Origin of the sequence: Hymenobacter rubripertinctus (assembly GCF_003583925.1) — a bacterium.
Lineage (GTDB): Bacteria > Bacteroidota > Bacteroidia > Cytophagales > Hymenobacteraceae > Hymenobacter > Hymenobacter rubripertinctus.
This window is the reverse complement of the sequence record NZ_QYCN01000018.1, coordinates 1-57255: the sequence shown is the minus strand read 5'-3', so window position 1 is coordinate 57255 and position 57255 is coordinate 1. Positions and strand designations below refer to the sequence as shown.

At 61.3% G+C, this 57255-nt stretch carries 51 protein-coding genes (1 of these 51 only partly in view); 15 read left to right on the top strand and 36 right to left on the bottom strand.

Annotation, left to right across the window (positions count from 1 at the left end; translation table 11 throughout):
* The 5 genes from D0T11_RS22560 to D0T11_RS13055 all read left to right on the top strand — a co-directional run.
* Positions 1–310, top strand: the 3' portion of a protein-coding gene (locus tag D0T11_RS22560; protein ID WP_182888393.1) for an alpha/beta hydrolase family protein. It extends 101 nt beyond the left edge of the window; the window shows 310 of its 411 coding nt (coding positions 102–411); its start codon lies beyond the left edge, outside the window; its stop codon occupies positions 308–310.
* 35 nt (positions 311–345) lie between these two features.
* Complete coding sequence (locus D0T11_RS13070) at positions 346–555, top strand: hypothetical protein (protein ID WP_119656244.1); 210 nt, start codon at positions 346–348, stop codon at positions 553–555.
* Complete coding sequence (locus D0T11_RS13065) at positions 552–1067, top strand: hypothetical protein (protein WP_119656243.1); 516 nt, start codon at positions 552–554, stop codon at positions 1065–1067. The genes D0T11_RS13070 and D0T11_RS13065 overlap by 4 nt, the downstream gene beginning before the upstream one ends.
* A 187-nt stretch (positions 1068–1254) precedes the next feature.
* Positions 1255–1956: a hypothetical protein gene (locus tag D0T11_RS13060; RefSeq protein ID WP_119656242.1), complete on the top strand. Its 702-nt coding sequence runs from the start codon at positions 1255–1257 to the stop codon at positions 1954–1956.
* A 192-nt stretch (positions 1957–2148) separates the two neighbouring features.
* Positions 2149–2781, top strand: coding sequence for a DUF3885 domain-containing protein (locus D0T11_RS13055; RefSeq protein WP_119656241.1), 633 nt, complete (start codon positions 2149–2151; stop codon positions 2779–2781).
* A 70-nt stretch (positions 2782–2851) separates the two neighbouring features.
* Here the strand turns inward: D0T11_RS13055 and D0T11_RS13050 are convergent, their stop codons facing one another.
* From D0T11_RS13050 to D0T11_RS13005, 10 genes are all read right to left on the bottom strand, one after another.
* Positions 2852–3670, bottom strand: a complete 819-nt coding sequence (locus D0T11_RS13050; RefSeq protein ID WP_119656240.1) for an enoyl-ACP reductase FabI — start codon at positions 3668–3670, stop codon at positions 2852–2854.
* Between the two features lie 145 nt (positions 3671–3815).
* On the bottom strand, positions 3816–5489 hold the full coding sequence (recN, locus tag D0T11_RS13045) for a DNA repair protein RecN (RefSeq protein ID WP_119656239.1): 1674 nt from the start codon (positions 5487–5489) through the stop codon (positions 3816–3818).
* Positions 5490–5784: 295 nt separating this feature from the next.
* Positions 5785–5985 (bottom strand): PID-CTERM protein-sorting domain-containing protein, encoded by a 201-nt coding sequence (locus tag D0T11_RS13040; RefSeq protein ID WP_119656238.1) that lies wholly within the window; start codon positions 5983–5985, stop codon positions 5785–5787.
* Positions 5986–6068: 83 nt separating this feature from the next.
* Complete coding sequence (locus tag D0T11_RS13035; protein WP_182888392.1) at positions 6069–8828, bottom strand: T9SS C-terminal target domain-containing protein; 2760 nt, start codon at positions 8826–8828, stop codon at positions 6069–6071.
* 915 nt (positions 8829–9743) lie between these two features.
* On the bottom strand, positions 9744–10667 hold the full coding sequence (porD, locus tag D0T11_RS13030) for a type IX secretion system protein PorD (RefSeq protein ID WP_119656236.1): 924 nt from the start codon (positions 10665–10667) through the stop codon (positions 9744–9746).
* Positions 10660–11313, bottom strand: coding sequence for a phosphopantothenoylcysteine decarboxylase domain-containing protein (locus D0T11_RS23480; protein ID WP_119656235.1), 654 nt, complete (start codon positions 11311–11313; stop codon positions 10660–10662). The genes porD and D0T11_RS23480 overlap by 8 nt, the downstream gene beginning before the upstream one ends.
* 153 nt (positions 11314–11466) lie before the next feature.
* Positions 11467–12018, bottom strand: a complete 552-nt coding sequence (locus D0T11_RS23475) for a flavoprotein (protein ID WP_119656234.1) — start codon at positions 12016–12018, stop codon at positions 11467–11469.
* Positions 12019–12162: 144 nt separating this feature from the next.
* Entirely contained in the window at positions 12163–12495 is a 333-nt protein-coding gene (locus D0T11_RS13015; RefSeq protein WP_119656233.1) for a DNA-directed RNA polymerase subunit omega, read from the bottom strand.
* A 100-nt stretch (positions 12496–12595) separates the two neighbouring features.
* Positions 12596–13420, bottom strand: coding sequence for an outer membrane protein assembly factor BamD (locus D0T11_RS13010; RefSeq protein ID WP_119656232.1), 825 nt, complete (start codon positions 13418–13420; stop codon positions 12596–12598).
* Between the two features lie 117 nt (positions 13421–13537).
* On the bottom strand, positions 13538–15184 hold the full coding sequence (locus D0T11_RS13005; protein ID WP_119656231.1) for an OstA-like protein: 1647 nt from the start codon (positions 15182–15184) through the stop codon (positions 13538–13540).
* Between the two features lie 251 nt (positions 15185–15435).
* Between D0T11_RS13005 and tilS the strand changes: the two genes are divergently transcribed.
* The 5 genes from tilS (at position 15436) to D0T11_RS23355 (ending at position 22033) form a co-directional block, all read left to right on the top strand.
* A complete protein-coding gene (tilS, locus tag D0T11_RS13000) occupies positions 15436–16764 on the top strand; it encodes a tRNA lysidine(34) synthetase TilS (protein ID WP_119656230.1) in 1329 nt (442 codons plus the stop codon).
* A 342-nt stretch (positions 16765–17106) separates the two neighbouring features.
* Positions 17107–17970 (top strand): GLPGLI family protein, encoded by an 864-nt coding sequence (locus tag D0T11_RS12995; protein ID WP_119656229.1) that lies wholly within the window; start codon positions 17107–17109, stop codon positions 17968–17970.
* Positions 17971–18001: 31 nt separating this feature from the next.
* The gene (locus tag D0T11_RS12990; protein ID WP_147374644.1) at positions 18002–20644 is read left to right on the top strand and encodes a TonB-dependent receptor; all 2643 of its coding nucleotides are present in this window, start codon (positions 18002–18004) and stop codon (positions 20642–20644) included.
* 191 nt (positions 20645–20835) lie between these two features.
* Positions 20836–21777 carry a malate dehydrogenase gene (gene mdh / locus D0T11_RS12985; RefSeq protein WP_119656227.1) on the top strand — a complete coding sequence of 314 codons (942 nt, stop codon included), beginning with the start codon at positions 20836–20838 and terminating at the stop codon, positions 21775–21777.
* Between the two features lie 133 nt (positions 21778–21910).
* On the top strand, positions 21911–22033 hold the full coding sequence (locus tag D0T11_RS23355) for a hypothetical protein (RefSeq protein WP_262681977.1): 123 nt from the start codon (positions 21911–21913) through the stop codon (positions 22031–22033).
* A gap of 292 nt (positions 22034–22325) precedes the next feature.
* Here D0T11_RS23355 and D0T11_RS12980 read toward each other — a convergent pair whose 3' ends face one another.
* The 4 genes from D0T11_RS12980 to mutL form a co-directional block, all read right to left on the bottom strand.
* On the bottom strand, positions 22326–22898 hold the full coding sequence (locus D0T11_RS12980; protein WP_147374643.1) for a hypothetical protein: 573 nt from the start codon (positions 22896–22898) through the stop codon (positions 22326–22328).
* Between the two features lie 125 nt (positions 22899–23023).
* Positions 23024–23920 (bottom strand): rhomboid family protein, encoded by an 897-nt coding sequence (locus D0T11_RS12975; RefSeq protein WP_119656225.1) that lies wholly within the window; start codon positions 23918–23920, stop codon positions 23024–23026.
* A 109-nt stretch (positions 23921–24029) separates the two neighbouring features.
* On the bottom strand, positions 24030–24815 hold the full coding sequence (locus tag D0T11_RS12970) for a rhomboid family intramembrane serine protease (RefSeq protein ID WP_119656224.1): 786 nt from the start codon (positions 24813–24815) through the stop codon (positions 24030–24032).
* A 181-nt stretch (positions 24816–24996) separates the two neighbouring features.
* Positions 24997–27060: a DNA mismatch repair endonuclease MutL gene (gene mutL, locus D0T11_RS12965; RefSeq protein ID WP_119656223.1), complete on the bottom strand. Its 2064-nt coding sequence runs from the start codon at positions 27058–27060 to the stop codon at positions 24997–24999.
* A gap of 302 nt (positions 27061–27362) precedes the next feature.
* Between mutL and D0T11_RS12960 the strand changes: the two genes are divergently transcribed.
* The 3 genes from D0T11_RS12960 to D0T11_RS12950 all read left to right on the top strand — a co-directional run bounded on the left by D0T11_RS12960 (position 27363) and on the right by D0T11_RS12950 (position 32422).
* Positions 27363–30314, top strand: coding sequence for a glycoside hydrolase family 3 N-terminal domain-containing protein (locus D0T11_RS12960; RefSeq protein ID WP_119656222.1), 2952 nt, complete (start codon positions 27363–27365; stop codon positions 30312–30314).
* Between the two features lie 186 nt (positions 30315–30500).
* Entirely contained in the window at positions 30501–31637 is a 1137-nt protein-coding gene (bshA, locus tag D0T11_RS12955) for an N-acetyl-alpha-D-glucosaminyl L-malate synthase BshA (RefSeq protein WP_119656221.1), read from the top strand.
* 380 nt (positions 31638–32017) lie between these two features.
* On the top strand, positions 32018–32422 hold the full coding sequence (locus tag D0T11_RS12950; protein ID WP_147374642.1) for a hypothetical protein: 405 nt from the start codon (positions 32018–32020) through the stop codon (positions 32420–32422).
* A gap of 168 nt (positions 32423–32590) precedes the next feature.
* On the opposite strand, the gene D0T11_RS12945 is transcribed toward D0T11_RS12950, so the two are convergent.
* A complete protein-coding gene (locus tag D0T11_RS12945) occupies positions 32591–33130 on the bottom strand; it encodes a DUF7935 family protein (protein ID WP_119656219.1) in 540 nt (179 codons plus the stop codon).
* 253 nt (positions 33131–33383) lie between these two features.
* On the opposite strand from D0T11_RS12945, the gene D0T11_RS12940 reads away from it, so the two are divergent.
* On the top strand, positions 33384–33737 hold the full coding sequence (locus D0T11_RS12940; protein ID WP_119656218.1) for a HesB/IscA family protein: 354 nt from the start codon (positions 33384–33386) through the stop codon (positions 33735–33737).
* A 90-nt stretch (positions 33738–33827) separates the two neighbouring features.
* Here the strand turns inward: D0T11_RS12940 and D0T11_RS12935 are convergent, their stop codons facing one another.
* The 3 genes from D0T11_RS12935 to D0T11_RS12925 are packed head-to-tail and all read right to left on the bottom strand — an operon-like array spanning position 33828 to position 36686.
* The gene (locus D0T11_RS12935; protein ID WP_119656217.1) at positions 33828–35150 is read right to left on the bottom strand and encodes a DUF2254 domain-containing protein; all 1323 of its coding nucleotides are present in this window, start codon (positions 35148–35150) and stop codon (positions 33828–33830) included.
* Between the two features lie 33 nt (positions 35151–35183).
* The gene (locus tag D0T11_RS12930; protein WP_119656216.1) at positions 35184–35702 is read right to left on the bottom strand and encodes a DUF421 domain-containing protein; all 519 of its coding nucleotides are present in this window, start codon (positions 35700–35702) and stop codon (positions 35184–35186) included.
* Between the two features lie 24 nt (positions 35703–35726).
* On the bottom strand, positions 35727–36686 hold the full coding sequence (locus tag D0T11_RS12925; RefSeq protein WP_119656215.1) for a mechanosensitive ion channel family protein: 960 nt from the start codon (positions 36684–36686) through the stop codon (positions 35727–35729).
* A 142-nt stretch (positions 36687–36828) separates the two neighbouring features.
* Here D0T11_RS12925 and D0T11_RS12920 point away from each other — a divergent pair, with 142 nt between their 5' ends.
* A complete protein-coding gene (locus tag D0T11_RS12920; RefSeq protein WP_119656214.1) occupies positions 36829–38445 on the top strand; it encodes a glycerol-3-phosphate dehydrogenase/oxidase in 1617 nt (538 codons plus the stop codon).
* Positions 38446–38650: 205 nt separating this feature from the next.
* Here the strand turns inward: D0T11_RS12920 and D0T11_RS12915 are convergent, their stop codons facing one another.
* The 18 genes from D0T11_RS12915 to D0T11_RS12835 all read right to left on the bottom strand — a co-directional run bounded on the left by D0T11_RS12915 (position 38651) and on the right by D0T11_RS12835 (position 56795).
* Positions 38651–41164, bottom strand: a complete 2514-nt coding sequence (locus D0T11_RS12915) for a TonB-dependent receptor (protein WP_119656213.1) — start codon at positions 41162–41164, stop codon at positions 38651–38653.
* A gap of 166 nt (positions 41165–41330) precedes the next feature.
* Positions 41331–42758: a hypothetical protein gene (locus D0T11_RS12910; protein ID WP_119656212.1), complete on the bottom strand. Its 1428-nt coding sequence runs from the start codon at positions 42756–42758 to the stop codon at positions 41331–41333.
* A 198-nt stretch (positions 42759–42956) separates the two neighbouring features.
* A complete protein-coding gene (locus D0T11_RS12905; protein ID WP_119656211.1) occupies positions 42957–43469 on the bottom strand; it encodes a DUF4304 domain-containing protein in 513 nt (170 codons plus the stop codon).
* A gap of 110 nt (positions 43470–43579) precedes the next feature.
* Complete coding sequence (locus D0T11_RS12900) at positions 43580–44473, bottom strand: alpha/beta fold hydrolase (RefSeq protein ID WP_182888391.1); 894 nt, start codon at positions 44471–44473, stop codon at positions 43580–43582.
* Between the two features lie 363 nt (positions 44474–44836).
* A complete protein-coding gene (locus D0T11_RS12895) occupies positions 44837–46336 on the bottom strand; it encodes an acyl-CoA synthetase (RefSeq protein WP_119656209.1) in 1500 nt (499 codons plus the stop codon).
* Positions 46337–46520: 184 nt separating this feature from the next.
* Positions 46521–48137 carry a sodium:solute symporter family transporter gene (locus D0T11_RS12890; RefSeq protein WP_119656208.1) on the bottom strand — a complete coding sequence of 539 codons (1617 nt, stop codon included), beginning with the start codon at positions 48135–48137 and terminating at the stop codon, positions 46521–46523.
* Between the two features lie 302 nt (positions 48138–48439).
* Complete coding sequence (locus D0T11_RS12885) at positions 48440–49444, bottom strand: 3-oxoacyl-ACP synthase III family protein (protein ID WP_119656207.1); 1005 nt, start codon at positions 49442–49444, stop codon at positions 48440–48442.
* Between the two features lie 4 nt (positions 49445–49448).
* Positions 49449–50192 (bottom strand): 3-oxoacyl-ACP reductase FabG, encoded by a 744-nt coding sequence (gene fabG / locus D0T11_RS12880; RefSeq protein WP_119656206.1) that lies wholly within the window; start codon positions 50190–50192, stop codon positions 49449–49451.
* Between the two features lie 748 nt (positions 50193–50940).
* On the bottom strand, positions 50941–51408 hold the full coding sequence (locus tag D0T11_RS12875; RefSeq protein WP_119656205.1) for an META domain-containing protein: 468 nt from the start codon (positions 51406–51408) through the stop codon (positions 50941–50943).
* A 38-nt stretch (positions 51409–51446) separates the two neighbouring features.
* Positions 51447–51866 (bottom strand): hydroxyisourate hydrolase, encoded by a 420-nt coding sequence (gene uraH / locus D0T11_RS12870; RefSeq protein ID WP_119656204.1) that lies wholly within the window; start codon positions 51864–51866, stop codon positions 51447–51449.
* A 70-nt stretch (positions 51867–51936) separates the two neighbouring features.
* Positions 51937–52137 (bottom strand): heme-binding protein, encoded by a 201-nt coding sequence (locus D0T11_RS12865; protein ID WP_262681978.1) that lies wholly within the window; start codon positions 52135–52137, stop codon positions 51937–51939.
* Between the two features lie 153 nt (positions 52138–52290).
* Entirely contained in the window at positions 52291–52758 is a 468-nt protein-coding gene (locus tag D0T11_RS12860; protein WP_119656202.1) for an META domain-containing protein, read from the bottom strand.
* Positions 52759–52817: 59 nt separating this feature from the next.
* Positions 52818–53246, bottom strand: a complete 429-nt coding sequence (rnk, locus tag D0T11_RS12855; protein WP_119656201.1) for a nucleoside diphosphate kinase regulator — start codon at positions 53244–53246, stop codon at positions 52818–52820.
* Between the two features lie 58 nt (positions 53247–53304).
* On the bottom strand, positions 53305–53604 hold the full coding sequence (locus tag D0T11_RS23470; RefSeq protein WP_317127270.1) for a TerC family protein: 300 nt from the start codon (positions 53602–53604) through the stop codon (positions 53305–53307).
* Positions 53577–54035, bottom strand: coding sequence for a TerC family protein (locus D0T11_RS23465; protein WP_317127269.1), 459 nt, complete (start codon positions 54033–54035; stop codon positions 53577–53579). Before D0T11_RS23465 ends, D0T11_RS23470 begins: the two co-directional genes overlap by 28 nt.
* Positions 54036–54081: 46 nt before the next feature.
* Complete coding sequence (locus tag D0T11_RS12845) at positions 54082–54507, bottom strand: GreA/GreB family elongation factor (protein ID WP_119656263.1); 426 nt, start codon at positions 54505–54507, stop codon at positions 54082–54084.
* A 190-nt stretch (positions 54508–54697) separates the two neighbouring features.
* Positions 54698–56086 carry a HAMP domain-containing sensor histidine kinase gene (locus D0T11_RS12840; protein ID WP_119656200.1) on the bottom strand — a complete coding sequence of 463 codons (1389 nt, stop codon included), beginning with the start codon at positions 56084–56086 and terminating at the stop codon, positions 54698–54700.
* 34 nt (positions 56087–56120) lie between these two features.
* Positions 56121–56795, bottom strand: a complete 675-nt coding sequence (locus D0T11_RS12835) for a response regulator transcription factor (RefSeq protein ID WP_119656199.1) — start codon at positions 56793–56795, stop codon at positions 56121–56123.
* Positions 56796–57255 lie beyond the last annotated feature (460 nt).

The window sequence follows — 57255 nt, the reverse complement described above, 5'->3', positions numbered from 1 at the left end:
CTGCGCCCACATCAACTGCGCCGACTGCACCCCGCTGTTCCGGTACCTGACCAGTTGGGATTTCACTGCCCGGTTGTCGGGCATCCGCACGCCCACGCTGCTGCTCGGCGCCCGGTACGACTTTATTCCAGCCTTCACCTACGACACCATGCACCAGCAGCTGCCCAACAGCCGGGTTTACATCTGCCCCGCAGGTTCCCACTTTGCCATGTGGGACGACCCGCAGCATTATTTCCCCGCCCTTATTTCGTTTCTAAAGAAACCGGCGCGGCGCGGCCAGCTTCCCACTCCTGAGCACCTGCCGCTATAACTGCCGAATACATCCGCTCCCATCTTGCCGTCCGGATGATGCTCACCGTCCATTCTTGGCTGGAAGCGGTGGGGTTGACGGCCGGTTTTGCCCGGGCACTGGCTCAGGGCGGCATTAGCTACAACGTGGTAGCGGCCTGTTATCACGACCCTATCTTTGTGGCGGCTACCGGTGCGGATGAGTTCCTGCGCCTGCTTCGGGAACTGGCCGCCGCGCAGCAGGGCCGTTTTTTCTTTCGCTCATGACGTTATCTGCTACTTCCAAACCACTCCCTCCTCCCCCCAAGGATACCCCGGCCCTGATTGATTACCTGCTGGACTTTGTGCGGGTCACCGGACTGGTCGTCGTCGAGGCAGCGCTGCCGACCAATACGTTTCTGCCCGGGTTGCTGCTGCGGGCGGGCCAGCTGGTAGTGGACCGCCAACAACTGCTTTATCCCGGCGACATTCTGCACGAAGCCGGCCACCTGGCCGTGAGCACTGCCGCCGAGCGGCCCGCCGTGGGCGGCAACATAACGGAGCACGACCCCGGCAAGGAAGGCGAGGAAATGGCCGTGCATTGCTGGTGCTACGCGGCTTGCGTGGCCCTGAACCTGCCGGCCGAAGTAGTATTTCACCCGGCGGGCTACCGGGGCGCTTCTGCCTGGTTCATCGAGAACTTCCAGCAGGGCCGCTACATCGGGCTGCCCTTGCTGGTCTGGATGGAGCTGACGACCACCCAGGAGTACCCGCGCATGACGCGGTGGCTGCGGCCCTGATACACGCGGAGCCTACTAATCCCGGCACCCGGTAGAGCCGCACGATGATTCTCCGTTCCCATGTTGCCCAAAAGACGACGGCAGGAGCCAGGAACTGTTTTGGGTTTTTCGTGCGCGTTTGGCGGCCGGGGCCGTACACGGAACCGGCCCCGCACTCGGCGGCAGCCCCACTCCCTAGCCTTTGCTCATGCTGAAGTTCACCGTAGAACGCCTCACCTTTGATTCCCTTTCCGAGCTGCCCAACTCCTGGCAGCCGGCCGACTATAAAGCCCTGCTGGCTAAAACCGGTTACGATAATCCCGACGAAATAGCCCCCGACGAGCTCAAAACCATGGCCCACATGGGCCTCACCGACCTGGAGCCCACTGAGGCCGCCCAATTGGTGCTGGAGTATCTGTTTGGGGAGGAGCTGACCGAAGGCCAGATCGAAAACCTGGCCCACCAGATGCTCACCGAAAAGCTGTGGGAAGAAAACCCCGAGCTAAGCCAGCACGAAGGCTTTTTCAAAGCTACTCAACTACTCTACACCGCCTACAACGGCAAATTCCCCCGCGCCGAAGCCGTGCAGTTTCAGGTGAAGCTGACGGCCGCCGACCCCGCCTCGCTGGCCGTCTTCGATACCCAGCCCGAAGCTCCGCTGCTGCGCCTGCTGGCCCAGGGCATGCCCGAAAACACCTTGCTCAAGCGCCTTTTCTCCGAGCAGCTCGACGGGGCCAGCTTCCCTTCCGCCCCCCACATCATCTGGCAGCTCACGCCTTCCCAGCGCACGGCTGATTCCCTGGTTTTCGACGTGGTCAGTTCCGCTTACTGGCTCGACGATTTCAAGTACGCCGACACCTACGAAGCCACCACCCAGGCCGAGGAAGTAGCTGAAGAAACGGCAGATTAGGACCACTCGCCAAAAACTCCCCCATCCCCGCTGTCAGATTACGCGTATTTCCCGCGACTCCGGTGCGCCCGTTCTGCCCCATCGGGGGCGGGGTGGGCGCACTGCTTAGTAGCGCGGCAGCCAGCGCGGCGGGTGGCAGGTAGTACGCTGCGGGGTGTTTTGGCAGACTGTGTTTTGCGTTTCCACCTGCTCATGCCTTCCTCCCTCACCCATTTTTTTCAGCAGCACGCCACCAGCCCGCCCAGCTCGTACCTGTTGTCCTACCACCTCCCGGTTTGGATTCGCTTCGATTTGCAGGGCGCGCTTTCGCCCGATGATGCGGGCTACTTCCTCCAGGTTGAGCATCGGGCCATTGCCCTGTTCGAGGCAGCCTTCGCGCCTACCGATGAGGTGCTGCTGGTGTACCAGGAGCCCCGTTACAAACGAAGCCGCATCCGCACCCGCAACTACCTGTTCCGGCAGCTGGGCATTGGCAAGTCCGACCTTACGTTCCGGAAAAGCTGGGTTCCCAACAACGCTGCCACCTACCACGAGGGACATTGGATACAAGCCTTCTTCTCCACAACTGCGGCCCGCATACCGCACCGGGCGTTACTGGCCGCCATCAGCCGCCTTGACTTCCCGGCCCCGGGCAGGCCCACCATCCGCGGCCCGCTCTACTTCTTCAACCAAACCCGGGGGCTGATTTTCTACATGTACGACGACCGGGGCCTCGTCATCAGCAGCACCTCGCCCGAAACGGTTTGGCCTTTCTACCAGAACTATAACGACTGGATTCTCGACTACGACCGGAGGAAGATAGATGAGCTTTTTATTAATTCATAGCTACCCAAAAACGCTACAACGCCCAGCCAAACCGGCCGGGCGTTGTGGTTTACCTGAAAAGCAGAATGGGTTACTGATTGGCTTTCGACATCAGTTCCACGATTTCCTCCGAGATGCCGGTGGTGCTGAAGCCACCGTCGTGCATCAGGTTCTGCATGGTTACGTAGCGGGTCAGGTCCGAGAACAGGCTCACCACGTAATCGGCGCAGGCTTCGGCCGGGGCGTTGCCCAGGGGCGAGAGGCGGTTAGCGTACTCGAAAAACGCATCGAAGCCGCTGATGCCGGTGCCGGCCGTGGTTTTGGTGGGCGACTGCGAGATGGTGTTCACGCGCACTTTTTTGAGCTTGCCCAGGCGCTGGCCGTAGCTGCGGGCAATGCTTTCGAGCATGGCCTTGGCCTGCGACATGTCGGTGTAGTCGAGGAAGGCACGCTGGGCGGCAATGTAGCTCAGGGCCACGGCCGAACCCCACTCGTTGAAAGCGTCCTGCTTCTCGGCCACGGCCAGCATCCGGTGGAACGAGAGGGCCGACACGTCGAGCGTCTTCTGGTACCACTCGTAGTTCAGTTCGCCGTAGTGCTTGCCCTTACGGATGTTGGCGCTCATGCCAATGCTGTGCAGCACGAAGTCGAGCTTGCCACCGAGGTGCTCCTGAGCGCCGCTGAACAGCTTCTCCAGGTCCTCCATCGAGGTAGCGTCGGCCGGGATAATCAGGGCGTCGCACTGCTCAGCGAGCTTGTTGATTTCGCCCATCCGCATGGCCAGCGGGGCGTTGGTGAGCACGAAGCGCGCGCCTTCGGCGTGGGCTTTGAGGGCCACTTTCCAGGCAATGGATTCTTCATTGAGCGCACCGGAAATGATACCGACTTTGCCCGCGAGTAGGTTAGGCATTGGTTTTTGGTTTATCGTTGTTGGTTGTTGGTTCGTTCTGGCATCTTATAGAACAAGCTGCCGGAGGGCGTCTGAGCCGCCTTTGAGAACTCAAGTTTACAATATTACCATCAACCAAAAACGAAAAACGAAAAACCATCCTCTCCTACCCCGCCATTTCCACCCCGCGCAACGCCAGCAGCTCGCGGGCACTCTGGGTGGCGTGCAGGGTGGGGTTGGCCCCGGAAATCATCTGGGCAATTTCGTGGATGCGCTCCTCCTGGCTCAGCAACCGGATGCGGCTCACGGTGCGGTCGGCGCGGTCTTCCTTGTACACGAAGTAGTGGGCGTCGCCGGCGGCGGCCATCTGGGGCAGGTGACTGATGGCAATGAGCTGGTGCTTTTGGGCCATCTGCTGCATCATACGGCCCACTTTCAGAGCAATTTCCCCGCTGATACCGGTGTCAATTTCATCGAACACGATGGTCGGCAGGGCTGTTTTGTCGGCTAGCATGTACTTGATGCAGAGCATGAGGCGGGAGAATTCCCCGCCCGAGGCGGCCTTGCTCAGCGTCTGGGGCTGGGCACCCTTGTTGGCCGTGAACAGGATGCTGACTTCATCGATACCACTGACGGCGGGGGCGCTTTCCTGGTGCTGCACTACGATGCGGGCATGCGGCATGCCCAGGTCCATGAGCAGGGCAGCCAGTTCCTTCTCGAACTTGGGAAACACCTTGCGGCGGGCTTCGGAGAGGCGCAACGCCTGCTTCTGCACCGTGGCGAGGGTGGCGTCGGCGTCGCGGCGCAGGCGGCTGATCTGCTTGTCAAGGTTGAACACGGAGCCCACTTTGTCGCGCAGGTCGGCGCGCACGGCCAGCAGGTCCACCACGTCGCGCACGTGGTGCTTGCGCTGGAGGCTGTAGAGCACGTTGAGGCGGCTTTGCAACTCGTCGATGCGGGCCGGGTCCCCCTCGGTGCGGCGTTCCACCTGCTCAATTTCGTCGGTGATGTCGCGCAGCTCAATCAGGCAGCTGTCGAGGCGGTGGCGCAGGTCCTTCACGGGCTCGGAGTAGGGCGCAATCTGGCCCAGCAGCACGGCCGCGTCCTTGAGAGCTCCGGTGGCGCAGTATTCGCCCTCGCTCAGGCTTTGCAGGGCGTGGGTGAGCTTGTACTTGATTTCCTCGGCGTGCTCCAGCTCCTTCACCTCCTGCTCCAGCTCGTCCTGGCGCTCATTGTCGAGGCTGGCTTCTTCCAGCTCGCTGAGCAGAAAGCTGTGGTAATCGAGTTCCTTGTTGGCCTGGGCTACCTGGCTTTCCAGGGTTTTGAGGTCGGTTTCGAGCTTGCGGTACTGGCGGTAGGCGTTGCTGTACTGGGCGCGGGTGGGCACCAGGTTGGCGTACAAATCCAGCAGGTTGAGCTGAAACACGGCATCCCCGAGCAGCAGCGTATCGTGCTGGGAGTGAATGTCCATGAGGTTGGCCCCGATGTGGCGCAGGGTTTCCAGCGTCACGGGCGTATCGTTCACGAAAGCCCGGCTCTTGCCGGCCGGACTCAGCTCCCGGCGCAGGATGCACTGCTGGTCATAGTCCAGGTCTTCAGATTCGAAGATATCCTGGAGCTGGTAGCTGCGGATGTCGAAATGGCCCTCAATCACGCACTTTTTGGCGGTGTCGAAGAGCATGCGCGAGTCGGCGCGGTTGCCCAGCAGCAGGCCGATGGCCCCGAGCATAATGGATTTGCCGGCTCCCGTTTCACCGGTAATGATGTTGAGCAGAGCCGAAGGCTTCAGCTCCAGTTTTTCAATCAGGGCGTAATTGTGAATTCGCAGGTCAACCAGCATAGCGCATCAGGTTAGGAAGCATTAGGCCCCGAGTTGGCAGAACCGGCGCAGCCTGGAACGGCTTCCGCACTTGCCCGCGCTAACCAAAGGCGTTTCGACTAATAAAATTAGCGGTTCACAACAACAAAGCAAGCACCACCAATCATTTTAGCAAAAACAAGCGCTGGGCCAGCCCTATATAGTGGGTGGGCAGATTAAGCCCCAACTCCCCTCCTCCTCCACTAGCAAAAAAAAATCCCTCCGGCCATTCGACCAGAGGGACTCGTATTTGCGGCCACTAATGGGCCGCCCGGCTTCAGGCCCGACGGCGGGCGCGCAGTTTTTTTAGGCCGTAGGCCGCGCCGGCCGCCAGCAGCAGGGAGGCGCCGCCGTCAATCGGGACGGCCGTGGGGTCGGTAGGATCCGGAATCGGTCCGCCCGAGCCGGGGCCCTGGGCCAGGGCGACGAAAGAAACCGTGGTCAGCAGCAGTAGCAATACAAGAAAGACTTTGGTCATGGGTTGAATCACGTAAGAAGTTTAGTTGAAATCCGGTGGGCGGCGGACCCCTCCCGGTTGGAAGGCCCCCGCCGCCGGTCAGCTTATTCCACCACCAGGCGCTTGGTCACGGCTTCGCCGTTGACGACCACGCGCACCAGGTAGAGGCCCGCGGGCAAATCGGCCACGTCGAGCGTGGTCTGGGCCGTGGGCAGGGCCACGGTGCGCACCACCTGGCCCACCGCGTTGAGCAGCGTGGCCGAAGCCGTACCGCCGGCGGGACGCACGATGGTCAGCTGGCTGTGGGCCGGGTTGGGGTAGGCCTGCACCCGGGCCGCCAGCGCCCCGGCAGTAGTGGCCAGCGGCCCCAGCGGCCCGAAGCTGAGCGAGAAGCGGCCGCTGATGAGCGCCGCGTTGCTGGCCGTGAAGCTGTAGCGGGGCTGCTGGTGCAGGTTCACCCGCTGGCCCGTTTCGGCGTCGTGCAGGTACACGGCCGTGCTGGCCAGGTTGGCCAGCACGGCCGCCTCCAGCACGTAAGTGCCGGTGGTGGGCACGCCCACGGCCAGCGCCACGCTCACGGGGCCGGCCGTCAGTACGGGCAGCCCATTGACGGCCAGCTGCTGGCCGGCCGCCTCACTGCTCAGGTTCAGGCCCGTGGAGTTGGCCAGCTTGCCGGCGTCGAAGTGGCTGTCGAAGTCGGCCGTAGCCCCGGCCTCGAAGTAGACAAACGTGGGCTCGTGGGTGCCGCGCGCATCCACCAGGTCCAGCTGCACCAGCGGCCGGGCGTCGGCCGTGGCGCGGTTGAAGGTCGGGTTCTGGTAGCTGGTGGCGCGCCAGGCGTTCTGGAAGCTGAAGCTGGGCACGTTCTGGCTCACGCGCAGAAAGAAGCCCTGCATGGCCGGAATCAGCCCGCCGGGCAGCGTGCCCACGCCGTTCACGTAGGACTGGTAGGAGCCGTTGTACTGGTCGGCCGACTTGTAGACGTAGATGGCGTCCTGCACGCCGGTGGGCAGGCCCGTGCGGGCCGCGTTCCAGTCGAGCGGAGCGGGGTAGGGGTTGCCCAGCAGCTGCCAGCCGGCGTTGGCCTGGGAGCCTCGCGAGAGCGCACCCACCGGCACGGTGCCGTTGTTGAGCGTGCCCATCAGGGCGACCTTCTCGCTGGCGGCGATGTTGACGGTGTAGCCCCGGCCGGGGTTGAGGGCGTTGGAGAGGGCGGCGGGGGAGAAGTAGCCGAACTCGAAGGCCTGGGTCAGGGCGCTGGCGCTGGTCAGGCGGGCCTCATCGTAGCCGTAGACGGTGGGGAAGGGCCGGGTAGCGCCGGGGTTGGGGGCCGTGTTGTAGTCGGGGTTGACGACGGGCGTGAAGCCGCTGGTGGCCAGGTCGGCCACGGTGGTGCCCTGCACGGGGGAGCTGTAGTGGCGGTAGCCCAGGCCCGCGTTCAGGCTCGGGTCGATGTAGCGCTGCATGGCGGCCGTGCCCACTACAATGCCGCCGCTGTTGACGACCATGGCGGTGAGGGCGGGGCCGGAGAGCAGCATGAAGGGCTGGCTGCTGGTGGTCAGGTTGCCGTTGAGCGTGAGCAGGCGCTGCACGCTGGCCGGGCCGCTGAGGCTGGTGCCGCTGGCCCCCACGCTCAGGTTCCACAGGCTGGTGGTGCTGCTGCCGCCCAGCGTCTGGCTGGCACTGCCCGTGAGGGCCAGGGTGCCGCCGGTGGCCGTGAAGGTGCCGGCGTTGCTGAAGTTGCCCGTCAGCGAGAGGGTGCCGCCGCTCTGGGTGAGGGCGCCGCCGCTGGCCAGGGTGAGGGCCCCAGCCGTGTAGGTACCGGTGGTCAGCACCGGGTAGCGGGGCCGGCCGGCGGGGATGGTGACGGCCGTGGTAGTCGTGGGCACGTCGTTGCTCCAGTTGTCGGCATCACTCCAGTCCGTCGATATGGCTCCCGTCCAGGAAGTGGCGGTAACCTCAGCCGTTACGCCGGACTGATAAACGACTGACTGAGCGGAACCGTTACCAGTGCCCGCTACCACGAATAGGGCCGTCCCGCTGCTCACTGCTTTGGTTTCCCCCAGAGTCGTGGGCAGGTTGGTGTCCGTGCTCCAGGTATTGGTCGCCAGATCGTAGACATAGGTGGTGTTGAAGGAGCCCGAAAGATTGCCTCCATCACTTTTCCCGCCCATCACGTAAATCTTGTTGTTGGCACCCAGCACGCCGGCGGCCTGGGCGCGCGCGGCCGGTAAAGCCGCCGCCGTGGTCCAGGTGTTGGTCGTCGGGTTATAAACGTAGTGCGTGTTTACAGCCGAATAGTTCCTGTTAAACCCCGCTATCACGTGCAGCAGGTTATTGGCATCCCGGACGGCGACGCTGCCCAGAGCATCGCCCGGCATGGAAGCCCCGGTGGTCCAGGTGTCGGTCGTCGGGTTGTAGATCTGCGTAATCGTCGGCGAGCCTTCGCCGCCGAACACGTAGATGCGCCCATCGGTACCTGTAACCGCCCGGGACTCCCAAACCGGCGTGGGAATGGGGGCAATAGCGGTCCAGACGCTGGTGGCCGGATTGAAGCTGTAGCAGTTGTTGGGTACTACTGCCCCGTTGGAGCCGGAAAAGCTGTAAAGCAGGCCGTTGTTGCCCACGGCGTGGGCATGGCCGCGCACGGCAAAAGGATACGGCGTACCCACGCTCCAGACATTGGTGGCAATATCGTACACCTGCGAACCGCTCATCGCCACCGAGCCATCATAGCCGGCCCACAGGTAGATTTTACCGTTCAGCACCTCTACGGCGTGCTGAGCCCGGGGCGCCAGCAGGGAAGCCGCACTGGACCACGCCAGGGCACTCGTACGGGCTACGGGGCCCGCCTGCTGCGGCATGGGGCGAGCAAGCGGGGCGGTGCCGGAGATAATGCGCCCCGCCTGGACGCGCAAAGGCTGCACCTGAGCATCTGCTGACCACGAAATGGAAAGCAGAGAGGATGCTAACAGGGGGTAGAGTTTTCTCATTATGAGTTAAGATGGAGGTGAAAAAAAGAAAAAAGCCAGTACGTGATGGAAGAACTACCGCAGGATATAAAGATGGACACCTTTTATAGAGCACAGGTAACACCTTAACCTTCAAGCCGTTCCTACCTGCGCTGATATCAGGAAAGGGTTCGCCGTGGCAAGTAGCCGCCGTCGTACCGGAACTTCGCTCGGTCATTGAATTCAACAACTGAGAATAAGGGACATGATAACTGCTTGATATAGGCCAGGGTGAGCTTACTACGCTCCTTGCATTCAGCCCTTCTCACTGCTTGGCTAAAGCCTTCGGCATTCTTACTCTGTACTGGGGCGGCGCTCAGCAGGTCCAATACCAACTCAGAACAGGGGGCAAACAAAAAGCCAGGTATCAGGCTGGCCGGCAACGCAATTTTGGATTTATAGCACGTGCATGTACTCACGCGAATAAACACAAATAACGCTAAACTTTTCCGGTATTACACTACTTCGGCAGGACGATTGTAATAATCGTATGGTTGGCTCAACTGACCATCAAGCCCGGTAACGAACCTTCATGCTCAGCACCTGAGATACGTTGTCAAAGACACTTCAACCCTTTAATGGCATTTATTTCAGTCCCTGCGTAACGTTCTCCATTCGCTCCTATAAATCCGCAAAAGCTTTTCTACCAAAAATGACAATGCCCGGCAACAGAGAGCTGCGCCGGGCACGGTATAACGGGTACTTTTCCTGAAGCCGTTTTCTAATTGGTATCCGCCACGCAATTACCGTGGTTGGTACCGGGTCCATTCAGGGCTGCTTCATAATCGTCTGGTACTTGGCCGAGTTAGTGGGGTCGGCTTCGGTGAGCAGGGTCACCAGGTCGGTTTTGAGCTGCTGGTCGGTGCTGGTACGGAAGACGTTAGCAATTTCATCGGCCTTGGTGGTGAAGAAGGCCCGGGCCAGCAAGGTGCCGGGGCGGCGCTGCACGGCCTTTTGCACGCCCTGCAACGCGGTGTACATATTGGTGCGGGCCTCGTCGGGCTTCGTGATGAAAATGTCCATGCCCTGACGGTAGTAGGCGTAGATGCCGCTGCGGAAGGCTTCGAGCTGGGGGTCCTGGAGGTTGTTGAGCAGCCAGTATCGGTTGGCATTCTGGGTATCCTTCCAGCCGCCGTCGGCCTCGTTGGTCACGTTCTGGGAGGCCGCGTTGGTGAGCACGGTACGGGCGCGGTCGTAGTAGGGGCCGCCGCTCAGGGGCGCGAAGCTGTCCTGGTCCATGCCAATAATGAGGTAGGCGTAGAAGGAGAGCAGCGACGAGAGGTTGCCGACAAACGTGTTTTCGGAGTAGTCAATCGGGTTCTGGGGCGAGTAGTTGAACACCCAGCTCTTGTCGGCGAAGTTGAGCACGTTGGTTTCGTAACCGGTGCCGTACACCGGGCGGGTGCTGAGCAGGCGCACCGTAGCCTCGTAGGTGCCGTTCTGGGGCACTTTTGTAATGCCCACAAACACCTTGCAGCGGATTTTTTCCTCCGGCCGCAACGTGCGGTTCGTGAATGGCCGGCTGTTGAGGAAGGTCTGCATATCGTTCTGCATCTGCTTGATCAGTTGCTGATCCGAAATAGTGACGTTCTGGGTCGTCACGTTCACTTCGGCCAGCAGCTCCTGGCCCCGGGCGGGGCGGCAGAGCAAAGCCAGCGGCAACAGGAGCAGAACGGATAGGAGCTTACGCATGGGAATGGGGCAAACGGGCCAGCACGGCACCCACAATATCGTGGGCCACCGCAGATTTCAGTTTGAGCTCGAAGCGGGTCACGCTGCCATCAGCGGCCAGCAGGGTAATCTGGTTGGTATCATGCCCAAAACCGGCCCCCGCATCACGCAGGGAGTTGAGTACCACCAGGTCGAAGTTCTTGCGGTGCAGCTTACTCAGGGCGTGGGCCTGCTCGTTCTCGGTTTCCAACGCAAAACCCACCGAAAATTGTTCGGGCCGCTTGGTTTTCCCCAGCTCGAAGGCAATATCCACGTTTTTTACCAGCTCCAAAGTAAGCGTGTCGCCGCTTTTCTTGATTTTCTGCTCGGCCACTTCCGCCGGGCGGTAGTCGGCCACAGCGGCGGCAAACACCCACACGTCGGCCCTGGCAGCTTCAGCTTCGGCGGCCCGGTACATTTCGGCCGCCGTCTGCACCCGCGTGGTCCGGATGGCCGGGTGGGCCGGGTCGGGCAGCTTGGTAGGGCCGCTGATGAGGCTGACGGTAGCCCCGGCCGCAGCGAAGGTTTCGGCCAGCGCGTACCCCATTTTGCCGGTACTGTGGTTGCCGATGAACCGCACCGGGTCCAGGGGCTCATACGTCGGGCCGGCCGTGAGAAGAACGTGCATGCTTTGGGAATTATGAATTATGAATTATGAATTATGAATTGGGCCGTTCATACAGCGCAGCGGCTCATTCAAATTCATAGCTCACAATCCGTTAGGAGAAGCTTTTAGAGAAGTGCATTCATAATTCATAATTCATAATTCATAATTCATAATTCATAATTCTCTACTCAGTTCCCGCACAATATCCTCGGGTTCGAGCATCCGGCCCGGGCCGCTCAGGCCGCTGGCCAGCTCCCCGGCCGGGGACTCCCAGACGGTGTTGCCATACTCACGCAGGCGGCGCAGGTTGGCCTGGGTAGCAGGGTGCTGGTACATGTCCAGGTCCATGGCCGGGGCCACGAACACGGGGCAGCGGGCCGAGAGGTAAACCGCATCGAGCAGGGTGTCGCAGAGGCCGCCGGCGAGGTGGGCCAGGGTGTTGGCCGAGGCCGGAGCCACCACCAGCGCGTCGGCCCAGAGGCCCAGGTGCACGTGGTTGTGCCACTCGCCCGCTTGCTCATCCTTCAGAAAACCCTGCAAAACCGGGTTTTTGGAGAGCGTGGCCAGCGTGAGTGGCGTAACGAAGGCAGCGGCGGCGGGCGTCAGAATTACCTGTACCTCGGCCCCGGACTTCACCAGCAGACGCACCAGCAGCGCGGCTTTGTAGGCAGCAATACTGCCGCACACTCCCAACAAAATTTTTCGGCCTCCCAGAGTTTCCAGCATGCGGCAAAGATGCGGGTTTTTACGGAGTCGGGCGGGCAGTAACCGCCAAAGCCCCCGCGCTGCCGGCCCACCCCGGAGGGCACGGCAGGCAGCGCGGGGGCTTTGGGCCGGTCAGGTACCGGACGCGCATCCGCAGGCTAACGCTTACGCGCCTTTCACGTCCTCTTCCGCCGGCATCCGGTAGTGAATTTTGCCTTCCAGGAACTCCTCCACCGCCAGGTTGGTGGGCTTGGGCAAACGCTCGTAATGCTTCGAAATCTCGATCTGCTCGCGGTTCTCGAATACCTCCTCCAGGTTGTCCACGGTGGTAGCAAACTCGGCCAGCTTGCCGTTGAGCTCTTCCTTGAGCTTGATGGAAATCTGGTTGGCACGCTTCGAGATGATGGCGAGGCTCTCGTACAGGTTGCCGGTTTCGTGGGTGAAATCCGACATGTTACGGGTAACGATGGAAGCGGGGACGCTATTCGGAGTCTTCATATGATTGGGTTGCTGATTGTTGAGAGGTTGATCCGCTGCTGCCCGCCGGACCGGCGAACGGAAAACGAACATACGGCGGGCCGCGAAGCGCCGCCGCGTACTAGTTGGCCGCTGTACCGGCCGTTTTCATTTTATCGACCGCAGTGCGAGCCAGATCGTACATGCGCTCGGCCTCCTTCAGGCTTTTGCTCTGGGGGAAGGCATCAATGAAGCTCTGGTAGAAGGCAATAGCCTCCAGGTAGCGCTCCTGCTGCTTGTTCTCCACGCTTTCGTGGGCCAGGTCGTACTGGGCGCTGAGCTTCAGAAAAGCAGCCTGCTCCCCGTAAGGCGAGGCTGGGTAGCCCTGCTGGAAGCCCGTAAACGCCGTTACGGCCGACTGGTAATAGCGCAGGTCGTAGTAGAGCCGGGCACCGGTAAAGGCCTTGGTTTCCAGCTTTTTCTGCAACTCCTGCGACATTCCCTCCACTTCAGCCCGGAAGCGGCTCTCGGGGTAGCGGTTCAGAAATTCCTGAATCACCTCAATGGCCGTGTAAGTGTTGGTCTGGTCGAGCTGGTACTCCGGCGAATCCTTGAACAACGACTTGGCCTGCATGAAGTAGGCCTCCTGGGCATACTCCGAGTTGGGGTACGTGTCGTGGAAATTTTTGAAGTAAAACGCACTGAGCGTGTAGTTACGCTGCCGGTAGTTGGTATTGGCGAAGTAGAACTGGGCCTTCTCGGCTTCGGGGCGGCCTTTGAGCAGCGGAATCAGCTCTTCGAGCAAGGTGCCGGCCTTGAAAAAGTCGCCTTTGTCGTAATACTGGATGGCGGCTTCGTACTTCTTGTTCACGTCGGTGCTCTTGAGCAGCTTCTGGTAGCCAGAGCAGGACCCGAGCAGCAAGGTGCTCAACAGTAAAAGAAAGAAGGCAGGACGGAAAGACAGCATAAGGGGCGCAAAGGTACAAATAATCAGTTGGTGGTGGAAAATTGTTAGTTGACCACTCCTGGCAGCGTGAGAGAACGTCATTCCGGGCTTGCCGAGGAATCTCGTTTCGCTAAAGTCTTACTTCTTGCTGGGTTTAGTGACGGGCTTTTTAGCAGGCGTTTTCCTGGCAGATGCGGCCTTCTTTTTAGGAGTTGGCTTTTTTCTGGGTTTGGCGGGCGCGGCAAAGTGCTTGCCCAGCACCTGCCGGCGGGTGGGCCTATCGGTGGGGCGCCAGCGAAAATCCTTGAGCCGCGAATCTTCGGCTTTCAGCTCGCTGGGCGGAATGAACCGGGCTTCGGGGTTGGTGAGAAAACTGATGGTCTGGAGCTTGCTCTCGGCGAAGCGCAAAGCCATGGTCGCTGAGAGCGACTTGTTGATACCCGACACGGCCGTGTCGCCCTCAAGAGCATAGTAGAGGCTCTCGGCGTTGCCAAGCACGTCGATTTTTTTTATCGCCTTCTCCCCGAAGTAGGCCACCATGTTGCGGCCCTTCACCTGGTTGTAGTTCTTGAGCGTGTCTTCCCCGATGCTGAACGCGTGCCCGTAGAGGCGCATCTGGTCGATTTTGCCCCGGCGCTGCCGGATTTCCATCGAGTCGGCCGTGAGCTGGTTGCTCAGGTTCCACAGCACTGGGTCGTGGCTGAGGTAGATGATGGAATCCTGCCGGTCGTAGGTCAGCGAATCGGCCCGGCCCTGCAAATCGGCGCGGAAAATCTGGACTTTGCGGTAGGCGTAAATCACGCCGGCCTTGTTCAGGGGCGGGCGGCCTTCGAGGCTCACCAGCGTATCGGCGGCCAGGTAAAGCGTGTCCTTGTCGGAGATGTTGCGCATCACGGCCCGGCTGCCGTACACCTTGGCGCGGCCCTGCCCCCGCCAGTAGCGCCCCACGTCGCCCCGGATTTCGAGGTTGTCCTTCTTGGACGTCATCGAGACGTGGCCGGTAGCCAGCCCGTACTGCCGGGCCTCGTCATAATAGAGCTTGTCGCCGCCGAGCAGGTAGTTGGGCGTTTCGATTTTGGCGTTGCGGGCGAAGTTGGAAATCTTGGTGGCGGTGTTGTAGTTGCCGTTTTCAGCGTAGAGGTTGCCCTGCTTGCCCTTGATGCGCGTCGGGCCGTAGAAGTAGGCAATCTTGCTGATGGTGTTGTACTGGAGCGTATCGGTGTCGATGGTATTTTCGGGCGTCACGAGCTTCACGTTGCGTTTGAAGCTGAACACCTTACTCACCGTGTTATAGTAGCCCAACTGGCTGTCGAGCGTATTCTCGGGGTCCTGGAGGTGGCCGCCGGTACTGTAGTAGGCCAGGCTGGTGGTCAGGTCGTAGTCGAGCACCTGGGTGGTGAGCGTCATGCGCGGGTCGCGCAGCGTCACGTTGCCCACCATGCGGGCTTTGCGGGTGTCGCCGTCGTAGGTGCCCCGGTCGCCGGTAATGGTGATGGTGTCGTTCTGAACGATGCGCACGTTGCTGAACGCCTCAATGGCATTGCGCCCGATGTACTGGTACATCGAGTCGGCGTAGAGCAGCGTGGTGCCCTGGCGCATGCTCACGTTGCCCAGGAGCTTCCGGATTTCCACGCCGTTGAAGGTGCCGCCAATCAGCTCCCGGGTGCCGGGCAGCAGCTCAATCGGCTGGCCCTTGGCAAGCGTGGGGGCCGGGCGCTTCTGGGCCTGGCCCAGGAGTGGCACGAGCAGCAGGCACAGGAGAAAAATATACTTGGAAGGCGACATTTCGGCACAAAGGTACGGAAGGGGCGTTGCTAACGCGTTTCTTTGCGGAATAGTACGAATGGCCGTGGCTGGAATTGCTGGACTGGCGCTAGAAAGCTGGTTCCCTTCCTCGGAAAGCAGGGGGTAGGGATGGTTGATTCGTCGGAACAGCTATCCACGCACAGCCCTGCCAAATCGTTCTGCCATCAGCAGCTTCCCCCAACCCCTTTCCAGGGAGAGGAACCAGCTTTCTAGTTACGCTCACCCCTGCCATGCTCGACCAGATTCAACAGTTTATTCAGGAAAACGCCCTCTTCTCCCCCACCGACACCGTGCTGGTGGCCGTCAGCGGCGGCCTCGACTCGGTGGTGCTGGCCGATGTGCTGCACCGGCTCGGGCAGCCGTTTGCCGTGGCCCACTGCCACTTCGGGTTGCGGGCCGAAGAAGCCGACGCCGACGAGGAGTTCGTGCGCAAGCTGGCCCAGCAGTACCAGGTACCCTACTTCGGGGAGTTCTTTCAGACCAGGAAGTTTGCCGAACAGGAAGGCATTTCGACCCAGATGGCGGCCCGCGTCCTGCGCTACGAGTGGTTTGAGCGCATCCGGGCCGGCCAGAGCTACGCCTGTATCGCCACGGCCCACCACCAGCGCGACACGGCCGAAACCATGCTGCTCAACCTCACCCACGGTACCGGCCTGGCCGGGCTGCACGGCATCCGGCCCAAAACCGGCCACCTCGTGCGCCCCCTGCTGGGCGTGAGCAAGCCCGATCTGTTCGATTACGTGGTGGAAAACCGCCTCATCTGGCGTGAGGATGCCAGCAACGACTCGCCCGTGTACCAGCGCAACCGCCTGCGCCTGGAGGTGCTGCCCGTGCTGCGCGACATGAATCCCAACCTCGACCAGACCATGAGCATCACGGCCGAGCGGGTGGGCGGGGCCGAGGAAATCGTGCGCCGCTACGTGGCCGACACCGCCGCCCAGGCCCAGCGCACCGAACCCGAAGCCACCTACCTCGACATCCGGCTGCTGCAAAAAACGGCTGCCACTACCCTGGTGCTCCACGAGCTGCTGCGGCCCTTCGGCTTCTCCTACATAGTCACCAAGGACATCGTGCAGAGCTTCGGGGCCGAGCCGGGCCGCCGCTTCGAGTCGGCCACCCACCTGCTGGTCAAGGACCGGGAGCAGCTCGTCATCACCCCGCGCCGGCTCACACACTTTGGCACCCACCAGCTCCAGGCCGGCCAGGAAGCCCTCAAAATAGATGGTTTGCACCTGCGCACCGAGCTGCTGGAAATCCCCGAAGGCTACGAAGTACCGAAAGGTAAAGCCGTGGCCGCCCTGGATGCCGACGCGCTCAAGTTCCCGCTCACCGTGCGCCCCTGGCAGGAAGGCGACTGGTTCATGCCCATCGGCATGAAGGGCAAAAAGAAGCTCAGTGACTTCCTCATCGACCAGAAAGTGCCCCTCAACCTCAAAGACAACGTGCAGGTACTGGTATCGGCCGACGGTAAAATCGTCTGGGTCATCGGCCTGCGCCCCGACGACCGGTTCAAGGTAACCGAGGAAACGGAGCGGGTGCTGGTGGTGCGGCGGATGTAGGGTGGAGGTAGTTTGGTGGATGTCACAAATGGAGCAATTAGGTCCTTGGCACACACGTTCCCAAGGCAGACATTAGGCTCATTCATACACCAAACCAATCTATCATGAAAAAGCTCACCTTATTGGCCGCACTGATGTGCGGCGCGTCGTTTAGTAGCCTGGCTGCTGGTAACGTTATTAACGACTGGTATTGAAAAAAATACCAATGCTAGCAATGCAAACAAGTTGAAATCAGGGAGCTGTAGATGGATTAGTTATAGCGTAAGCTGGGGTGAGCATTTTTATGGCCATTCATATGTTTGTAGCGTGGCAGATCCTCTTGAAGCTCTAATATAATTTTCAATGAAACTAATATATTTCATCTTTTTTGCAATTTTTCTGTTTCTAATTTTTACAGGTAACAAAGTAATTGCACAGTCCTCTCGCGCCAAGGTTATTTGCCTCTATCGCCTGACCAGCAGGCCGGATTCTACTTCCAAGACAACGTGGGAGGAACTTACCCAACTGGCTATTTCAGATAGTTCATCAGAGTTCAGAAGCTTTGTTCGCTATAAAGCAGATTCACTCATCCTGAAATATCAGTATGCCGATTTAAATTCCCCCGCTATGTATGCGGGTATGACTGAAGCAACGAACCTACCTAAGTACAAATTTGACGGCGTTATTATAAAAAATTCAAAAACAACTACTTGCCTTTATTATGGAATTATCAACAAAATTTTATATTCTTACCAAGACAATGACTATTCTTTAAACTGGAAATTATCAACTGACACTGCCCGCATAAATGGCTATACATGCCAAAAAGCTTTCACAAAGCTAGGAGGCAGGAAATATACGGCTTGGTTTACTCGTCAGATTCCCATCAGCAACGGCCCCTACAAGTTCGGAGGTTTGCCAGGATTGATAGTTTCTATCAGTGACTCAACGGGCAGCTACAAGTTTGAACTGACCCGCATATATCAACCTGCCAAAGAGTATCGAATACTTCTTCCTAGCCAACTGATGCGTACCAAACTACCGGCTATTGTTGTTCCTAAGCGCCACTACTACAGCAGCTATTTCACTGCCCGCGACAACTTTATTGATAATGCTATAGCGAATGGAACAATTAAATCCGGTGATTTGGAAAATGTTCGTAAAACGTATCGGGATAAAATAAAACACCTGAATAATCCCATCGAGCTTGATTACAAAAAACAGTAGTCGGTTTAGCCCCTGTCGCTATCTATTTCTATTGCTGGCACTACTTGGCAGCAGCACATCATACGCCCAAACCATCCTCACCGGCACAGTGCGCAATGCTGCCGGCCAGCCCCTGCAAGGTATTCTGATGGAGGCCGAAACCAGGGCGCAGCCGCCGGCTTCGGATTTCGTGATTTCGGGGGCCGATGGGCGCTTTACGCTCACCCTCCCCCCTACCCCGGCCAGCGACTCTTTGCGCCTCTCGGCCCGGGCCCTGGGTTACGCCGAGCAGCTCCTACAGCTGGCTAACCGCAGCCAGAATGTACAGCTGACACTGGCCGTGAGTCTGACCCCGCTCAAGGAAGTGCTCATCAAAGCCCCGCCCATCCGGCGGGAGGGCGACACGCTCAGCTACCGCGTGTCGGCCTTTACCGATAAAAAGGACCGCGTAATTGCCGATGTGCTGCGCAAGCTGCCCGGCGTGGAGGTGGAGGCCGACGGGCGCATTCTCTACGAGGGCCGGCCCATCCAGAAGTTTTACATCAACGGGGCCGACCTGCTGGAAAACCGCTACAACCTGGCCAGCAGCAACCTGCCCGCCGACGCCGTGCAGGATGTGCAGGTGCTCAAGCGCCACCAGCCCGTGAAGGCCCTGCGGGGCGTGCAGCCCACCGAGCAGGCTTCCCTCAACCTGGAGCTCAAGAAGAAGGTAACGGCCACCGGGCAGGCCCGACTGGGCGCGGGCGCCACGCCGGCGCTGTGGAATGCCAACCTCTCGCCCATGCTCTTCACGCCCCGCCAGCAGCTCCTCGACACCTACCAGACCAACAACACCGGCCAGGACGTGGCCGCCGAGCTGAAACCCCTGGGCCTGGGCGACTTCCAGCAGCTCCTGGAGCCCGGCAGCCAGAAACCCGACCTGACCGGTACCCAGCCCCTGAACGCGCCGCCGCTGGCTCCCGGTCGCTACCTGTTCAACCGGGCCCACCTGCTGAGCGCCAACCACCTGCTGCCCTTCAGCAAGGAGGCGCAGCTGCGCATCAACGCCTCTTATTTGCACGACCGGCAAACCCAGACCGGCAGCACCCGCACCCGCTACACCCTCCCCGATGGCCGGGCCGTTACGCTCCGGGAAGAAAAGCAAAACCGGCTGTATAGCAACCAGTTTACCACCGACCTGGCTTACGTGCGCAACGTGCAGCGCTACTACCTGAAAAACACGCTCAGCGTGGCCGGCAGCTGGGAGGCCCAGGATGGGCTGGTGCAGCTGGCCGGGCAGGAGCAGGCGGTAACGCAGCGGGCCACCAACCCGGCCTACTCGCTCAGCAACCGGCTGGGGCTGGTGCGGCCGGTGGGCGGGCAGCGGGTGGTGCAGGTGAATTCGGTGCTCACGCTGGCCGCCACGCCCCAGCAGCTCACCGTTAGGCCGGGGCCGCTGCCGGCGGTGCTGACGGGCGGCACTGCCTACGCCGGGGCGCAGCAGCAGGCGCGGGCCGAAACGTTTTACACGGCCAACTCGGTGGCCTTTATTACCGGCCGCCAGCACTGGCACTACACCTATTCGGCGGGTTTCACCCAGGAAATCGAGCGTCTCACCTCTACCCTAGCCCGCCGGCCGGCCCCGGCACCCGTTCCCGACTCGCTGCGTAACCGCCTGCGCGCTTACCAGGGCCGCTACTATGCCCAGATAGCCATTGCCCATAAAACCGAACGGTGGCAGCTGGAGCTGGAAGCGCCGCTGAATTACCGCACGTTTCGCGCCACCGACGCCGGGCTGGACGGGCACCAACAGCGGCGCTATTTAGCATTGGAGCCCCGGCTTTCGGGGCGCTACGAGCTGAGCGGCCTCTGGCACGCCTCGGGCGGGGCCGGGTTCAGCAACCAGTTCGGTAGCGTACAACAGCTTTCCTACGGCTATTTGCTGCGCGACTACCGCACCTTGCAGCGCAACGCCGCCCCGCTCACCCAGACCCGCAGCTGGAATTTCAATGGCGGCCTCTTCTACGAGAACCCGCTCACCTCGTGGTTCTACCGGGCCACGTACAGCTTCAGCGTCGCCACCCGCAACCAGTTGGCCCGGAGCCTGGTGCGGCCCGATGGCACGCTGACCACCGTGGCCGTGGCCCAGCTCAACCAGAGCCAGAACCAGACGGTGGCGGGTAGCGTGAGCAAGTTTCTGAGCGAGTGGAAGATGAGCCTGGCCCTGCAACTCAACGCCAGCTTCAGCCGCCAGCCCCTGCTGCTCAACGACCAGCTCACCACTGCCCGCAACCAGCGTGGCACCACCCGCTTCAAAGCCAGCCTGAACGCCTTCGACTGGGGTAGCCTGGAGTACTCGGCCTCCCTGACCGCCTTGCGCAACCAGCTCGGAACCGGTGATTTTGGCACGGCTACCACGTGTCAGGAGCAGCGGCTGGGCCTCTCGTGGTACCCGGCCGAGCGGCATTCGGTGCTGGTGACGGCCGAATACTACCAGAGCAACGGCCTGGGCCGCGCAGTGCGCACTACGTTTCTGGACGCTACCTACCGCTACACGCTGCCAACTGCCCGCAAAGTAGACGTGGAGCTGAAAGCCAGCAACCTGCTCGATACCCGCCTCTACCAGACGACCTACACCAGCGGCTTTGCCCTGGTTCAGAACGAGTACCAGCTGCGGCCCCGGCAGGCGCTGGCGTCGGTACGGGTTTCGTTTTGATTGAAAGCAGGGAGCAGGGAGCAAAAGACCGTCATTCTTCATCTGGCATCCGTGAAGGCGGAGGCGTAGTCGAAGAATGACGGTCTGCTTTGCATGACGTTCTGTTAACTTCTGCCCCATCCTTTCTCACATCTAAACTCTAAGCCGTAGCTTTACGCATCCCAATAGTTCACACCCAATTCCACCACTCAATGAAAGTTACCGTAGTTGGAGCCGGCAATGTAGGCGCAACCTGCGCCGATGTACTGGCCACCCGCGAAATTGCCAACGAGATTGTTCTGGTTGACATCAAGGAAGGTTTCGCTGAAGGCAAAGCCCTCGACATCTGGCAGAAAGCCCCCGTTATTGGCTACGATTCCCGCACCATCGGCGTAACCGGCGACTACAGCCGCACGGCTGGCTCGGACGTGGTGGTGATTACCTCGGGCCTGCCCCGCAAGCCCGGCATGAGCCGCGACGACCTGATTTCGACCAACGCCGGCATCGTGAAATCGGTGACCGAGCAGGTGGTCAAATACTCGCCTGACGCCATCATCATCATCGTCAGCAACCCGCTCGACGTGATGACTTACCAGGCCCACCTCACCTCCGGCCTCTCCCGCACCAAGGTATTCGGCATGGCCGGCATCCTCGACACGGCCCGCTACCGCGCCTTCCTGGCCGAGGCCCTCAACGTGAGCCCCAAAGACATTCAGGCCGTGCTCATGGGTGGCCACGGCGACACCATGGTACCCCTGCCCCGCTACACCACCGTGGGCGGTATCCCCGTTACCGAACTCATCGGCAAAGAGGAGCTGGACGCCATCGTACACCGCACGGCCGTTGGTGGCGGTGAGTTGGTGAAACTGATGGGCACTTCGGCCTGGTACGCGCCCGGCGCGGCCGCCGCGCAAATGGTAGAAGCCATCGTGCGCGACCAGCGCCGCGTGTTCCCCGTGTGCGTGAAGCTCGAAGGCGAGTACGGCATGGACGGCGTTTACCTCGGCGCACCCGTTATCCTGGGCAAAAACGGCATCGAGAAAGTGATTGAGCTCCAGCTCAACGACGAGGAGAAAGCTCTGCTCGAAACCTCCCGCGGCCACGTGCAGGAAGTAATGGATGCCCTCGACAAGATGAACCAAGCCAACGCCTAGTTTTAGATTTTAGAAGATACCGGATTGCTGATTTCCGGTTGAGCCACACGGCCGCCCTGCTTCTGCGGGGCGGCCGTGTGCGTTGCCGACGAATGGAGCGGCAGACCATACCCTATTGGGATGTGCCCGCCAGATGCGCCTGACCCGAAAAGACGCGCACCGGCAGAAGTACGTCATCGTGGCCGGCTGGGAGGAAACAGGCGGCCTCTACGCCTACTCCCACAACACCTTCGACATCAAGTACGGCCTTCCGTAGCCGCATAAAGGCCCCGATGATGCTCTTTCAACTTGCCCAACAGCTTCACCGGCAGCAACGCGGTCCGCATCCTCCTGCCACTTCTGTAGCGTTGCGCAGTTTTTTTTTAACCAACGCTACAAACCCTGTAGCGTCGCGCAGTTTTTTTTTAACCAACGCTACCAGGTAGGGCGAAGCAATGCAGCGGTTTAACACTCCGCGACTTGGGCTTGCTAAACGGTTTTGATAGAAAAGACCCGCTATTCGAAAATAACGGGCCTTCTGATGGGTATTACCAATTAGTGTAGAGCAGTTACCACACAAGTTTTTCATCATGCGTCATGGCCGTATTCAGGGCAGTGATAAGCGCCTCGATTTGCTCGTTCACGTATTCGGCCCGGTTGGCGGAGTAGCGCTGTTGGTTCACTGAGGCCATATTTTCGAGTGGGAAGGTGTGCGGGCCGCGCACTACCTCTTTGGCAATGTTCAGTATGCTGTACGTCCACTGGAACTGGTTGAACGCGTACCGGTACTTGGCATCCTTCATTTGCACCGTGCAGACGAACGTGTAGGAGTTGAGGTCCTTGAACATGCCCAGGGGCGGCTGCTCCAGCCGGCCACGCAGCACCAGCGTTGTGGCGTCGGTTGCTCCGGCGGTCTGGGTGGTATCGGGCGTTAGCAGCGCCTGGTGCGCGCGGACCCATTGGGCAGCCCGGCTGGCCAGCTCGCTGCGCGACGTACCGCAGGCGGGCAGCAGGGCTTCGTAAACCACCTTGCCATTAACCAAGGGAAGTTCGCGGGATAATCTGGCAGCAGCGGTAGTGCTTTGCGCTAAACACCGGCCGCTCAGCGCCGATAGCACGAGCAGGAAAATAAGTTTTTTCATATCGGGCACGAAACTACCCGTTTTGCGGCCACCAACAGCTTTGCTGTCATCCGCCGGCAACTTCTTTCGCCAACCGAAACCGTATCACTCCCCAAACTCCGATTACTCCGCGCCAATCCGTGATCCTATTTCTGGCTGGCCCTGAACAGTTTTTGCTTCTCCTCTTTGGAAAGGCTTTCGTAGCCGGAGTGGGAAATCTTGTCCAGGATCAGGTCGATTTCGTCTTCGCCGGGCTTGGCAGGGGTGGCTTTGCGGGCCGGGGCGGGAGCGGCGGCCGGGGCTCCGCCCCGGGTGGCGCGCAGGTTGGGGCGGCCCGAGAACAGCCGGCCCACCCAGTCGCCGACGGCCTGCACGGGGCGGCCCAGGTCGCGGCCGGCCTGGAGCTGGCGGATGAACACGAAGCCCAGTACGGCTCCGCCGATGTGGGCCAGTCCGCCCCCGGGGTTGCCCTGGTTGATGGCCAGCACGGAAAGCAGAATAACCACGGCGGCAATGTATTTGATGCGCACCGGCCCCAGCAGAATCAGGCTGAACTGGTACTCAGGCATGAGCGTGGCGGCGGCCATAATAACGGCCGTAACGCCCGCCGACGCCCCGATCAGGGGCACGCCGAGGCTGGGCCGCAGGGCCGGAATCAGGTTGAAAGCCAGCAGGAACGCCACGGCGCCCACCAACGCGCCCAGCACGTACACGCTCACTAGGCGCCGGTCGCCGAGGTATTCCCGGATCAGGGCCCCGAACCAGTACAGGTTCAGCAGGTTGAAGAGGATGTGCAGGAAGCCCTCGTGGGTGAAGGCGTAGGTGAGGATCGTCCAGGGGTGGCGCAGCAGCGAGGGCAGGTCGGAGGGCAGCTGAAACTGCCGGATGACGTTGGGATAGTACTGCCCGTAAGTGCCCGTGAGCTTCATCAGGGCCTCGGTGAGCACCAGAAACACGAACACCAGCACATTGAGCAGCAGCAGCTGGTTGAGGGCATTGTCGCGGCGGCTGAAAGCCGTCCGGATATCGTTGAAAACACTCATCGATGTTTCGTTTTTTCGTTTTTCGTTGCTCGTTTTTCGCTGTTCAAACCAATTACCCGTCGTTCAGTAGCACCCAACCTCGAACGAGCAACGAACGACAAATAACGGACTAATAGAATCGGGCGCGGTTCCGTTCCCAGAGCATCACCAGCACGAAGCCCACCAGTAACCCCGCCAAATGGGCAAAGTGGGCAATGTTATCGCCGGGAGCCTGGTGAATGCCGCCGTAGAGCTCGTACAACCCGTAAACCGGCACCAGGTACTTGGCCTTAACGGGCACGGGCAGCGGAAACACAATCAGCGTGGTATTGGGGAACAGGTACGCGAAGGCAAACAGCAACCCGAACAGCGCCCCGGAGGCTCCGACCATCGGCCCGTTGAGGCTGCGTTGATACTGGTTTTCAAACTCCGTCAGCACCCCCTGAATGAGGTGTTGGTCGTCGGGGGTAGCGTGCAATTGCCGGATGGCGGGGTCGAAGGCGGGGGCGTTGTTCTTTATATTGTTCTCCACTACATCCTGCAAGTGCACGTCGGTGGGGTCCTGGCGGAACACCTCCATGTCGTGGCGCATCTTGTTCAGCTCGTAGTAGCGCACGCCCGAGTAGAGCACGCCCGCCCCGATGCCGCAGATCAGCCAGAAGGTGAGAAACCGCTGCCCGCCCCAGCGCTGCTCCAGCAGCGGCCCGAACACCATCAGGCCAAACATATTGGAGAAGATGTGCCCGATACCGGCGTGCATAAACATATGCGTCAGGTACTGCCAGGGTTGGAAATAGGGTGAGCCAACGGGAAACAGCGCCAGAAAGCCCAGATGATTCGGTACTTGCTGGGCGATGAGAAAGACCACCACATTGGCAATAAGCAGGTTGCGAACGGTGGGCGTAAGTTGAAACATGAACTGCGGAGTTAGGAGCTGGAGGCGAGTATCAGAGAGCAAGAATACAAAGGAACGTCATGCTGAGCGAAGGCGGAGCATCTCTCTCGCTTCGTTGTGGGTGTCAGGAGCAGTATGGCCGTAGAGATGCTTCGACTACGGCTCCGCCTTCGCTCAGCATGACCATTCCGCCCCACTACCGCTACCGCCCGAACAGCTCCTGGAGCTGGCTGAGCTCCAGCATGACAATGGTGCGGCGGCCGTCGGGGGTGTAGTTGGGCACGGCGCAGGCAAAGAGCTTGTCAACGATGGCCGTCATTTCGCGCTCCGAGAGGCGGGCGCCGGCGGCGCTGGTGGCTACCCGGCGGGCCAGGGCCCGGGCCATCTGTTCGCGGCGGTCCAGCTTCACGGGGCCGCCGCCGGTGCGGAACTGCTCAATGAGGCCCTCGATCAGTTCCTTCTCGTCGCGGGCCGGCACATCGGCCGGAATGCCTTCCACGGCAATGGTGTACTTGCCAAAATCGGTGAACCGGAAGCCCAGGGCCCGCAGCGCGTCCTCCACTTCGCGCAGAATGGCAAAATCCTGGGGCGTGAAGGTGATGGTGCGCGGAAACAGCAGCGTCTGGGAGGCACTCACGTCGCGCTCCAGGGCCTGGGCGTACTGCTCGAACAGGATCCGCTCCCGGGCCGCCACCTGATCAATGAGCATCATGCCCGACTTCACGGGTACCAGCAAGTACTGCTGGTGCAGTTGCAACACCTTGTTGCCCGGCCCCGTGCTCGACTCGCGCAGCGGCAGCTCGGGCGAGGCCGTGGCGGCCGTGCCGGGCAGCACCAGCGGCGCGACTACCGGCTCCGCTTCGGCGGTGGGCAGTTGCGGAGCAGGTTCCGGGACGGGCGGGGCCAGCAGCTCGCCCGTTTCGGGGTCCAGGTTGGCGGGCAGGCTTTCCAGCAGGGGCACCTTGGGCACCGATACGCCGGCGGCGGTGGCCTCGTGCTCCACATCGGGCAGGTTCACGCGGCTCAAGCTCTTGTAGAAATCCTCCAGCTCGCGCTTGGCCTGCTCGGTGGGCCGGGGCGTGAGGGGGCGCTCGAAATCGGCGTTGCCCGCGCGGGCCGAGCGGGGATTCGCCAGGTTGTTGGCGGCGCGGGCAGCGGCGGCCAGCGCGTCGGGCCGGTAGGTGTCGTCGAAGGGGTTTTTCTCGTTGCCCGACAGCCGCAGCGGCTGAATGGCCCCGAAGTTCACGTCGCCCGCAAAATCGAGGGAGGGGGCCATATTGTGCAGGCCCAGGCTCTGCTTCACGGCCGAGCGCACAATGGCGTACACCGTTTTCTCGTCCTCGAACTTGATTTCGGTTTTGGTGGGGTGCACGTTGATGTCGATGCTCTTGGGGTCGAGCTCCAGGAACAGCACGTAGAACGGGTGGGTGTCTTTGGGCAGCAGGCCCTCGTAGGCCGTGAGCACGGCGTGGTTGAGGTAGGCCGAGCGGATGAAGCGGTTGTTGACGAAGAAAAACTGGTCGCCCCGGCTTTTCTTGGCCGATTCGGGCTTGCCGATGTAGCCCCGCACCGTCAGGAAGGGCGTTTCCTCCTCCACCTGGGCCAGCTGCTCCTTGTAGCCGTTGCCGAGCACGGACACGATGCGCTGGCCGAGCTTACCGGCCGGCAGGTTGAATACCTCCAGATCGTTCTGGAACAGCGAGAAGCCGATCTGCGGATTAGCCAGGGCCACGTGCTGAAACTCGTCGAGGATGTGGCGCATTTCCACCGCGTTGCTCTTGAGGAAGTTGCGGCGGGCGGGCACGTTGAAAAACAGGTTTTTCACGCTGATGCTGGTGCCGTCGGCGCAGGCCACCGGCTCCTGGCTCGTCACGCGGGAGCCTTCGATGAGCAGCAGCGTGCCCGTGTCCTGGTCGCGGGGCTTGGTGCGCAACTCCACCTGGGCCACGGCTGCAATGGAAGCCAGCGCCTCGCCCCGGAAACCCAGCGTGCGGATGCGGAACAGGTCGTCGGTGGTCCGGATTTTACTGGTGGCGTGGCGCTCCAGGCTCATGCGGGCGTCGGTGGGACTCATGCCGGCCCCGTTGTCTACTACCTGCACGAGCTGCTTGCCGGCCTCCTTCACGATGAGCTGGACCTGGGTCGCGCCGGCGTCCACGGCGTTTTCGAGCAGCTCCTTCACGGCCGAGGCCGGGCGCTGCACCACCTCGCCGGCGGCAATCTGGTTGGCCAGGTATTCGGGCAGCAATTGAATGATATCGGCCATAGAAAAGCTAAAATCGAAAGAAAAATCAGGGTCCGGACGGGCAGCAATTTCAGTTCCTATTCGCCTGATAACAACCAGCGTCGGGAATTTCTGCGTAAGTTTGCGGCCAACTTTTGGGGGTGCCGACGGCGACTATTCCGTCCGCTTCCACGTTGGGGGGAGCGGCAGACAGGGATTCAGAAGCCAGTAACGGCGGCCGGCCCGGTTGCCAAACTCCGCCCGGCACCTTTTTTGAAAGGGCAAAAGTAGAGTTTTTCGGCTCGCCATTTTTACCACTTCCTCAGCCAGAACCACCGGGGCCGATGCTCAAAGAATTTCGAATTGGCCTTTTTCTGCTCGTTGTGGCCCTTAGCGGCCTGCTCGTTTCTTCGTCGGCTCCCCGCAAAGACACCGGGCGGCCCATGTCGGTAGCCGAGCAGAACTGGGTCGATAGTGTGTTTACTTCCCTCACTCCCGAGCAGCGCCTGGGCCAGCTTTTCATGGTGGCCGCCTACTCCAACAAGGACCGTAAGCACGTTCAGTACACCGAGTTTCTGATCAAGAACTATGGCATTGGGGGCCTGATGTTTTTGCAGGGCGGCCCGCGCCGCCAGGCCAACCTGACCAACCGCTACCAGGCCGCTTCCAAAGTACCCCTGCTGATTGCCATGGATGCCGAGTGGGGCCTGGATATGCGCCTGGATTCGAGCATGCACTTTGCCAAGGGCATGACCCTGGGGGCCATGGACGACCCCGAGTACGTGTACCAGATGGGCCGCGAAATTGCGCTCAACCTCAAAACGCTGGGTGTGCACGTGAGCTTTTCGCCCGTTATCGACGTCAACTCCAACCCCAGCAACCCGGTTATCGGCAACCGCTCGTTCGGGGAGAACAAGGAGCAGGTGGCCACCCGGGGCATCAGCTATATCCGGGGCCTCCAGGACCACGGCGTGATGGCCGTAGTCAAGCACTTCCCCGGCCACGGCGACACCGACGTGGACTCGCACGTGGCCCTGCCGGTTATCAACTCCGACATGGCCCGGCTCACCAACGTAGACCTCTACCCCTTCCAGAAAGCCTTCGACCAGGGCGTGATGGGCGTGATGGTGGGCCACCTCTACATGCCCCTGCTCGACACCGTCCGGACGCTGTCGGCTACCATTTCGCGCAACCTGGTAACCGGTCTGCTCAAGGAGAAAATGGGCTACCGGGGCCTCGTGTTCACGGACGCGCTCAACATGAAGAGCGTGTCCAACCTCTACAAAGCCGGGGAGCTGGATGCCCTGGCCCTGGCCGCCGGCAACGACGTGCTGCTGTTTTCGGAGGACGTGCCGATGGCGGTTCAGAAAATCAAGGAGGCCATTGCGGGCGGCAAAATCGACCAGAACGACGTGGACCAGCGGGTGCGCAAAATTCTGCGGGCCAAGTTCTGGGCCGGCCTCAACAAGCTGCGCCCCGTGGATGTGCCCCGGCTGATGCAGAACCTGAACCGGCCCCTGAGCCGCATGGTGCAGCAGCAGATTTACGAGCACGCCATTACCGTAGTCAAGAACGAAGACGACCTGCTGCCCTTCCAGCACCTGGATACGCTGCGCATCGCGGCCGTCACCATCGGCTCGGAGGCCGACACCTACGAGGAAATCATGGGTAAGTACCAGAGCGGACCGGTGTACGCGGTGCCCAACCGCTACGCCCCCGACTCCACCTTTGCCCGCATCAGCAGCCGCCTGACGCCCTACAACGTGGTGGTGGTGAGCCTGCACAACATGAACAACACGCCGGTGCACAACTACGGCATCGGGGATGGGGCGCTTAAGTTTCTGAAGGAGCTGCGGGCTAACCCACGCCTGAAAACGGTGGTCGTGGCCTTTGGCAATGCCTACGCGCTCAAGTTTCTGGAAGAAAACCGCAACCTGGTGTGCAGCTACGAGGACAACTACGCCTCCCAGCTCGTTACGCCCCAGGTGCTGTTCGGGGCGCTGCCAGCCAAGGGCCGCCTGCCCGTTACGGTGTCCGAAAACCTGAAAGCCGGCCTTGGCCTGCCCACGCCCGACTTCCGCCGCCTCCGCTACGGCACGCCCGAGGAAGTAGGCCTGGACTCGCGCATCCTCACCCAGATTGATAATGTGGCCCTGGAGGCCGTGGCCTACGCCGCCGCCCCCGGCTGTCAGGTGCTGGTGGCCAAAGACGGCATGGTGGTCTTCGACAAGAGCTACGGCTACTGCACCTACGACAAGAACCAGCCCGTCAACAAGAGTACCCTCTACGATCTGGCCTCGGTGACGAAAGTGGCCGGCACGCTCCAGGCCATTATGTACCTCAAGGACGAGGGCAAAATCAACCTCGACGATAAAGTGTCGGCCTATCTGCCGGAGCTGAAGACCAGCAACAAAAAGGACATGACGGTGCGCGAGGTGCTCATGCACCAGGCGGGTCTGAAGGCGGGCATCCCGACCTGGGAACGGACCATCACCAAGGCCGGCCCTAAGCCCACGTTCTACGCCAGCACCGAGTCGCCCCGGTTCTCGCGCGAAGTAACCCCCGACCTTTACAGCCTGCGCACCTCCGACGACTCCGTCTGGACCTGGGTGCAGCAATCGGGCCTGCTGCCCAAGGCCCGGGGCAAGTACCCGGTGGAGTATTCCGACCTGAGCTTTATCGTGATGAAGCGCCTGGCCGAAAAGCTGCTTCAGCAGCCCATAGAGGAGTTTCTGGCCCAGAAATTCTACCGGCCCCTGGGGCTGGCCTCCATGACCTATAACCCACTCGACAAGTTTCCGAAGTCGTGCATCGCCCCTACTGAAAACGACACGTTCTACCGCCACACCCTGCTGCAAGGCAGCGTGCACGACCAGACGGCGGCCCTGGTAGGCGGCGTGGGCGGCCACGCCGGCCTGTTCTCCAACGCCAACGATTTGGCCGTGCTCATGCAGATGAACCTGCAAAACGGGCGCTACGGCGGCCAGCGGTACTTCCAAACGCCGGTAGTCACGGAGTTTGCCCGCAGCGTGGAGGCCGGCAGCCGCCGCGGCCTGGGCTGGGACCGGGGCGACCCGAGCAAGCCCGAAGGCCCCACCAGCAATCTGTCGCCGGCCAGCACCTTCGGCCACACCGGTTTCACGGGCACCTGCGTCTGGATGGACCCGGAAAACAAAATCCTTTACATCTTTCTTTCTAACCGCGTATACCCTGACGCCGGCAACAAAAAACTGGTGCAGTACAACATCCGCACCCGCATCCACGACGTGATTTACAAGGCCCTTCAGAAAACATGACCTGTTGCCCGGCTTTTCCGTTTCTTTGATTCCGCAACCGGCGGTGAGACGTTCCTGAAGGAGCAACTCGCCGCCGGTTTTTTTGTCCTTCGATCCCACGGCTGCGCTGGCAAACCGTTCTTTTCTGCTCCCTGGCCCACTTCGGGTCACTCATTAAGGGTCCAGCCCTTCTTCTCCCCCGCTCCCATGAATATTGGCATCGTCTGTTATCCCACCTTTGGCGGCTCCGGCGTGGTGGCCACCGAACTCGGCAAGGCCCTGGCCCAGCGCGGGCACCGCGTGCACTTCATCACCTACAGTCAGCCGGTGCGCCTGGATTTCTTCAACGAGAACCTGTTCTACCACGAGGTCTACATTCCGCCCTACCCGCTGTTCCAGTTTCCGCCCTACGAGCTGGCCCTGGCCTCCAAGATGGTAGACATTGCCCAGAACGAAAAGCTCGACGTGCTGCACGTGCACTACGCCATTCCCCACGCCTCGGCCGCCTTCATGGCCAAGCAGATCCTGCTTACCCGCGGCATCCGGATTCCGGTCGTCACCACCCTGCACGGCACCGATATTACCCTGGTGGGCAAGGATGCCAGCTACGAGCCGGTGGTCACGTTCAGCATCAACCAGAGCGACGGCGTCACGGCCGTATCGGCCGATTTGCGCAAGGAAACCTACGAGTACTTCGCCATCGAGAAGGAGATTGAAGTCATTCCCAACTTCATCAACCTGGCCCGTTTCCAGAAGCAGGAAAAGGGCCACTTCAAGTCGGCCATTGCCCCCGAGGGTGAAAAGCTGCTGGTGCACACCAGTAATTTCCGCTCGGTGAAGCGGGTCGATGACGTAGTAAACATCTTTGCCGGGGTCCGCAAGCAGATTCCGGCCAAGCTGCTGCTGGTGGGCGACGGCCCCGACCGGCCCCGTATCGAGAAGCTCTGCCGCGACATCGGCCTCTGCCAGGACATCCGGTTTCTGGGCAAGCTCGAAGCCGTGGAGGAGGTGCTCAGCATTGCCGACCTGTTCCTGATGCCTTCCGAAAAGGAAAGCTTCGGTTTGGCTGCCCTCGAAGCCATGGCCTGCGAAGTGCCGGTAGTGAGCACCAACGCGGGTGGCATCCCCGAACTCAACGAGCACAACGTAACCGGCATGGTGAGCGAAGTGGGCGACGTAGCCGACATGGTGAAAAACGCCCTCTACGTGCTCGAAGACGATAATCTACCCCGCTTCAAGGCGGCCGCCCGCGCCCACGCCGAAACTTTTGCGCTGGAAAACATTGTGCCTTTGTACGAGGCCTGCTACCAGCGGGCTATCGATTCGGTAGCCGTAGGGGTATAAGAACCTGACGTTGAGGGCCTGTTAAGCATCCGAGGAATAGCATCTAAACGATAACAGGCAAAATGGATGGTTAGATGTCGCTTCAAGAATTATCCCTTAACATGGGATAAGAGCAGTTATCAGACCCACCTTGGAATAAGTGTGATTTTTTTCCTTCTGTTAGGATGCTGTCGGCGTGGTACTTTGCCGAGGACTAGGCTCCCGTTTGGACGTTTACGAAACTCATCTCCTTTGGGCATTTCGTAAACTTTGAATCGTAGACGAGTTTCTTAGACTCGCCCTGCCCCATTGAGGACAACTGGCCGCCAGGTGCTGAGCAGTTGCGAGGTGTTCACGGAATGGAGCGTTAAGTTTGATTGTGATTGAAAAACCGACTGTAAATGAAGCCTTATCCTGACCCGGAGCCAAGAAGTTTCGCGCAATGGTGCAGTGATTTGGGCATAAGCAGTGAAGGCAGGGCGTGGCCGCCTAACCTGGTTATGACTTACCTAGAATTTTGCTTTCTGCCCGAAACAATACTTAGAAAGACTAGCGAAGGAGCTTTATATGGATTTTGGCGCCAATACGGGGATATATACGGTGAATCAAGAATCGTTAAAGAGTGGCTGGATGACATAGGTTGGCATCTTGTAGAGCCGACCGAAGACGATTCAAAAGACTTGAATTTATTCCTGGGCCATGACGAATTCTGGACATGGAGCGGGGGCAAAGTCGAGCAAGACCTTTCTGCTTCGGAAGGAATCAGTCTATTCGAAAAACTAAGAAAGCTCTTTGCCAAGAAGTAGTGCTACCAGAGGTGCAGCAGTTCAGTTAAACGGTGATTTAAACAGACCGCATGGCCTCCATAACGTTTTACAAACGGTCGTTCAAAAAACGTTATAGTTCGCCTCACTGTAGAATATCGTTTGATGCGCGGAATATCGTACCTCCTCGCAATAACAGCTCAATCTCTCCTAAAACATGGCCACGGCTTCGCGCTTTACGGCCAGGATAGCGGCGGCGGTGGGGTCGGTTTGCTCGTCGCTCATCATCGTTTCGAGGATGCGGCGGGCCAGTTCGGGGCCGCGGGCCTCCGTTGGGTTAGGCATTCCGCGAAACTGGGCGTTGATGAGTCCGCTTACGCTTTCCTGCGCCTGCCTGACGGCGGCCCAGGTTTCGGGCTGCATGTAGAGCTGCTGGCTGAGGTTGTGCTCCACCTCGGCCCTGATTTCCTGGAGCAGTTGGCGGTGGTAGTCGGGGGCCGAGAGGCCGGCGCTGCTCACGCGTACCAGCAGATTCGGCGGACTCAAGCGCTCCAGCAGCAGCGTGACGCGCTCCAGGGCCTGGAGGCGCAGCGGCAGCGTGGTTTTGCTGGCTTCCAGGCGCATCTCGATCAGGCGGCGCTGTTGCTCCTGCTCCAGAAACCGCTGAAACAGGAAATAGATGGCCCCGGCCACAATCAGGGCCGGCAGAATGATTTTGAGCAGATCGAAAATATAGGCGGTAGAATCCATGCGGCAGGAAAAGTGACGAAGGTAATAAGTGCCCGTTGCTGGTTGAGGGCGGAAGAGCTGAACGGCAACCGTGCGCCGGCAGCACATTCAGGCCCGCAAAGATAGCCGGTGAACCGCAGGCCCCAAGCCGGTGTTATAGGGCCAAACGATGCGTGCGCTCGGCGTAGTATGGCGGGAGCTTTCCTGCCAATTCGCGCCGACTCCCGCCCGCTTCGTATCTTTGTCGTCTTACTTTCCTAAAACCGAACGCACTATGGCAACGGCCGTTTCCACGAAACTTGCTCCCATCAGCCTCACTTCCCGTGCCCTGGAAGAGGTTCGCACTATTCTCACCGAGAAAAACGTGCCCGGCGAATATGGCCTGCGCGTGGGCGTGCAGGGCGGTGGCTGCTCCGGCATGAGCTACCTGCTGGGCTTCGACAAACCCAAAGACCAGGACGAAACCTTCGACCTCGACGGTGTGCTGCTCATCATGGATAAGAAGCACGCCATGTACGTGCTGGGCATGGAGGTTGACTTCCAGGACGGCCTCAACGCCCGGGGCTTCGTCTTCAACAACCCCCAGGCCAAGAGCACCTGCGGCTGCGGCTCCTCGTTCTCGTCCTAGCCTTCCGTTACCGTCAGCTCTCTGGCTGACCACGAAAGAGCCCGTTCCATCCGATAATGCGGACGGAACGGGCTCTTTCGTGGTTCTGAACTAGACCTCCATCATCTCGCGTAACACCAGGCAGCGCTCCAGAATCCGCTGCTTCTCGTAATCGGTTTCGAGGGTGCGGTTGGCTTGCTCGCGCACCAGCTCGGTGTGCTGGTGAAGCAGGGCGCGGTCGGCGCGGTCGGTTACGCGGCGGGCGGTGGTTTCGATGGCCGTGAGCAGACGGAGCAAAACGGCCACGTTACCCGCGCCGCTCACCCGAATCTGGTCGAGGGCCAGCGTGAGGTAGGTAGCGAAAGAAGTACTGATGGCTGCTACGCGCACCCGGCCTTCGTCCATGCGCAGGGGCTCATCGAACTGCCGGCCCACCAGCTGGCTCAGCAGCGCGCCCAGTTGGTCCACGCACATTACGGCCGTGGTGGTGTCGTTGATACCGGGTGAGAGGGCCTTGAGGGCAATATCGACGAGTTGGCGGAAGCCGAAGCCCAGATCCTGATCGAGGGTGCGCTGGTCGCCGAGGCTGTAGGTGTCGTTGAGCCGGTCCCGGATTTCGGCCGGCTCCCCGGTCAGGGGCTCGCCATTGTAGCGGGCCACCGACACCAGGGGCGCGCCGCGGGCCACAAAGCTGCCGATGCCGCGCTCCATGCGCACAATACTATCGGTTTCGCGGGCGAAATCGAGGAGCGCTTCGTTGTTGATATTCTGCACGTAGCCGCTGCGCCGGGCCGGAATGGGCGCCCAGGTGTGCTGCGTAGCCTGCCAGTGAGCCGTGGCCGCCGCGCCGGCCTGCTCGCCCAGCCGCTCAGGGAACAGCTTCTCCATCGACTCGTAGGTTTCGTTGGCGATGCGGGCAATAATATTGGCCGCCTGAATGGAGGTGGCAATGTGGTGGATGAAGAAAATCAGCACCCCGATGCTTACCAGGGCCAGCAGCAGCCCGAAAGCTACGGCCAGCGACGGAATGAAGCGCCCCTCGTCGCCGCCCCGGATGGTGCGCAGAATGATGAGGCAGTACACGAAAATGCTCACGAAGAAGCCCATCACGACCTGATTGGCCCGGTCGCGCATGAAATTGCGCAGCAGCCGCGACGTGTACTGGCTCGATACAGTGGCCAGGGTGGCCAGGGTAAGCGAGAAAATCAGACCCGCCACCGTAATCATGGAGCCGGCAATGGCCGTGAGCATCCCCCGGGCCCCATCGGCCCCCGCCCCGAAGAGCAGGGAGTAGTCCTGGGTCCACTCGTTGCCCACGCTCACGTCCAGCAACACCAGAAAATACGCGGCCAGCATGGCGGCCACCACCATCAGGGCGGGCACGAACCAGAGGCTGGAATTGATGTTGGACCAGATTTGGCGAAGTCGGTTCATTCAGGTGCGAAAAAGGCCGGGGACGCTACCGCGCTACGGGCGGGGCACGTTACGCAGGGCGGAGTTAGCATTATCCGATGTTTGCTGGAGGGCATTAAGGGTGCCGTCGTTTTCCAGCACCACGGCGGCGGCTTCGGTCAGGGAGGCAATGCCCCGCTCACGCAGACTCGCCAGGATTTCGCCCTCGGTGATCCGCTCAGCCCGCATTACCTCGTGCAAAAAACGGCCCTGGTACACCAGTAGTGTGGGCTCGGCCTTCACCAGCCGGCTTACCGCCGTAGAGCGCACCGACAGCCAGGTGATGCCATACTGGAGCCCGATGAGCAGGCCGAAAGCCAGCAGCCCATCGATCAGGGCCACACTTTTGCTCAGCAGCACCGTGGCCAGCGTAGAGCCCAGGGCCACCGTCACGATGAGGTCGAAGGCGTTCATTTTAGAGAGGGTACGCTTGCCCGATACGCGCAGCATGGCAATGAGGCTGGCGTAGGCCAGCACCCCGATAATAAGCGTGCGAATGAGACTGGCCCAGCTGGTAAAAAAAACTTGCTCCATCACGAATAAAAGGGAAATACGCGTTTAGCTCGGCCCCAAACTGGCACCGGGGCTGGCAGTTGGATTGATTCCGGGCTTCTTGGGGTCCTCGGGCGGGTCGGCGAGGGTGCCGGGCTGGGCCACGGCTACCTGGATAGGAATAGCCGGCATTTTGTTGGGCAGGCGCAGCTCCAGGATATCGGGCGGCAGGGCGTAGCCGCCTTCCATGAGGGCTTTTTTCACCCGGTTCATCACCCGGCTCCGCAGCTCCAGCGTGGCCCGCCGGTAGTCTTCGGTATCGGTCCAGAAAAACACCTTCAGGTTTACGGTACTGGCCGCCAGCTCATCAATCACGGCGAAGGGCTCCCGGTCGGTGAGCACCTCGGGCTCCTGGCGTACCTGCTCCAGAATCAGGGCAATGGCGGCCGCTACGTCGTCGTCGTAATCTACGCCCACCACAAAATCCTGGCGGATGAAGCCGTCGCGCGTGTAGTTGACGAGGGGTTCTTTGAGCACGATGGCATTGGGAATGGAGATGTCGCGCCCGTCGAAAGTGCCCATTTCGGTGGTACGCAGGTTAAGCTTGGTAATCTGCCCGAACATATCCTGGATTTTCACCGTGTCGTTGATGCCGAAGGGGCGGTTGAAGGCCAGGATGATGCCGGCCAGAAAGTTCTCGGCAATGTCTTTGAACGCGAAGCCCACCACGAAAGCCGACAGGCCCGCCGCCCCCAGAATGCCGCTTACGACGCCGGTGAAGCCCATGATGTTGAGGGCAATAGCAATGCCGATCAGCACCAGCACCCAACGGCCCACCTGGGTCAGGAAGTCCGTTAGTAGCGGGTCGTCGGAGTGGGTGCTTAGCTTGGCGGCCAGCCAGCTGCGCAGGCGGCCCGCCCCCACCCAGACCCCGCCCATCACCACGGCAGCCAGCAGCAGGCGGGGCAGCATGTAGAGCAGCTGACTCCAGTAGCCATGCAGCACGGCAGTAAAATCCTGTAGCATATTGTGTGGGGCTGAACAGTGGGTGGGCCGTGTACGGGTGTTGCCGTACGTACACGTAGTCTGGAAGAGCGAAAGTTATCGGTTTCCCCCACAATTCGTTCAGCCAGCAACTTCTTATCCCGAACCATGCACCGGCCGTCCTATGCCCTTACCGCCCGCTTCCAACCCTTTCCGCCGCGAAACCCTGCTCCACCAGCTCACCAGCCCGCCCGACTGGGATTTGGTGATAATCGGGGGCGGGGCCACCGGATTGGGCGTGGCCCTGGACGGCCTCAGCCGGGGCTACCGGACGCTGCTACTGGAGCGTGACGACTTTGCCAAGGGCACCAGCAGCCGCAGCACCAAGCTGGTGCACGGGGGCGTGCGCTACCTGGCCCAGGGCGATGTGGCCCTGGTGCGCGAGGCCCTGCACGAACGGGGCCTGCTGCTCGAAAATGCGCCCCACCTCGTCAAAGACCAGGAGTTCATCATTCCCAGCTATAGCTGGTGGGGCGGCCCTTTCTACACCATCGGGCTGAAGCTCTACGATTTGCTGGCGGGTCGGCTCAGCCTGGGCCCGTCGCGGCACCTGGGCCGCCGGGAAACGCTGGGCCGCCTGGGCAACCTGCGGCCCGAAGGCCTGCGCGGGGGTGTAGTCTACCACGACGGGCAGTTCGATGATGCCCGCCTGGCCGTGAACCTGGCCCAGACTGCCATTGAAGCCGGCGGCACTCTACTCAATCACTGCGGCGTGACGGGCTTGCTCAAGGATGACGCCGGCCGGATTGCGGGCGTGCGGGCCACCGACCATGAAACCGGCCGACCGTATGAGCTGCGCGCCCGGTGCGTGGTAAATGCCACCGGGGTATTCGTGGATGAGATTCTGCGCCTCGATGAGCCCACGGCCCGCCCGCTGGTGCGCCCCAGCCAGGGCGTGCATCTGGTGGTGGACCGCTCATTTCTGCCCGGCAACGAGGCGCTGATGATTCCGAAGACCGACGACGGGCGCGTACTGTTTGCCGTGCCCTGGCACGGGCGCGTAGTGCTGGGCACCACCGACACCCCCCTCGACCACGCTACGCCCGAACCCCGGGCCCAGGAAATGGAAATCGACTTCATTCTGCGCACCGCCGGCCGCTACCTCGCCCGCGCGCCCCGGCGGGCCGATGTACTCAGCGTTTTCGCGGGCCTGCGCCCCCTGGCAGCCCCGCAGGATGGCTCGTCGGCGACCAAGGAAATTTCGCGCAGCCACAAAATCCTGGTGTCCGGGGCCGGCCTCATCACCATCACGGGCGGCAAATGGACCACCTACCGCCGCATGGGCCAGGATACCGTGGACCGCGCCGTGGCCCTGGGCCGGTTGCCCGCCGCCGCCAGCGGCACCGCCCACCAACCCATCCACGGTGCCCACCCCACCCCCGACCACTCGGACCACCTCAGCGTGTACGGGTCCGACTTACCGGGCCTGCGTTTGCTGATGGCGGAGCACCCCACCCTGGCCGAAAAGCTGGACGAGAAGCTGGAATTCTACCGGGCCGAAGTGGTGTGGGCCGCCCGCTACGAAATGGCGCGCACCGTGGAAGACGTGCTGGCCCGGCGCGTGCGGGTGCTCTTCCTGGATGCCCGCGCCGCGTTACGCCTCGCCCCGGAAGTAGCCGCACTGCTGGCCGCCGAGCTCGGCCGCGACGCCGCCTGGCAGCAGCAGCAAGTAGCCGCTTTCACGGCGTTGGCCCATCAATACGTGCTGGGCCAGCGCCGTGAAAGCGGCTTTGCTGCCTAATGGGGGCGCGCTTTATTCCTCCGCTTGCCACCCGCCACCGCAGAGTACGTTCGCGCGCCCGGCCAATACGCTACCAGCTCCCGGGGCAGTCTGCTGAACCAGCACCGAACGGCAACCCGGAACCGTCAGGAGCCCCACTGTCGCCTGCTTGGCGGGCGGCAATGGGGCTCCTGACGGGCAGTTATTCGGCAACAAGGCCGGCGGCTTATTTTGCGCCCAGGGCCGGCAGCATCACCTTCAGCTCGACCGAATACAGGCGGCCGATAAAGGGCGAGGCCACGAATTCGCGCATCTTGGTGCCGAACAGGTTTACAACCTGGGCCGAGGCCGTGAGGTAGGAGTTCAGATGGTAGCCGGCGCTTACATCGACGGTGGTGAAGCCACCCAGGGGGCCGTAGTTCCAGGTGCGGCCGTAGCGGGCGTTTTCGCGCACGCCAAGGGTGCTGTTGGCCGATGCGGCCACATTGATGCCGGAGTAGAAATCGTAGGCCTGCACGTAGCGGGTGAACACGGAGCCGAATACCTTTTTGCCGCTGTAGTTGAGGGCTAGGCTGCCTTTGTGGGTGGGCGTGTTGATGGGCAGGTCGACTTCCTTCTGCACTTTGCCGTCTTTGTTACCGTCGTTTTTCAGGTCGGAGTAGTCGAGGTTGAAGCCAAACCAGGAGTAATTAAGGGCTAGGCTCAGCGTAGGCGTGAGGTAGTAGCTCAGGCCCAGATCGGCCCCGTAGGTGTCTACCTGGCCGAAATTGACGTAGGTGAGCAGCACCGCCGCGCCGGCCTCGGGCGTGCCGGGCACCACCTCCGACATCGGCGTGTCGCCGCGCTTCACCACTTTGCGGCCCAGCGTGGCAATATTAATGGCCGGGCTCAGGAAGTGCTGCGAACGGTTATAGTAAGCGTTGGCATCGACGAGAAACTTGGGCGTTACCTTGCCTTTGTAGCCGATTTCCAGGGTCTTGATGGTTTCGACTTGCAGCTTGTCAATCACGGTGCCGTCGCTCAGGGTGTAGCCCTGGCCGTTGCCCACCAGCAGGCCCCCGAACAGGTAGCCGTCGAGGTTGAGGATGGTGGGGGCGGCAATGCCCTGGCCGTAGGTCAGGCGCAGGTTCTGGTCGTTGAGCGACCATACCAGCCCGGCCTTCGGGATGAAGTTGAAGCCGTAACGGTCGTGCTGGTCGGCGCGGGCGGCGGCGATGAGCTTGAAGTGGCTGGGCAGCGTCAGCTCGCCCTGGGTATAGAGGCCGATCTGGTTGATGACGATGTCGCCGTCGCGGTCGAGCAAATAGGTATTCTTGCTGAAGGCCATGTCGCGCTGGTACTGGGTGCCCACCACGAAGTTGAAAATGCCGAACGTGTTGTTGTACTGCACTTCGCCGTTGAGGCGGCGCGAGGCATCCTTGAACACGGCCCCGCGCGGCAGGGCCACGCCGGCGGTGGGCGTTTTGCCAAACCACTGCTCGGTGTAGGAGCGGCGGCGGGCCTCCTCTTCGCTGAAACCGGCATCCTTGAAGCTCAGGTAATTTTGGGTGCGCTGGTTGATGGCATAGGTATCGTCGGTCTTGCTCCAGGTGTTGTACACCTGCCCAAACCAGCGCGGCGACACGTAGCGGGCGTGCAAATACTGCACGCTCCAGTCCTTGATCTGGTTGCGGCCGGCGTTGGTCTGGGCCAGAAAGCTCGACTGATTCCCGCCGTACGAGAGGATGATGTCGGCCTTGTCGGTGAGGCTGTAGTAGAGCGCCGCCTCGCCATGCAGGCTCTTGAAGGTGCGGTCGAGGTCGATTTCCTTCTCGGCGTGGAAAATACCCGGGCTGGTGGCGGTTTTGAAGGCGGTATTCGTGTAGTACACGGTATCGGTGTAGGCAAAATCCTCGCCCCGGGTGTATTCGCCCGTCACCTTAAAGGCCAGCTTGGAATTGATGACCTGCGCGTGGCGGAAGCGGCCCGAAAACACGCTCTGGTTGCCCACACCCAGCGCCACCGTAGTGCCGGCCGAGCGGCGCGGGTCTTTGCTGATGGTGTTTACCAGCCCGTTGTGCGCGTTGGGGCCATACAGCGCCGCCGATGGCCCGAGCACTACTTCGATGCGCTCAATGTCCTCCTTCACTACACTCGTTAAAGGGCCCAGCGGCAGGCCGGTGGCGATGAGCGTGGACAGGCGCGCATCGTTCATTTGCAGGTTTTTGGGGTTGAAGGCGCTGTTGAAGCCGCGCACGTTGATGCCCGTGCCCAGCACGCCGGTCCGGATGTAGTCGACGCCCTTCTGGCGGGCCAGCAGCTCGCCCACGTTAAAGGAAGGCAGCTCGGCAATCTGCCGGGCCGTAATCAGGTCGATGGTGGCCGGAGCTTCGGTCAGCTTCTCGGGCCGGCGCGAGGCCGACACCACCACTTCGCCGGCCATCACGCTGGTCTGGCCCAGGCCGATTATGCCCAAATCCACTACGGCCGTGCCCACTTCGACGGTGCGGGCCGCTGCGGCCTCGTAGCCGATAGACGACAGCACCACCTTGTAGGTGCCCGGCTGAAGCCCGGTGATGGAAAACTCGCCGCCGTTGCCGCTCGACGTGCCCGTGGTGGTGCCCGAAATCAGCACGCTCACGCCCGGCAACGCCTCTTTGGTGGCCGTATCGATGACGCGGCCGCGCACGCCGCCGCCCTGGGCCGCGGCCCCCAATGCCTGCGTAAGCAGCAGCAATAAAAGTAAAAGTCGAGCGGCCATATAGGGTGGGGTTGAAAGGGTTGGGGGATTGGGAGTTGGCAGGTAGTAGTGAGACTAATCTACTGACCGGCTTACCCCAGCGCCCTCCCAGGCCTCAAATAAGCACGGTGGACTTAACCGCTTCTCAGCATATCAATAATTTATATGTTACTGATAATCATCAATTTTAACCCAATTGTAACAGCCTGGACTCTATGCGCCCGCACAAGTGCGGAATGCAGGATTTTACCTCGTTTAATTGGTCTTCGAGCAGGCGGCGCTTGTGCGGATTGCTGAAATGGGGCTGACCGGAACCGCCAATCAGGTCCACCAGCTGGTCGTCGTCGATTTCGTTTTCGACGTAGCGGCTCAGGTGGTAGTACCACTCCAGGGTGGGCACGTAGTTGGGGCGGGTGCGGTAGTCGGCCTCCTTTTGCAGCAGGTGGTGGCGGTGGCAGGTGTGCAGCAGCTTGTCGTACTTCTCCTGCAACACCAGCGCCTGGAAGTAGGCCACGAAGAAAATATGCCAGCGGTGGGCCAGAATCTCCTTGGCGTGGTCGCGCAGAAAGCTGTCGGCCAGCTTTTCGCCGTCGGCGGGCTGGCCGTTCAGGTTCAGGCACTTGATGTAGAAAGCCATGAAGCCGATTTTGTTGCGCACGTTATTCGTGTGCCGCACCGACGGAAACGACTGCTTCATAAGGGCCAGCGCCTCGTGGATTTTGCCCTGCCGCAGCAGAATCGCGCTGTAATTGTTGAGGTAGTGCAGGTGGTCGTTGTTCTTCTGCTTGATGCTGAGGTAGCCGAACTCCTCAGCCTGCTGCAACACATCGAACTTGGAGTGCAGCAACACGCTGTTGGCGTAGTAGTTAAACAGGATGCGGCGCGAGTAGAACATGCCCCGGCGCAGCATGGTATCCAGGGCCTCGTACACGGCCTTGAGCTTATCAAACTCCGAGTAGTTGAAGTAGAGAAACGTGAGCCGCACCACCGCGAAGTAGCGGTTCAGGCCGTCGAGGGTATCGTCGTAGAAGGTGGCCAGCAGCCAGGGCTCCCACTGCCGGCTCTCGGTGGGCGTGCGGGTGTACTGGCTCGTGATGTCGAGCGTGGCCTGGTGCAGCTGGGCAAACGTGGCCTTGCTCTGCTCGTAGGCCGCCCGTTGCTGCTCCACAAACTGGGCCACCAGCGCGTGCTCCTTAAAGCGCATCCGCACCAGCAGAAACTGCTGGTAGCTGAGCGTGAGCTCGTAGAATTTCACGAAGTAGAAGGCCGGCTTGTCGTAGCGCACAATGGCCTGGAGCAGCGCCTTTTCCTCGGCCGGGCCGATGGAATCGGTCATAATCTGCTGGTCGAGGGCGTTGAGGTGCACCAGGTGCTTGTCCACGTCGATGCTGGCCAGGCGCTGCTGCACCCACTGCATCAGGTTGGAATACTTGCGCTTGTCGATGCCGGGCCGGAAGGCCACCGGCGTGCGCGGGTGGTGGCAGTTGTAGGCCAGCGTTTCGAGAATTTCGCGGTTGTCGGCATCCTGAAACTGCTGCACCTGCTGCAGCCAGGCCACTTCGTGCGGCAGCACATCGGCGGCAAACTCGGCGAACTTCTCTAGTTTTCTCTTCACAGCATAGCGGCGTGGGKGGGCGGGGCGTCCAATGTACCGGAAATATTCAGGTTGGCCGATGCTGGGGCGCAGGCATAAAAAAAAGCGCGGGGTTAGCGCGCTTTTTTTGGGAGAAGAATGAACGTCATGCAGAGCGCAGCGAAGCATCTTGCTCGCATCGTTGAGCAATTGAATTAGTATGTAGCACCATCAATGTGCTCAGAAATCTAATTTCAAATCTTCCATACTGAGATATCCTTCCCGTTCCAGAAGCAGCTTTAATTCAAGGCTGGAATAAGGCTCAAAATTCTCATTCGTCTTTATTTCATTTGCAATGACCTGTTTAGAGTGCAAGCGCAAAACAGTCGGAACCGCATACTGAAGAATAGCTGCTGTTACAACACTGAACCTGTCAGTTGTGGAGATGCTGCTCTCCAAATCAAGAGCTTCCTTTAGTCCCTCGGGATTAGGCACAATAAATTGGCCAGCTTGCCTGAAGTGGCACAAATGAAAAGGTGGATAGGGCAGTAAGCTTGGGCTTAATTCTTTCAACAAGAATGCAATTGAAATACTAAACTGACCACCATACAAAGATTTATCAATTCCAATAACCGATACGCATTCTTGGTTATCACAATACCAGTCGTCTTTTACGCGGATAAAAGCGCGTGGAATCAGAAGTGAATCCAGTAGATTTATTAATTCACGCTTACTGCTCAAATTAAGATTCATCAGAAAAGTATCAGCATGTTCCGCGCTTTATTGCATCGGTATGAAGGTACACAAATCGAAAGTTTACTAACCCCAAGCGAGATGCTTCGCTGCGCTCTGCATGACGTTCGTTATTTCACAAACGCCGCCACCAGCTTGTTAAACTCCGCCGCCTGCTCATAATGCGCGAAGTGGCCGGCTTCGGGCAGCAGCACTTGTTGGGCGTGGGGCAGGCGGGCCACTCCTGCTGCCGCCACCTGGGCGGTGGTGAGCTGCGGGTGCAGCGCCCGGTTGGGAATCAGGAAATCTTCGGCCCCGAACACGACCAGCGTGGGCTGCTGCACCTGCGGCAGGCGCTCGAAAATGGGGCCGTCGAGCATGCCGGCCATGCTCCTGACCACGGTGAGGGCGTAGAGGCCGAAGTCGTCGCACTGCATCATGCGCAGGCGCTCGGTTATCCAGAGGTCTACGGCCGGGGGCATGCGGAAGAAGTTGTACTTGTGGTTGGCGCGCACCTGCGCCTCGGGCGTGTGCTCGATGGACGCCACCGTGTAGAAGGCGCGCAGCTGCTCCCGCTCGGGCGCGGTGAAGGTTTCGAAGCCGGCCGGCGAGGTGAGGACCAGCTTCTGGGCATCGTCGGGGTACTTCAGGGCCAGGGTCACGGCAATCTGGCCGCCCATGCTGTGGCCCACCAGCGTCACGTTGCGCAGGTGCAGGCGCTGGATAAACAGGTGGATGACCTCGGCGTAGAACTCCATGGTGCCGGGGTAGTGGCCCTTCGACGATTTGCCGTAGCCCGGCAGGTCGAGGGCCAGGCAGCGGCTGCTGCGGCTCAGTTCCGGCAGGGTGCGCTCCCAGGCCCGCACGTAGCTGCTCAGGCCGTGGATGAAAATAAGAGTGCTGCTGCCCTTGCCGGCATCGACGTAGGCGATTTCCAGCGAATCAGCCAGCGCCACGCGGTGCTCGGGGAAGCCGTAGGGGCCAATTACCTGGCGGATAGGCTCGGTTTGCGTCGGAAGTGACATCGCCGGGAAGCTTGCAGTGAGAAGAAGGAGAATTAGGGCGGGCAGGAGGTGCAGGGTCGGATGTTTCATTGGGAAGGGGAAAAAGAACGTCATGCTGAGCGGAGCATCTCTGCCGCTTCGTTCGGGCGGGTCACCTCACCCCCTGACGCCCACTGTCGTTGCCCTCCCCGAGCGCCTCATCCCCCGGCCCCTTCTCCGAAAAGGAGAAGGGGAGCCACGGCGGCGCGCTCAAAAAGAGGTTTGCGAGGTCGTTGAACGCACCCCTTCTCCTTTTCGGAGAAGGGGCCGGGGGATGAGGCACTCGGGGAGGGCGACAACAGTAGAACTTAACGGCTCGGGCGGGCAGGCGAAACAGCAAAACACTCACCCCGCCGCCTGCAGGGCCTTTTTATTGATTTTCCCTGTGTCATTCTTCGGCAGTTCCGCCACCAGCTCCAGGTACTTGGGCACCTTGAAGCGGGCCAGGTTGCCGGCGCAGTAGGCCCGCAACGCCTCGCAGGAAATGTCGAGGCCGCGGGTTACGATGAAGGCTTTGCCGACTTCGCCCCAGCGGGCATCGGGCACGCCGATTACCGCCACTTCCGACACGCCGGGGAAGGTGAGCAGGAAGCGCTCAATCTCGGCCGGGTACACGTTTTCGCCGCCCGAGATGTACATGTTTTTGATGCGGTCCATCACGAAGAAGTAGCCTTCCTCGTCGCGCCGGAGCAGGTCGCCGGTGCGGAACCAGCCGTCGGGCAGGGCTTTGGCGGTGGCTTCGGGGTCGCGCCAGTAGCCGGGGGTGGTCATGGGGCCGCGCAGGCAGAGCTCGCCCACTTCGTTGGGGCCCACTTCCTGGCCCTGCTCGTCAAGCAGGCGGGTTTCGACGTAGAAATTGGGTCGCCCGATGGAGCCGATTTTGCGCACGGCATCGTCCTGGTGCAGCGAAAACAGGTTGGGGCCCACTTCCGTGAGGCCGAAGCCCTGGCGGATTTTAATGCCCTTCCGGTCCCAGGCCCGGATAACTTCCAGCGGCAGCGCCTCGCCGCCCACGATGAAGTAGCGCAGGCTGCCCAGGTCGGCAGTGGCGAAGGCGGGGCTTTCCATCATCATCTTGAGCATGGTGGGCACGCCCATGAAGATGTCGGCCCGCTCCTGGTCGAGCAGCGCGAGGATGCGCTCGGGCTGGAATTTCTTGAGCAGCCCCACCGTGGCCCCACGGTGCAGAAACGGCGTGAGCAGCACGTTCCAGCCGCCGGTGTGGAAGGGCGGCATGCAGTTAATCGTGACGTCGGAGGGTGTGATTTCGAGGCTCAGGCTGGTGTTGAGGCTGTTCCAGAGCAGCATCCGGTGCGTGTAGAGGGCGCCCTTGGGGAAGCCGGTGGTGCCGGAGGTGTAGAGGATGAACACGGGGTCGTCCTCGTCGGGCTCGGGGCCATCCCAGGCGGGCGCGGGCACGGCCAGGCCGCGCTGGCACAGGTCGCAGAGGCCCTGCAGGGCCCATACCTGCGGCACGGCGGCCAGGCCGCTTAGGGCCAATAGCTTCTCCTGAAACTGCTCTTCGTAGATGAGCAGCGCGGGCTCGCAGTTGCGCACCAGGTAGTCGATTTCGCCACTGGCCAGCCGGTAGTTGATGGGCACGAGGACGAGGCCGGTTTTCTGGGCCGCCACGAACAGGGCCACGTACTCCAGGCAATGCTCGGCCAGCACCATCACCCGGTCGCCTTTTTGCAGCTTGTGGCGCTGGGTGAGCTCGGCGGCGAGGTGGTTGGCAGCGTGGTTGAGCTGGGCGTAGGTGTAGGCGCGGTCGGTGTCGAGCTCTTTCAGCGCCGTTTGGTGCGGGGAGTAGAGGGCCCACTTGGCGACCCAGTCTTTGGTGTACATCGTGCGGTGGGGTTTTGAGGGTTTAAAGTCACGGCGGCGCGGCCGAGGGAACCTCACCCCCGGCCCCTCTCCAAAAGAGAGGGGAGCCTGACGGTTGGCCAGGGGGAGATTGACAAGATTAAAAGAACGTCATGCTGAGCTGGCCGAAGCATCTCTACCGCTTCGTTGCATTCAGCATTGATTACTACTGCGGTAGAGATGCTTCGGCAAGCTCAGCATGACGTTCAGTAGTTGGTTTCATCAGCGTTTGGGGTGTTCCCGCAGCCACTTCAGCCGCTTCAGAATCTTCCGCTCCCCTAGCCCGCCGCCGCGCCAGATACCACGCGCCGCCCACCGCCACCGAGGCCATAATGCCCAGCGCGGCCGACACGCCGGGGTTGCGCACCGGGGCCTGCATGTAGGGCGTGAGCCGCCCGAAATACACCGCAAAATGCACCAGCAGCGCCGTAACCGAGGCCACCGTGACGGCCGAGCGCGGGGCGTCGCGCAGGAAAATCCCGAAGCTCACCGGCACGAAAGCCGCCGCGAAGTAGGCGTACACGCCGGTCTGGGCGAAGATGGCCACGCTCAGCTTGGCGTTCACAAACTGGTCGTAGGACAGCCAGATGGCCACGCCGCCCAGCGCCGCGATAACCACCCGGTTGAGCAGGATTTCGCGGCCGAAACCGCCGGTGCCCGCAAAGGCTGTGGCCGGCAGCAGCGGCCGGATGATGTCGGCCGTGATGGTGCTGGAGAGCGACTGAATCAGGCTTTCGAGGGTGGAAATGCCGGCCGAAATCAGCCCCAGGATAACCAGCAGGCCCAGGTACACGGGAAACTCGCGCACCACGTAGGCCGACATAATCTTGTCCATCCGCAGCTCCTGCCCGTTCAGCAGCAGGCCGGGGAAAGACAGCCGCGCATACAGCCCCACGAACACCACCGAGAAAAACACCGTGAGCACCGCCACCGCCGTGAGCAGGTAGCGGTTCACGTCCTTCTCGCTGTCGAGCAGCAACGATTTGGTGATGAGGTGGGGCTGGCACACAATGGCCACGCCAATCACAATCTGGCAGACAATGATTTCAAAGTAATCGCGGAACAGGTAGCTGCCGGGGTTGGTGGCGTGCGTCAGGGCCGGGTCGATGGCGGCCAGCTTGGCAATGAAACCGTGCACGCCCTGGCTGAAATGCTCGTAGCCCGAGGTGAGCAGCACGATGGCCACCAGCAGCTTCAGCGAGGCCTGAATGGTGTTGGTGTACACCATCGAATTGGCCCCGCCGAACATCATGTAGCCGAAAATAAACACCACCACGCCCACCAGCACCGGCAGCGGCGGCGCATTCAGGGCGTTGCTGAGCACCTGCGTGAGCCCCACGCAAATGAGCACGATAAACGTGATGAGCAGTAGCGACAGCCACCCGAAGTAGCGCGTCAGCCCCGCGCTCTGGAACCGCGAGCCAATCCACTGGGCCAGCGTGTGCGCCTTCACCGTCTGCCCGTGTTTGCGGAAACCCTTCGTGAACACCACCAGCGACACCATCGAGGCCAGCGGCATCACCACCCCGAAGGAAAGCATGGCGCTCAGCCCATTGATGGCCACGAAGCCGGGATTGATGATGAACGTAGCCGCGCTGGTCATGGAAGCCGCCAGCGACAGGCCCACAGCCACCGGCGAAAACCGCACCGAGCCCACGGCATAGTCCGACATGCTCTTGATTTTCAGCGCCCCGCGCACCACAAAAAAGAGGATAACCGCCGCGTAGCAGGCCAGCAGGACGGCCGTAGCGGTTACCAATTGGGGAGTAGCGTTGCTGTTCATGGGTAGGAAGGGTTAGACAAGCAAGGTGAGAATTTGGACCGTCATGCTGCGCGCAGAAAGGGCATTTGGAACGTCATGCTGAGCGCAGTCGAAGCATCTCTACCGCTTCGTTCAACTGTTCGCCTCACCCCCGGCCCCTCTCCAAAAAAGAGGGGGCACCGGAAATGCTTAGTTTGAAATCGTTAGGCTCCCCTCTCTTTTGGAGAGGGGCCGGGGGTGAGGTGCCGGCGTCAGGCGAAGCAGTAGAGATGCTTCGACTGCGCTCAGCATGACGGTCTACTATCACGTTCAATCAAAAGCAACTACATCCGAAACGCCGCGCCGGCAAAGGCCAGTCCGCCGCCCGAGCCAATCAAAAACACCAGGTCGTTTTCCTTGATATCGCCGGCCGTCACGGCCTTATCCAGCGCCATGGGGATGGCGGCCGAGCCGGTGTAGCCGAAGTGCTGCATGATGAGCGGAGCCCGTTCGCGGGGCACGCCCAGCCGGTCCAGCGTTTCGTGGATGGCGTGGATGTTGAGCTGCGTCATCACATAATGATTTACCTCACAGGGGCACACGTCGATATCAGCGGCCATTTCTTTAGCCAAACGGGTCCATATTTCGGGGTTGATTTCCTTGGGAAAGCGGTGCACAAACTTCAGCTTGTGGTCGTTGCGGGCCAGCACGTCGGCCGTGAGGGGCTGGTGGGTGGCCCCGGCATAGATGCCCATCCAGCCGGTGTACTGGCCCTCGGTGTGGAGGCGGCTGGTGAGAAAGCCCCGGTCGGTGTTTTCGGCTGAGGTGAGAAGCACCGCCCCGGCCCCGTCGGCGAAGAGCGTCACGGTTTTCTTGTCGGTGAGGTCGAGGTACTTGCTCATGGCGTAGCCGCCGATGACCAGCACGCGGTTGTAGCGCGTGTCGGACGCAATGTATTTGGCCGCCACGTCCAGGGCCGTCACGAAGCCGGCGCAGGCGGCGTTGAGGTCGAAAGTCCCTGCTCCCGTGGCCCCCAGCCGGTGTTGCAGCACGGCGGCGGTGGAGGGCGACACGTACTCGGGCGTGTCGGTGGCCACGATGAGCAGGTCCAGATCATCGGGCCGCACGCCGGCCCGGTCCAGGGCCTGGCGAGCTGCTTTTTCGCACAAGTCAGCCACCGATTCATCGTCGGCGCACCAGCGGCGCGACTCAATGTTCACGTTCTGGCGCAGCCAGGTGTCCACGTCCTCGCCCAGCAGCTCGTTGAAATAGCTGTTGGGCAGTTCCCGCGCTGGCGCGTAGGAGCCAGTGGCAGTGATGAGCGCGCGGCGGCCAGTAGCAGTCTGCATAGCGTTAAATGGTTACGGCTCCGTCCACGCTCAGCACCGTGCCCGAGATGAAGCCGGCCTCGTCGGAGGCCAGGAAGAGGTAGGCGCTGGCAATGTCGTCGGGGGTGCCCAGGCGGCGCAACGGGGTGCGGCCTTTTATCATTTCCACCACCTTTTCGGGGATGGTATCAATCATATCAGTCGCGATGAAGCCGGGGGCCACGGCGTTTACCGTGATGTTGAACTTGCCCAGCTCACGGGCCAGCGTTTTGGTGAAGCCAATAAGGCCGGCCTTGGTGGCCGCGTAGTTGGCCTGCCCGAAGTTGCCATACAGCCCCACCACCGACGAGGTGTTGATGATGCGCCCACTCTGCTGCGCTTCCATAAACGGGGCCACGGCCTGGGTGCAGACAAATACGCCGGTCAGGTTCACGTCGAGCACCTGCTGCCACTGGGCCAGCGTCATCTTGCGCAGCGTGGCGTCGCGGGTGATGCCGGCGTTGTTTATCAGCACATCGAGGCGGCCGAACTGGGCGTGCGCGGCCTGGGCGGCGGCGGCCACCTGCTCGGGCTGAGTGGTGTTCACGATGGCCATCACGGCATGGCCGCCGGCGGCTTCAATCTCGGCGAGCGTGGCCTCGGCCTTCGCCTTATCAATGTCCCAGATAACCACTTTCGCGCCCTCGGCCGCAAAGCGCAGCGCCGATACCCGGCCAATGCCGCTGGCCCCGCCCGTGATGATGACTACTTTGTCCTGTGCTCGTTTCATGCTGATTGTTTAGACAGCCTGAAAGTAACGGGGGGCTCTACCGGCCAGCAGCAGGCCACGAAGAAAACCGGGGTGGACTTAAAGCCATTTTCATCAACGCAAATACTATAATCATTTCATTATCAAAGTTTTGAATTTTTATAACCGATAACGGACCCTGCACCTGCCAATCAGCTAGCCAGAACCGGGGCCGCGCAGCTGCATCACAGGGCAAACACACGGGTATAAGCGCTCCGCATTGCGGCGGTAACGCGAACCGCAGAACAGAAGCGGAGCTTCCACGGCACGTATTGTTGCTGCCAGCCGGACAACGTTCCAGGATTTGCGAAGGGCTTCACGGCCTCGCCACCCCCACCCTGGCCGTTTCGCCAACGGTGGACCAGGGAGGCAGAACAGCCCCTGCGCGCCTCGTCATCGGGGCGGTAGCGGGCCTCGTTCACTGGTGAGGCGCAGGTAGGCACGGCTACATGACGCGAGGCCCACCGCCGGGAATCCGCCGCCACAGAGTGTTCAAGGGCCGCAGCTGCACCTGGCAGTTTCCTGCAATGCGTCTGCCCGGCCTGCCAATCGCACCTGCGCCCACTCACCCAGGACCTACGCACAAGCTTACGGCCCGCTTGTGCGTAGGTCCTGGGTGAATGGGCGCAGGTTCTGTCACCGAAGCCGATGGCATGGTCATCCGCCTTGACTTCCTTGCCTTAGCCGGCATTCTGTTCATGCCCTGGGAGATGGTGGGGAGCGGCGGAATCTATTTGAAATACACGGCCTGAAACACGGCCAGCGGGGAGCGGCGGCCCACGTTCAGCAGCAGCGTATCGCCGCGCAACGTGTAGTTGTCGGTCTGGTTGAGCACGTCCAGCAAGCCGCGCTCGGTATCGGGGCCGGGGCAGGCTTTGAGGGTTGTGAGCAGGTTGGTAAAGCGCAGGCGCTGCTGCTGCTCATTGAGCTCGTAGCCGCCATTGAGCGCGTTGCAGCCACCGAAACCCGTTACGCGGCTGCTGTCGCGGAGCACGAAGTAGGCTTCCCGCTCCTGGTCAGGAGCCATGGTCACGGGCTGGCCCTCCAGCGTCATCAACTTCCAGTACTTGTTGAGAATGCCATCCGGTTGCCGGCTCGTACCGGCCGATGCGGTGGCGTCGGGCGTGGTTGGTTTGGTTGGTTCGCAGCCCGATAACAGGGCCGGGGCGAGAAGCAGGGCAAGCAGGGTATTCTTCATGAGTGATGCATTGAATAGTAGACGTAGGCGGCGCCGTTTCAGCTGCCCCGGTAGGTGGTGTAGCCGAAGGCCGACAGCGTGATGGGAACGTGGTAATGCGCGCCATCTTTCAACTCAAACACGACCTCGATATAGGGGTAAAACGAGGCCTGCTGCTGAGCCGCAAAATAGGGCTGGGTCAGAAAGGTGAGCTTGTACATGCCGGTTTGGGGCGTTTTTTGACCGGCGGTGGGCAGGAAGTCGCCGATGCGGCCGGCCGCGTCGGTTTTCTGTTCCGCCACCGCGTGCCAGCTCTTCTGGGCGGCATCATACTTCTCCAGGCGCACCGTTACGCCCGGGGCCGGGATGCCCCGGCTAATGTCGAGAACATGGGTGCTGAGCTGGTAGGCGGGCGGGGTTTGCTGGGCCAGACCCCACAGGGGCAGCAGGCTAAACAAGCAAAAAAGGAGGATTTTCAAGGAATTATGCGGGAAAGTGAAAAAAGAAATGCCCGGCCCCGGCCTAAGGCCGGGGCGGTTGAGAGGCATGTTAAGGCGTGGTGATACCGGCCTCCGGCAGCGCGGTGTAGGCGTTGCGGCGGGCGGCCTCGGTATTGTGCGGCCCTACTCCGTCGCCCCGGGTCAGCAGAATGGTCTGGCTGCCGGCATCCACCACGGCCACCGACACCTGCTTGTTGAACGTGGCGGCTTTGGCGCGCACCTGCCCGGCCATGGCCAGCGCCGCCCGCAGCGTGAGCTGCTCGGCCGGGGCCAGGTAGGGCGTCGTTGGCCTGCCCCCCGCCGGCTAAACAGGTTGGGGCCGGGTTTGGGCGGTAGCCAGGCCGGGGGCTAGCAGCAGGCAGAATCCAATCAGGTAACGGGTCATCGTTTCGTTATGCATCAGCTACTTCGCCAATTCGAACCGGGCCAGCGGGGCCATGCGGGCCTTGTTGAGCGACAGGCTGATGGCACTCACGCTCAGGTTATCGGCCTCGGCCAGGGCGCGGCTCAGCTCCTGCTCCAGGTTGCCGGGGCAGGCCATGCGCGTGGAAATGCCGGGCTTGATCTGGAGCTGGTAGGTATTGCGGATGGTGTAGTCGCTGAGCAGCACGTTGCAATCGGCTTTGGCCTCCAGCCGGCCCTCTTTCGAGTGGAAGATGAGGTAGTGCGTATCGGCACGGCCGGCTACGGGCTGGCCGTACAGCTCGATGAGCTGCCAGCGTTTGTCCTCGGCGGCCGGGTTGCCTTTTTCGGCGCGGCCGTTGGCTGCCGTTGGTTCGGTGGTGGGCATTTCAGGCGCGGGTTTGGTCGGGTTGCAGGCGGCCAGGGCCAGGGCGAGCAGGGCGGTAGTTGAAAGCAGGCGGTAGTTCACGGTGGTAGTTGGTAATGGCAGTTGGTAGTGGTTGCCGGGGCCGACAGTGGTCGTGGCCGTTAGTTCGGAAGTAGCTCATCTACTCTGCCCGGCCCGGTAGCTGCTTCGGGCTGATGAAGCAGGGCTTCGATCTGGTAGGTGGCCAGGCCCTTTGGCAAAGGCCACGTGACGTTGTCGCCTACCCGGCGGCCGAGCACGGCGGTAGCCACGGGGGCCAGAATAGAGATTTTACGGCGGGCCACGTCTGCCTCCTTCGGATAAACCAGCGTGATTTCCAGCGCCATCTGGCTGGTCAGCTCCCGCAGGCGCACCACCGAATTCATCGTGATAACATCGGCCGGAACAGCGGCCGAATCGACCAGCGTGGCCCGGTGCAGCTCGCTACTCAGCCGGCCGATAACCCGGGTGCCGCTGAGTTGGCGCTCGGCGGCCACCAGCTCCAGGAGCCGGACGTGGTCTGCTTTGGTTACCAGAATGGCTTTCATCATGTAGCTGCTTAAAGAAGAAGAAGGAGGAGAACAAACGTGCTGAGGGCCGCCTGCGGGCTTAGTCGAAGCGCGGGTTGCGCAGCTCTAAGGGCGGGGCTTTTTTACGCAGGCGCATGTTGAGCAGTTCTACCAGCAGCGAAAAGCCCATTGCAAAGTAGAGGTAGCCCTTCTCAATTTCCTGGTGGGCGGCCTCCATCACCAGCAGCAGGCCAATCATGATAAGAAACGAGAGGGCCAGCATTTTGATCGTAGGATTCTTGTTCACGAAGTCGGCCACCACCCGGCTGAAGGCCAGCATAAGGCCCATGGCGCCCATCACGGCCAGAATCATCACCAGCACATTATCGACGAGGCCCACGGCCGGCCTTTTTGCACCACCCCCGGGGCCAGGGGGGCCGGSCCGGCCGGGCTGCCGCCCGGTTCCTCTTCGCCCTGGAGCTTGGTATGGATTTCGGTGGTGCTCTTGTACATCAGAAACAGGCCCCCAGCCAGCAGAATCAGGTCGCGCCCGCTCACCGGCCACGGCTCACTCAGCCAGGGCAGCGGCAGCGTGAGCAGCGCCGCCCGCAGCCCAATCACCCACGAAATACTCAGTAGCAGCAGCACCCGGAACACCAGCGCCAACGCCAGCCCAATGGTGCGGCCCCGCGCCTGCTGGCTGGCCGGTAGGCGGGCCACCAGAATGGAGATAAAAATGATGTTGTCGATGCCCAGCACGATTTCCATCAGCGTCAGGGTCAGCAGGCTTACCCACGTGGCGGGCTGGGCAAAGGCAGCAAAATCGTACAAGGAAACAGGCAGGTAAAATGAGGAAGAAAAACGTGTACCTAAACGACTAACTCACCCAGTCGCCGGCGGCCTCGGGCTGGTGCAGAATGTCCTCGACCCAGTAGGTGGCCGCCCCGGTGCCGTGGGACAGGCGCAGCTGGTCGCCCAGCCGGCAACCCAGCACGGCAATGCCCACGGGTTCCAGCACCGACACCCGGTGGCGGGCCTGGTCCGCGTCGGGCGGGTACACCAGCGTGAAGTGCAGCTCCTCGGCGCTGTGCAGGGCCCGCAGCTTGAGGCGGGAGTTCATGGTCACCACGTCGGGCAAAATATCGTGGGAATCAACCAGCTGGGCGCGGGTCAGCTCTTGCATCAGGGCAGCCACCTGCCGGGCGGTGCGCCCCACCGGATGCTCCTCGCGCCCCAGGTGCGTCAGGCGGTGGTAGTCGAGCTTGGTTACGTAAATACTACTGGACGAAAGAGGCGTTTTCATGGCTACCGGGCGGTTGTAGTGAACGGTTCGGCGGCAGTGGGCAATGGGGCCGGTTGCCGGAGGGTAGTACAAAGAACTACCCCCGACATAAGAATGAGATGAGAAGCGAATGAGAAAGGATGAGAGCCCGCCCCGGCTGCGGCGCAGCTGAAGCGGGCTCCCGGGAGCTACTAGGTGGCCGCTTAGCCAGCTACACTGGCACCGGCGTAGCCGGCAGCCAGACCGTGGCCGTGGTGCCCTGGCCGGGCGCAGAAGTCAGCTCCAGCCGGCCGCCGTGGCGCTGAATAATGCGCTGGGTCAGGGGCAGGCCCAGGCCGTAGCCGGGGCGGCTCAGGGCATTGGCCGCGCGGTAGAGTGGCTCGTAGATGCGCGCCAACTCGGCGGGCGTGAGGCCCGGCCCTTCATCGATGATGCGCAGGCGCAGGGTGTGGGCGTCGGCGTACCCGAGTTCGGTACGCACCGGCCCGTCGGAGTGCTTGCCGGCGTTGTCGAGCAGGTTGAGCAGGGCCGTGGTCAGCAGCTCGGCGCTGCCCGGGAGCATAAAGGGGTCGGCCTCGGTATCGGTGGGCAGGTTATAGAAGGCCAGCCGCCATTCGCGGCCGGGGTAGCTGGCCCGCACCAGGCGCAGGGCTTGGTGCAGGCATTCATCGAGGCGCACCGGCCCGAAGGCGGGCAGCGCCCCATCCACCTTCGCCAGGTTGAGCAGGCCGTTGGTGAGGGCGCTCAGGCGGCGGGCGGCTTCCAGGCTCTGGGCCATGCTTTGGCGGGCCTCGGGCAGGGTAGCGTCGTATGCGAGGCCCGTTTCGAGGGTGCCGACCAGGCCGGTGAGGGGCGTGCGTAATTCGTGCGAGGCGTGGGCCAGAAAGGTTTTCTGCGCCTCAAAGGCCTGTTCCAGCCCGGCCAGCATGAGGTTGAAAACCCGGGCCAGCTGGGCCAGCTCGTCGCGCCCATTGCCTTCCGACAGCCGCTGCCCCAGGCTGGCGGCCGAAATGCGCCCCGCCTGCCGGCTGATGCGGGCCACAGGCCGCAGCACCACGCCGGCAAAAAACCACCCGGCGGCCACCGTCAGCAGCAGCCCGCCCACGTTGGCCAGCACCAGCAGCAGGCCCAGCCGCCGCTGCTGCGCCCGCCCCGCCCGGTCTTCGGCCGCCACGAAAATGCGGTAGTAGCCCGTAGTGGCCCCCCGCGGATACGCCAGGCCGATGATTTCCTGCACTCCCCGGGCGGGGTAGCGCAACTGCTGGCCCGCGCCCAGGCCCGCCAGCCGCGCCCGGTTAGTAGCCTCGTCGATGTGGTCGGCGCTGCTGTAGCGCAGCAAGCCATCGGGACCGTAAATACTTATTTCCTCCCGGGGCAGCGTGAGCAGGTCGTCCCGGCGCAGGCGGCCCCTGTTGCCGGCTTCCCCCTTCAGCAACGGTAACAGCAGCCGGCCGGCCAGCGTGGCGCTGTTGGTCAGGCGCAGCTCGAAGCGTTGGGCCCGGGTAATGGCCGCGAAGTAATATACGAAGGCCGAAAATCCCAGCTGAAGGCCCAGTACCAGCAGGGTAAACCAGAGCAGCAGCTTGTGGCGAATCAGCATAAAACAGAAAGGTTGTCGGGGCGGCCGGCCGGGCTTATTCCGCCCGCATCACGTAGCCCATGCCCACCACGGTATGAATGAGTTTGGGCGTAAAATCGCGGTCGATTTTCTTGCGTAAGTAGCCAATATACACGTCGATGATGTTGGTGGAGGTATCGAAATCCACCTCCCACACTCGCTCGGCAATATCGACCCGCGACACGATGCGGTCCTGGTTCAGCAGCAAATGTTCCAGCAGCGAGTACTCGCGGCTGGTCAGGTCGATGCGCTGCCCGGCGCGGGTCACAATTTTAGAGTCCAGGTTCAGCTCCAGGTCGGCCAGGCAAAGCCGTTGCGGGGTGCTGGTTTCGGCGTAGCGCTTGGTGAGGGCCCGCACCCGCAGCAACAGCTCCCGAAACGCGAAGGGCTTCACCAGGTAATCGTCGGCCCCGGCCGCGAAGCCGGCTTCCTTGTCGGCCAGACTGTCGAGGGCTGTGAGCAGCAGAATGGGCACCCGCTCGCGCCCTCCGCGCAGTAGCCGGCACAGCTCCACGCCGTTCAGGTAGGGCAGGTTCACGTCCAGAATCACCATGTCGTAGGGCTGCTGCTGATAAAGCGACCAGCCCGAGCGCCCGTCGTAGGCCACCATCAGCTCGTAGCCTTCGTGTTCAAACCCTTTCCTGATAAACGACGCCACCTGCGGGTCGTCTTCCACGAGCAATACTTTCATAAGGCAAAGGTGCTCAATCCTGACTGCCGGCGGCGGCAACCTCGCTGGAGTGGCGAAAACAGGTCTTTGTGGGCAGAAATGGTCCTGAGTAGAGTCTGGAATCACGCAAAACGGCGGGAGCGCGGACCGCCGGAGCCGGACCGCACTGGCTCCTCATGGATTCAACCAGCGTTAAAGGTCCTGTGCGGGGTGGCAGAAAAGTTACGGGCGGTTTTGCAAACAGTATACCCGGCCGGCGCTACCGCCGGGCTTGTGGTTCGCGAAACCGCTACGTTTATACAGCCATTTCGTGAACGATGCACCCGGTCGTTGTCGAGCCGCCTGGTTGCGGTCCGGCGCTGAACGACACAATTGAACCACGGCGTAACCACGGCGTAACCACGGCGTAACCACGGCGTAACCACGGCGTAACCACGGCGTAACCACGGCGTAACCACGGCGTAACCACGGCGTAACCACG

What these genes read in the sequence shown, in the direction of transcription:
- D0T11_RS13005 (WP_119656231.1), bottom strand. Translation starts at nt 15,184, where the DNA reads ATGTCGCCTTCCAAGTATATTTTTCTCCTGTGCCTGCTGCTCGTGCCA.
- D0T11_RS13010 (WP_119656232.1), bottom strand. Translation starts at nt 13,420, where the DNA reads ATGCTGTCTTTCCGTCCTGCCTTCTTTCTTTTACTGTTGAGCACCTTG.
- bshA (WP_119656221.1), top strand. Translation starts at nt 30,501, where the DNA reads ATGAATATTGGCATCGTCTGTTATCCCACCTTTGGCGGCTCCGGCGTG.
- D0T11_RS23480 (WP_119656235.1), bottom strand. Translation starts at nt 11,313, where the DNA reads ATGCACGTTCTTCTCACGGCCGGCCCGACGTATGAGCCCCTGGACCCG.
- rnk (WP_119656201.1), bottom strand. Translation starts at nt 53,246, where the DNA reads ATGATGAAAGCCATTCTGGTAACCAAAGCAGACCACGTCCGGCTCCTG.
- D0T11_RS23475 (WP_119656234.1), bottom strand. Translation starts at nt 12,018, where the DNA reads ATGCTGGAAACTCTGGGAGGCCGAAAAATTTTGTTGGGAGTGTGCGGC.
- D0T11_RS12895 (WP_119656209.1), bottom strand. Translation starts at nt 46,336, where the DNA reads ATGTACACCAAAGACTGGGTCGCCAAGTGGGCCCTCTACTCCCCGCAC.
- D0T11_RS13060 (WP_119656242.1), top strand. Translation starts at nt 1,255, where the DNA reads ATGCTGAAGTTCACCGTAGAACGCCTCACCTTTGATTCCCTTTCCGAG.
- D0T11_RS13055 (WP_119656241.1), top strand. Translation starts at nt 2,149, where the DNA reads ATGCCTTCCTCCCTCACCCATTTTTTTCAGCAGCACGCCACCAGCCCG.
- D0T11_RS12890 (WP_119656208.1), bottom strand. Translation starts at nt 48,137, where the DNA reads ATGAACAGCAACGCTACTCCCCAATTGGTAACCGCTACGGCCGTCCTG.
- D0T11_RS23355 (WP_262681977.1), top strand. Translation starts at nt 21,911, where the DNA reads ATGCGCCTGACCCGAAAAGACGCGCACCGGCAGAAGTACGTCATCGTG.
- D0T11_RS13070 (WP_119656244.1), top strand. Translation starts at nt 346, where the DNA reads ATGATGCTCACCGTCCATTCTTGGCTGGAAGCGGTGGGGTTGACGGCC.
- D0T11_RS12920 (WP_119656214.1), top strand. Translation starts at nt 36,829, where the DNA reads ATGCCCTTACCGCCCGCTTCCAACCCTTTCCGCCGCGAAACCCTGCTC.
- D0T11_RS12940 (WP_119656218.1), top strand. Translation starts at nt 33,384, where the DNA reads ATGGCAACGGCCGTTTCCACGAAACTTGCTCCCATCAGCCTCACTTCC.
- D0T11_RS12980 (WP_147374643.1), bottom strand. Translation starts at nt 22,898, where the DNA reads ATGAAAAAACTTATTTTCCTGCTCGTGCTATCGGCGCTGAGCGGCCGG.
- D0T11_RS12885 (WP_119656207.1), bottom strand. Translation starts at nt 49,444, where the DNA reads ATGCAGACTGCTACTGGCCGCCGCGCGCTCATCACTGCCACTGGCTCC.
- D0T11_RS12900 (WP_182888391.1), bottom strand. Translation starts at nt 44,473, where the DNA reads ATGTCACTTCCGACGCAAACCGAGCCTATCCGCCAGGTAATTGGCCCC.
- D0T11_RS12840 (WP_119656200.1), bottom strand. Translation starts at nt 56,086, where the DNA reads ATGCTGATTCGCCACAAGCTGCTGCTCTGGTTTACCCTGCTGGTACTG.
- tilS (WP_119656230.1), top strand. Translation starts at nt 15,436, where the DNA reads ATGCTCGACCAGATTCAACAGTTTATTCAGGAAAACGCCCTCTTCTCC.
- D0T11_RS12875 (WP_119656205.1), bottom strand. Translation starts at nt 51,408, where the DNA reads ATGAAGAATACCCTGCTTGCCCTGCTTCTCGCCCCGGCCCTGTTATCG.
- fabG (WP_119656206.1), bottom strand. Translation starts at nt 50,192, where the DNA reads ATGAAACGAGCACAGGACAAAGTAGTCATCATCACGGGCGGGGCCAGC.
- D0T11_RS12950 (WP_147374642.1), top strand. Translation starts at nt 32,018, where the DNA reads ATGAAGCCTTATCCTGACCCGGAGCCAAGAAGTTTCGCGCAATGGTGC.
- D0T11_RS12930 (WP_119656216.1), bottom strand. Translation starts at nt 35,702, where the DNA reads ATGGAGCAAGTTTTTTTTACCAGCTGGGCCAGTCTCATTCGCACGCTT.
- D0T11_RS12995 (WP_119656229.1), top strand. Translation starts at nt 17,107, where the DNA reads ATGAAACTAATATATTTCATCTTTTTTGCAATTTTTCTGTTTCTAATT.
- mdh (WP_119656227.1), top strand. Translation starts at nt 20,836, where the DNA reads ATGAAAGTTACCGTAGTTGGAGCCGGCAATGTAGGCGCAACCTGCGCC.
- D0T11_RS12835 (WP_119656199.1), bottom strand. Translation starts at nt 56,795, where the DNA reads ATGAAAGTATTGCTCGTGGAAGACGACCCGCAGGTGGCGTCGTTTATC.
- D0T11_RS13015 (WP_119656233.1), bottom strand. Translation starts at nt 12,495, where the DNA reads ATGAAGACTCCGAATAGCGTCCCCGCTTCCATCGTTACCCGTAACATG.
- D0T11_RS12925 (WP_119656215.1), bottom strand. Translation starts at nt 36,686, where the DNA reads ATGCTACAGGATTTTACTGCCGTGCTGCATGGCTACTGGAGTCAGCTG.
- D0T11_RS12960 (WP_119656222.1), top strand. Translation starts at nt 27,363, where the DNA reads ATGCTCAAAGAATTTCGAATTGGCCTTTTTCTGCTCGTTGTGGCCCTT.
- D0T11_RS12845 (WP_119656263.1), bottom strand. Translation starts at nt 54,507, where the DNA reads ATGAAAACGCCTCTTTCGTCCAGTAGTATTTACGTAACCAAGCTCGAC.
- D0T11_RS12970 (WP_119656224.1), bottom strand. Translation starts at nt 24,815, where the DNA reads ATGTTTCAACTTACGCCCACCGTTCGCAACCTGCTTATTGCCAATGTG.
- D0T11_RS13035 (WP_182888392.1), bottom strand. Translation starts at nt 8,828, where the DNA reads ATGCCGCAGCAGGCGGGCCCCGTAGCCCGTACGAGTGCCCTGGCGTGG.
- porD (WP_119656236.1), bottom strand. Translation starts at nt 10,667, where the DNA reads ATGCGTAAGCTCCTATCCGTTCTGCTCCTGTTGCCGCTGGCTTTGCTC.
- D0T11_RS13050 (WP_119656240.1), bottom strand. Translation starts at nt 3,670, where the DNA reads ATGCCTAACCTACTCGCGGGCAAAGTCGGTATCATTTCCGGTGCGCTC.
- recN (WP_119656239.1), bottom strand. Translation starts at nt 5,489, where the DNA reads ATGCTGGTTGACCTGCGAATTCACAATTACGCCCTGATTGAAAAACTG.
- D0T11_RS12935 (WP_119656217.1), bottom strand. Translation starts at nt 35,150, where the DNA reads ATGAACCGACTTCGCCAAATCTGGTCCAACATCAATTCCAGCCTCTGG.
- D0T11_RS13065 (WP_119656243.1), top strand. Translation starts at nt 552, where the DNA reads ATGACGTTATCTGCTACTTCCAAACCACTCCCTCCTCCCCCCAAGGAT.
- D0T11_RS13040 (WP_119656238.1), bottom strand. Translation starts at nt 5,985, where the DNA reads ATGACCAAAGTCTTTCTTGTATTGCTACTGCTGCTGACCACGGTTTCT.
- mutL (WP_119656223.1), bottom strand. Translation starts at nt 27,060, where the DNA reads ATGGCCGATATCATTCAATTGCTGCCCGAATACCTGGCCAACCAGATT.
- D0T11_RS12975 (WP_119656225.1), bottom strand. Translation starts at nt 23,920, where the DNA reads ATGAGTGTTTTCAACGATATCCGGACGGCTTTCAGCCGCCGCGACAAT.
- D0T11_RS12945 (WP_119656219.1), bottom strand. Translation starts at nt 33,130, where the DNA reads ATGGATTCTACCGCCTATATTTTCGATCTGCTCAAAATCATTCTGCCG.
- D0T11_RS12905 (WP_119656211.1), bottom strand. Translation starts at nt 43,469, where the DNA reads ATGAATCTTAATTTGAGCAGTAAGCGTGAATTAATAAATCTACTGGAT.
- D0T11_RS12915 (WP_119656213.1), bottom strand. Translation starts at nt 41,164, where the DNA reads ATGGCCGCTCGACTTTTACTTTTATTGCTGCTGCTTACGCAGGCATTG.